This is a genomic window from Janibacter corallicola NBRC 107790 (genome assembly GCF_001570965.1).
In the GTDB taxonomy this organism is placed as follows: Bacteria; Actinomycetota; Actinomycetes; order Actinomycetales; family Dermatophilaceae; genus Janibacter; species Janibacter corallicola.
Genome location: NZ_BCSR01000003.1, coordinates 1 through 56,348, shown reverse-complemented (window position 1 = coordinate 56,348; position 56,348 = coordinate 1). Strand labels below are relative to the sequence as shown.

The window sequence follows — 56,348 nt, the reverse complement described above, 5'->3', positions numbered from 1 at the left end:
GGGCGTCGGACCCGGCGATCGCGTCGTCGGAGACGTGCACGCCCTTGTCGGCGCCCATCTGGAGGGACTTCTTCACCGCGTCCGCGGCGTCGGCCGGGCCGACGGTGAGGACGGTGACCTCACCCTCGTTCGCCTCGCCGAGCTGCAGCGCCTGCTCGACGGCGTACTCGTCCAGCTCGGAGAGCAGCCCGTCGACGGACTGGCGATCGGTCGTGTTGTCCTCGTTGAACCCACGCTCGGACTGTGCGTCCGGAACGTGCTTCACGCAGACGACGATGTTCATCGGTGAATCGTCCTCTTCCTGGGGTGCGGGTGCTGGGAACGGGTACCTCCGAGCCGGGCTCTCGCCCGAGAAGGGGGTTCCCGGTTCTCATCACGCTATCGAGCCGGGTGCCCCCATCCAAGACGGCGGCGGGTGCCGTTCGCCACATCGGCAGGCCGCCGTCACGCGGTGGCGCCCCCGGACGCGGCGTCCTCGAGGACGTGGAAGGAGGGCTCCTCGTAGGGGTGGGCGGCCCGCAGCGCGGCCACGACCGCCGGGCGCCGCGAGCGCTGCAGGGTGATCTCGACCCGGTCCTCGGTGACGTGCGTCAGCTCGCCCACCTCACCGATCGCGGGGTCCGCTCCGCCGACCGGGCGGAACTGCCCCCGCCCCGTCAGGACGAAGGCGCACTCCCGGTACTCCCCCACCTCACCGGCGCCGGCCTCGAAGAGGGCGGCCAGCACCGCCTCGGTGGACTCGCTCGGGACGTGCAGGACGAGGACGTCGAGGGCTTCGCTGCTCATGCCGCCATCATGCCCACTCCGGCGGCAGGTCCAGGTCATCGGGAGGCGGGGCCTGCTCCCTTCGCCTGACGACCCGCGCCGGGACACCCGCGATCAGGGAGAGCTCCGGGTGCTGCCCGCGCACGACCGCACCGGCGGCCACGACCGAGTGCGGGCCGATGTCGCTGCCCCGGGTGACCACGACCTTCGTCGCGACCCACACGTCGTCGCCGATGCGGACCGGGGACTTCACGATGCCCTGGTCCTTGATCGGCACGTCCAGGTCCTCGGTGCGGTGGTCGAAGTCGCACACGTACACGTCGTCGGCGAAGATGCACGACGCACCGATCTCGACGTCCAGCCACGTGTTGACGGTGTTGCGGACACCGATGACGGTCTTGGGTCCGATCCGCAGCGTCCCCTCGTGGGCGCGAAGGGCGCTTCCGCCACCGATGTGGGTGTAGGCACCGACGACGAGCCGGGCCGTGCCGGGAGCGACCTGGAACTGCACGTCCGGCCCGATGAAGCAGGGCCCCTCGAAGACGAGACCCGGCACCCGGGCCCGGGCGCGCAGCATCCGCAGGTAACCGAGCAGGTGGTGGTGGCTCCAGGCACGGTTGGCGATCACCCACCGGGCCCAGTGCCACCACGTGGGCAGCGCGCTCACCTCCGCGGCTTGGTGCCGGTGATGCCGACGTTGTAGAAGAAGCGCTGCGGGACGACGCGGGCGAGCGCCGAGTCGAGCTTCATCAGCCGGACCCAGGTGCCGTAGGCGAAACGCGCCCACCCGAAGCCGAGCCGCTCCGGGTTGACCGCGTACTCGAAGGTGCGCACCGGCCAGCCGACGAAGGCCGAGACCAGCTCCTCGGTCGCGGTCCCGACGTCCCCCGCTCCGGCGCGGCGGGCGGTCGCGGCCAGGTCGGCGGGGTCGAAGGTGTGCAGGTCGACGACGGCCTCCAGCGCGGCGGCGCGGGAGGACTCGTCCAGCTCCTCCTGCTCGCGGGCCCACCGCCGCCGCAGCGGCGGCAACCGGGTCACCCGGGTAGCCGTCTCCCAGGTGAGCCGCCCGAGGTGGCGGGCATACCAGTTGCCGATCGTCGTGGGCTCACCGGCGATGACGAAGCGCCCCCCGGGCGCGAGCACCCGCAGCACCTCGGCGAGCGCGGCCTCCACGTCGGGGATGTGGTGGAGCACGGCGTGCCCGACGACGAGATCGAAGCACTCGTCGGGGTAGGGCAGCGACTCCGCCGCGGCCACGCTCCCTTCGACGGTGAAGCCGAGGCGCTCGGCGTTGCGCTGCGCCGCCTGCACCATGCCCGGGGAGAGGTCGGAGACCGAGACTTCCTCGACGAGACCGGCGAGACGCAGGTTGAGCGAGAAGAAGCCGGTGCCGGCGCCGATCTCGAGCACCCGTCGGTAGGGAGCGGACTCCCCCGGCCGGAGGCCGGAACGCAGCACCCGCATGAAGCGGTCGCGCACGATCGAGGTGCAGCGCTCGTCGAAGGAGATCGACCACTTCTCGTCGTAGCTGCCCGCCTCCCAGTCGTGGTAGAGCACCTGGGCGAGGGTGTTGTCCTGCCAGGCGCGCTCGACCTCCTCGGCGGTCGCCGCCGAGGAGGTCGCGCTCGGGTCGCTCATCGGCTCAGGCTCCCTCGAAGGTCGCCTTGCCGGGACCGTTCTCGACGAAGCTGCGCATGCCGGTCTTCTGGTCCTTCGTCGCGAAGAGCCCGGAGAAGATCTGCGCCTCGATCTCCAGGCCCGTCTGCAGGTCCACCTCGAGACCGCGGTCCACGGCCTCCTTGGCGCCGCGGAGGGCGACCGCCGGACCGCCGACGAAGGGGGCGACCATCGCCTTGGCGGCGTCGAGCACCTGATCCGCGGGGACGACCTGGTCCGCCAGACCGATCGCGAGCGCCTCCTCGGCGCCGACGTGCCGGCCGGTGAAGAGCATGCTCTTGGCCTTCGCCGGGCCGACGAGGCGCGGGAGCCGCTGGGTGCCGCCGGCGCCGGGGATGATGCCGAGCTGGATCTCCGGCAGGCCCATCTTCGCGTTCTCCGCCACGACCCGGAAGTCGCAGCTGAGCGCGGTCTCGAGCCCACCGCCGAGGGCGTAGCCGGTGACCGCGGCGACGGTCGGCTTCGGGATCGCGGCGAGGCCGCGGCTGAAGGCGTGCAGCAGACGCACGTGCTCGAGCATGTCCGTGTAGGACATGTCGGACATCTCCTTCACGTCCGCGCCCGCGGCGAAGACCTTCTCCCCGCCCCACACGACGACCGCGGCGACGTCCGCGTCGTCGGAGACCCGGGTGGCGGCGTCGAGGAGGCGCCGCTGCATGTCGGCGTCCAGGGCGTTCATCTTCGGCCGGTCCAGCCGGATGACGGCGATGCCACCCTCGACCTCGACGCGCACGATGTCGGTCATGCTTGGCCCTCCGCGCCCTGCTCACCCTGCCCGGCGCCCTCGCCGCCCGGCTCCTGGCCGGTGGCCCGCTGGTGCCAGAGCTGGACGCCCTGGAGCACGAGCGGCAGCGCGAGGCCGAGCAGGCCGCGCACGTCGGCGCCGCGCGGCAGGATGTGCTCGCTCGTCACGAGGAGGGTGTCACCCGCGACGGCGGACTTGACGAGGTTGAAGGCGACGTTGAGGTCGTTGCACACCTGCAGCCGCTCGTTCGGGTCGCTCGGCACGGGGTCCTCGAGGGCCCACTGGCCGAAGACGCGCAGCACGTTGGACTCGTCGTCGGTGCAGCGGACGAACATCTGCTGCTCGGAGAAGGTGAAGGCGACGTCGCCGTCCTTGTCCACGCTGGGCTCGAGGCCCAGCTCCGTCAGGGCGGCCTGCACCCGGTCGCGCAGCGCCTCCTCCTGCTGCCCGGTCTCGCCGGAGCTACCGGAGTCACCGTTGTTGTTGGGGCCGAAGTTCGGGATCGCGGTGGGATCACTCATGAGCCCAAACGTACCTACTGCATACGCTGTCAGCCATGCCGACCTCGCGCGCCCAGCCGCTCCCGCGCGCGCCGCGACCCGGCGTGCACCCGGTCCCCGGCGGGGCGGACGTGGCCGTCTTCGCCTCCCACGCGACGAGGGTCCTCTTCTGCCACTTCGCCGCCGACGGCACCGAGACGCGGTGCGAGCTGCCCACCCGGCGCCACGGCTGGTGGTCCGGCCACGTCGCCGGGGTCGGCCCCGGGACCCGGTACGGCTTCCGGGTCGAGGGTCCCTGGGCACCCGAGCAGGGCCACCGGCACAACCCGGCGAAGCTCCTCCTCGACCCCTACGCCCGCGCCGTCGAGGGCGAGGTCACCTACGACCCGGCGGTCTTCGCCCACGTCGTGCACCCCTCCGGGGAGCACGAGCCGGGGCGACGCTCCTGCGGGGACTCGGCCCCCTTCGTCCCGCGGTCGGTGATCATCGACACCTCCTTCGACTGGGGGGAGGACCGCTCCCCCGACGTCGAGCTCGGCGACTCGGTGATCTACGAGACGCACGTGCGCGAGCTGACGCTGCTGCTGCCGGGGGTGCCCGAGCACCTCCGCGGCACGTATGCGGGCATGGCCCACCCGGCGACGATCGCCCACCTGCACCGCCTCGGGGTGACGACGCTGGAGCTGCTGCCCGTGCACGCCCACACCGACGAGCCGCACCTGCGCGACCTCGGCCTGACCAACCACTGGGGCTACAACACGACCGGCTTCTTCGCCCCGCACCTGCCCTATGCCTCCGACCAGGAGCCGGCCGAGGCGCTGCGCGAGTTCAAGGGCATGGTCAAGCTGCTGCACGCCGCCGGCATCGCGGTGCTGCTCGACGTGGTCTACAACCACACCGCGGAGCAGTCGGTCACGGACGCGACGCTGTCCTGGCGGGGGCTGGACGGTCAGGCGTACTACCGGCTGGACGAGCACGGCCGCGACGTCGACGTCACCGGCTGCGGCGGGACGCTCGACGTCACCCACCCCGTCGTCGCGTCGATGGTCCTGGACTCGTTGCGCTACTGGGTCGGCGAGTGCCACGTCGACGGCTTCCGCTTCGACCTGATGACCGCGCTGGCGCGGGACCGGCACGGCGTCTTCGACCCGGACCACCCGCTGCTCACCGCGCTGCGCAACGACCCGCTGCTCGCCGAGGTGACGCTCGTCGCGGAGCCGTGGGACGTCGGGCCGGACGGCTGGCGCACCGGTCAGTTCCCGGAGCCGATCAGCGAGTGGAACGACCGCTTCCGCGACGCCGCGCGCGACTTCTGGCTGGTCGACCTCGGGCGGGTGCGCCGCGGCGAGGAGGCGCAGCACGGGGTGGCCGAGCTGGCGACGCGGCTCGCCGGGTCGGAGGACCTCTTCTCGGGGCCGGTGCGCGGGCCGCAGGCGTCGATCAACTTCGTCACCGCCCACGACGGCTTCACGATGCGCGACCTGACCAGCCACGACCACAAGCACAACGAGGCCAACGGCGAAGGGGGCCGGGACGGCACCGAGGACAACCGCAGCTGGAACCACGGGGTCGAGGGAGACACCGACGACGCCGTGGTGCTCGGTCTGCGACGCCGCTCGATCCGCAACCTCATGGCGACCCAGCTGCTCGCGACCGGCGTCCCGATGCTCACCGGGGGCGACGAGCTCGGGCGGACCGGTCGGGGCAACAACAACCGCTACTGCCAGGACAACGAGATCTCCTGGGTGGACTGGGACCTCGAGGGGTGGCAACAGGACCTCGTCGACACGACGGCCTTCCTCGTCGGGTTGCGACGGCGGTACCCGACGCTGCGGCAGCGGCGCTTCTTCACCGGGAGCCCGGTCTCGGAGGACGGCTCGACCGACATCGCCTGGTACGACGCCGCCGGGGAGCTCATGGACGGGCAGTGGGACGACGGGCGGGTGCGCACGCTGCAGATGTATCTCAGCGGGGGCCATCTCGGGCACGAATCGCTGCTCGTCGTGCTGCACGGCGGCGGCGAGGACGCCACGCTCACCCTCCCCGCACCGCCGGGGGTGGGCGGCTACCACCTGCTCTGGGACAGCGCCTGGGAGCGTCCGGCCGACGAAGCCCTTCGAGGTTCCTCGGTCACACCGCAGGAACCGGCCGTTCGAGCCCCCTTCGTCCCCGTGGACGGGCGTGAGGTGCCGGTCTCCGCGTCGACGGTGCGGGTCTACCGCGCCGACGACGCGACCTGAGTCGAGGTTCCAGCGACCGAATAGACGGTCGCTGGAACCTCGAACCGCAGTCGAGCGAGATCACCTCGACCCGGCGCAGGGGGTCAGGCGGTGACGGGAGCGGGCTCGGCGCCCTCGAGCTCTGCCTCCTCGTCCTCCCACACGTCGCCGGTGGAGCGCCGGTCGTACGCGACCGTGTCGAGGATCCCCTCGCGGGCGGCCACGAGCGTCGGGACGAGTGCCTGCCCGGCGACGTTCGTGGCCGTGCGTCCCATGTCGAGGATCGGGTCGACCGCGAGCAGCAGGCCGACGCCCTCGAGCGGCAGGCCGAGCGTGGAGAGGGTGAGGGTGAGCATGACGACCGCGCCGGTCACGCCCGCGGTCGCGGCGGAGCCGATGACCGAGACGAAGGCGATGAGCAGGTAGTCGGTCGGCGAGAGGGACATGCCGAAGAACTGGGCGACGAAGATCGCCGAGATCGCCGGGTAGATCGCCGCGCAGCCGTCCATCTTGGTCGTCGCGCCGAGCGGCACGGCGAAGGAGGCGTACTCCCGCGGCACCCCGAGGTTGCGCTCGGTCACGCTCTGGGTGAGGGGCAGCGTGCCGATCGAGGAGCGGGAGACGAAGCCGAGCTGGATGGCCGGCCAGGCGCCCCCGTAGAAGCGACGCACGGACAGGCCGTGGACCCGCAGCAGGGCCGGGTAGATGATGCCGAGCACGATGGCCAGGCCGATGTAGATCGCCGCGACGAAGCGGCCGAGCGAGCCGAGCGCGTCCCAGCCGTAGGTGGCCACGGCGGTGCCGAGCAGGCCGACGGTGGCGATCGGGGCGAGGCGGATGATCCACCAGAGGACCTTCTGCACGACCGCGAGCGCGGAGCGGCTGAAGGTGAGGAAGGGCTCGGCCTGCTCGCCGACCTTGAGCGTGGCGATGCCGACGACGATCGCGATGACGAGGATCTGCAGGACGTTGAAGTCGAAGGCGACCGAACCGGCCTCGACGGACCCCTCGATGCCGAGCGGGTTGGTCGGGATGATGCCGGTGAGGAAGTCCAGCCACGAACCGGTGCTCTCCGGGGCGGCGGCCTGGTCACGGGTCACCTGCGCGCCGTTCGCCGGGTCGATGAGCAGGCCGAGGCCGACGCCGGTCCCGACGGCCAGCAGGGCGGTCACGGCGAACCACAGCAGCGTCTGCCCGGCGAGGCGGGCCGCGCCGGTGACCTGCCGCAGGTTGGCGATGGAAGCGACGATCGCGAGGAAGACCAGCGGCGGGACGATCGCGCGCAGCAGGCTGACGAAGGAGGAACCGACGACGTCGAGGGTCTGGGTGAGCCAGTTGGGGTCGGCCTCGGTGCCGCCCAGCTGACGGGCGACCATGCCGAGCACGACGCCGAGGACGAGACCGATGAGGACCTGCGTGCCGAACGAGACACGCTTCAGTGGTGCGAGCACGGGAGCGATTTCCTTTTGGGGTGACGAAGGGGGATGAGCGGGCTGCGATCTCACGCAGCCGCGATCATCGGGTCGCGCCGTGCCGCTGCAGGTCGACGTCGAGCCGTCTCGTCAGGCCCCAGAGGTTGTACTCCACGGGAGGCGACAACCGCTCCCCGACCACCCCTATTCCCGGCGAGGGCGGGTCAGGCGTTGGCGACCAGGCCCAGGCTCGAGGGGAAGGCGAGCAGCTCGTGCCGGGGCAGCACCCGCACCGTCCAGCCGAACTGGCCCGGCGTGGCGATCGGGACCCGGCCGGCGAACTTCGCCCGACCGTCCGGGTAGCGCTCGACGAGCTCCAGCGAGGTCGCAGCCCAGTCGAGGAGCTCGTCGCTGCCCGTGTCGACCCGACCGGCGACCACCTGCACGTCGACCTCGGCGGCGTCCAGACCGTCGAGGGCGACGTAGGCGTCGACCGAGAGCTCCTCGCCGACGATCGGCGAGTCGGAGATCCCGCTGCCCTCGACGTGCTCGACCCGCACCTCGGGCCACCCCTCGCGCACCCGCTTGGCGTAGCCGGCCAGCGACCGCGCACCGGCGAAGTCGTCCGCCGCCACCCGGGCACCCGCCCGGGCCGCGGGCACGTACAGCCGCTCGACGTAGTCGCGCACCATCCGCGTCGCGAGGACCTTCGGGCCGAGCGTCATCACGGTGTGCCGCAGCATCTCGAGCCACCGCTGCGGCAGCCCCTGCTCGTCGACGTCGTAGAAGCGCGGCGCCACCTTGTGCTCGATGATGTCGTAGAGCGCGGCCGCCTCGATGTCGTCGCGCCGGTCCTCGTCCTCGACGCCGTCCGCGGTTGGGATCGCCCAGCCGTTCTCCCCGTCGAACCACTCGTCCCACCAGCCGTCGAGGACGGAGAGGTTGAGAGCACCGTTGAGCGCGGCCTTCATGCCCGAGGTCCCGCAGGCCTCCAGCGGACGAAGGGGGTTGTTCAGCCAGACGTCGCAGCCCGGGTAGAGCGAGCGGGCCATCCCGATGTCGTAGTTGGGCAGGAAGACGATCCGGTGGCGCACGTCGTGGTCGTCGGCGAACTGCACCATCTGCTGGATCAGCGCCTTGCCGGTCTCGTCGGCCGGGTGGGACTTGCCGGCGATGACGAGCTGGACCGGCCGCTCCGGGTGCAGCAGCAGCGAGCGCAGCCGCTCGGGGTCGCGCAGCATGAGGGTGAGGCGCTTGTACGTCGGCACCCGCCGGGCGAAGCCGATCGTCAGCACGTCCGGGTCGAGCACCGACTCGGTCCAGCCGAGCTCGGCCTCGGTGGCGCCCCGCCCCGACCAGCTGGCCCGCAGCCGCTCCCGCGCCTCCTGCACCAGCTGGGCGCGCATCGCCCCCTTCGCCGACCAGATGGCCTCGCCGGGGATGTCGGGCACGCCTTCCCACTGGCGCCCCGGGGAGCGCAGCGCCCCGCCGAGGTGCTCGGCGGCGATCTCCCGGACCCGGCCATCGACCCACGTCGGTGCGTGGACGCCGTTGGTGATCGAGGTGATCGGCACCTCCGTGTCGTCGAAGCCCGGCCACAGACCGTCGAACATCCCCCGGGAGACGACGCCGTGCAGCTGCGAGACGCCGTTGGCGCGGGCCGCGAGCCGCAGCCCCATGACGGCCATGTTGAAGACCCCGTCCGCACCGCCCTCGTAGGTCTCGGCGCCGAGGGCGAGCAGCTCCTCCACCGGCACCCCGGGCAGCCCGTGCCCCTCGCCGAAGTAGCGTTCGATGAGCCCGGCGTCGAAGCGGTCGATGCCTGCCGGCACGGGCGTGTGCGTGGTGAAGACGGTGCCGGCACGGGTGGCCTCGAGCGCCTCGGCGAAGTCCATCCCGCGGGAGGTGAACTCGCTGATCCGCTCGACACCGAGGAAGCCGGCATGGCCCTCGTTGCTGTGGTAGACCTCCGGCTCCGGCGCGCCGGTGAGCCGGGACCACAGGCGCAGTGCGCGCACACCGCCGATGCCGAGGAGGAGCTCCTGCTGCAACCGCTGCTCGCCGCCCCCGCCGTAGAGGCTCTCGGTGACACCCCGCATGACGTCGTCGTTGCCGGGCACGTCGGAGTCGAGGAGCAGCAGCGGCACCCGCCCGACCTGGGCCCGCCAGACCTGGGCGCGCAGCACCTGGCCGTCGGGCAGGTCGAGGGTGATCAGGCACGGGGTGCCGTCGTCCTCGCGCAGCAGCTGCAGCGGCAGGCCCTGCGGGTCGAGGACGGGATAGGTCTCCTGCTGCCACCCCGAGGCATCCAGGCTCTGCTCGAAGTAGCCGGTCTTGTAGAAGAGCCCGACGCCGATCACCGGCACCCCGAGGTCGGAGGCCGCCTTGAGGTGGTCGCCGGCGAGGATGCCCAGGCCGCCGGAGTACTGCGGCAGCACCTCGGTGATGCCGTACTCCGGGCTGAAGTAGGCGATCGAGGCGGGCCCCTCGAGGCTCCCACGCGGCGCGTGGGAGCCGGTTCCTCGCGCCTCGGGGTCCGAGGGCTCCATCGCGCGCTGGTACCACAGGCGCGCGCCGAGGTAGCCGTCCAGCTCCTCCTTGGCCGCCGCCACGCCCGCGACGAGCTCCTCGTCCCGGGCCAGCTCCTCCAGCTCCCCGGCGGAGAAGGTCGAGAGCAGCCGTACCGGGTCGTGCCCGGCCTCCTCCCAGCGCTGCGGGTCGATCCGGGCGAAGAGCTCCCGGGTCGGGGCGTGCCAGCTCCACCGCAGGTTCATGGCGAGCTCGTCGAGGGCACTGAGGGGCTGGGGCAGCGCGGTGCGGACGCTGAAGCGTCGGATGGCCTTCACACCCTCATCTTGGGGGGTCGACGGGCCGGGCGCCAAGTGCCCACGACGGGTACCTTGCATGGTGTGCACGCCGATGCCTCCAATTCCGCCCCCGACGCCCGCCGAGCGGCCCGGGTACCGGTCTCCGCGCCGCCGCAGCATCCCCTCGGCCGGATCCCGGTCCTCGACGTGGCACCGTGCATCGACCACGGGGCGCGCCCGGCGAAGTCCGTGGTCGGCGAACCCTTCGAGGTGACCGCCACGGTCTTCCGGGAGGGCCACGACGCGGTGGGTGCCACCGTCGTGCTCACCGACCCCGACGGCACCGAGCACCGGGTGCCCATGACCTGCCACAACCCCGGGCTCGCCGAGTGGGGAGCGCAGGTGGTCGCCGACCGGGAGGGCTGGTGGCGCTACCGGGTCGAGGGCTGGTCGGACCCGTGGGCGACGTGGGTGCGCGACGCGACCGTGAAGGTCCGCGCCGACGTGGACACCCGGCTGATGCTCGAGGAGGGTGTCCTGCTGCTGCGCCGGGCGCTCGCCGACCCGACCCGAGGCATCGAGGGGCGCCTCGCCCTTCGCTCCGCCCTCGAGGTCCTCGAGGGCAGGGAGGAGCACCACCCCACCGCGGCGCTGCACCTGGTGACCACGGGTGCCGCCGCCGAGGAGCTGCTCGCCCACCCGGTGCGTGAGCTGGTGACCGGCAGCGCCGACCTGGCGCTGCTCGTGGAGCGGGAGCGGGCGCTGTACGGCTCCTGGTACGAGATCTTCCCGCGCAGCGAGGGGGCGCGCCGCGACGAGACGACCGGCCGGTGGACCACCGGCACGCTGCGCACCGCGGCGCGCCGGCTGCCCGCGATCGCCGACATGGGCTTCGACGTGGTCTACCTGACGCCGGTGCACCCGATCGGCACGAGCGCCCGGAAGGGGCCGAACAACACCCTCGAGGCCGGGCCGGACGACCCGGGCTCGCCCTACGCGATCGGCTCCCCCGACGGCGGGCACGACGCGATCCACCCGGACCTGGGGACCTTCGAGGACTTCGACGCCCTCGTGGCGGAGGCGGAGCGGCTCGGCCTGGAGGTCGCCCTCGACCTCGCGCTGCAGTGCTCGCCGGACCACCCGTGGGTCGGCGAGCACCCGGAGTGGTTCACCGAGCGGGCCGACGGCTCGATCGCCTTCGCGGAGAACCCGCCGAAGAAGTACCAGGACATCTACCCGCTGAACTTCGACCGGGATCCCGAGGGCATCTACCGCGAGGTGCGCCGGGTGGTGCAGGTGTGGATCGACCACGGGGTGAGGATCTTCCGGGTCGACAACCCCCACACCAAGCCGGTGGAGTTCTGGCAGTGGCTCATCGCGGACGTGGCCGAGGACCACCCGGACGTCATCTGGCTCGCCGAGGCCTTCACGACCCCGCCGATGATGCACACCCTGGCCAAGGTCGGCTTCCAGCAGAGCTACACCTACTTCGCGTGGCGCAACACCGCACCCGAGCTCGTCGAGTACGGCAAGCAGGTCGCCGGCGAGGCGGCCGCGTACATGCGCCCCAGCTTCTGGCCGACCACCCACGACATCCTCACCCCCTACCTGCAGTTCGGCGGGCCGGCGGCGTGGAAGGTGCGGGCGGCGCTGGCCGCCACGATGGTCCCGACGTGGGGCATCTACGCGGGCTACGAACTCATGGAGCACGTCGCGCGCCCGGGCTCCGAGGAGCAGATCGACAACGAGAAGTACGAGCTGAAGGACCGCCGCTGGGAGGAGGTCGGCGACGCCTCGCTCGCCGGCTGGCTCACGATGCTCAACCGGGTCCGCCGCGAGCACCGGGCGCTGCAGCTGCTGCGGAACCTGACCTTCCACCACGTCGACGACGAGAACCTGCTCGCCTACAGCAAGGCGGCCACCCGCGCTGACGGCACCGAGGACCTCGTCATCGTCGTCGCCAACGTCGACCCGCACAGCACGCGGGAGTCCACGCTGCGCCTCGACATGGGTGCGCTCGGGATGGACCACGACGAGCGCTTCGCCGTCACCGACCTGGTCACCGGCCAGCAGTGGGAGTGGGGCCGGGCGAACTTCGTGCGGCTCGGCGCCGATGCCGAGCCGGTGCACATCGTGACCGTGCAGCGGGGCCGGAGGTCCTGATGGCCGAGATCTTCGACGCCCGGCTCACCCCGACGAAGGGGGAGCTCGTCGAGGAGTGGGTCGTGGGCCAGCGGTGGTACACCGGGCGCGGGCGACCGCGGCTGCGCCGGCTGGGCTCGTGGCGCCTCGACGACCCGGCGGGCGAGGTCGGCATCGAGACCATCGTCTTCCTCGTCGAAGGCGATGCCCTCGGGTCCCACGGTCCGCGTGGGCGGCGCGACGGAGCCGCCTCGAAGGGGGCCCCCGAACCCGTCGTCATCCAGGTGCCCCTGACCTACCGCGGCGCCCCGCTGGAGGGCGCTGCGGACGGGCTGATCGGCGAGATGGAGCACTCCGTGCTCGGCCACCGGTGGGTCTACGACGCCCCGCACGACCCGGTCTACCTCGAGCGCCTGCTGGCGCTGCTGCGCGGGCGGGCCGAGGCACAGTCCGGCTCGGTGTCCGAGACCCCCGACCCCGGCGTCGTCGGCCACCCGCACCCCGACTGGGGTGAGGAGCCGCAGGTGGCCTCCTTCCGGGTGCTCGCCGGCGAGCAGTCGAACACCTCCGTCGTCATCACCCCGGACGAGGGGCGGTCGGTCATCATGAAGATCTTCCGCACCCTGCACGCCGGGGAGAACCCGGACATCACGCTGCCGGAGGCACTGGGCGGGTCCCCCTTCGTCCCCGCGGGGGTCGGTCACGTCACGGGCGGCTGGGAGCGCGCCGACGGCCAGGGCCGGGACACCGGCCAGCTGGCCGTGGCGCAGGAGTTCCTCGACGGGGCGGAGGACGCCTGGCGGGTGTGTCTCCGGCAGGCGGAGCGTGGGACCCGAGGGACCGGTAGCGAACCACCGGGCCCCTCCTTCCACACGCTGGGGCAGGCGGTGGCAGGGGTGCACACCGAGCTCGCGGCCGCGCTGCCCACCCACGCGCCGGGTCCGGAGGAGGTCGCCGAGCAGGTGCGCCGGATGCGCAGGCGAGCCGCGGCGGCCGTGGGTGAGGTGCCGGCCCTGGCCGCGCACGAGCCCGCGATCCGCGCCGTCCTCGACGCCGCCGAGGCGGCCACGTGGCCGCGGCTGCAGCGCATCCACGGTGACCTGCACCTCGGGCAGGTGCTCGAGGTGCCCGGGCGGGGCTGGGTGATCATCGACTTCGAGGGAGAGCCGTTGCGCCCGCTCACCGAGCGCAACGCACCGGACTGCACCGTGCGCGACGTCGCGGGGATGCTGCGGTCGCTGGACTACGTCGCCGGCACCGTCATCGACACGGTCGGGGCGGGCGGGCGGTCCGTGGCCGCGGCGGAGGCCTGGCGGGAGGAGGCCGTCCTCGCCTTCCTCGACGGCTACGCCGAGACCGCCCCCGACCCGCGCGACCTCCCGGAGCTGCTCACCGCCTTCGTGCTGGACAAGGCGCTCTACGAGGTCGTCTACGAGGCCCGCCACCGCCCGACCTGGCTGCACCTGCCGACCGCCGCCGTGGCCCGAATCCTGGAGGGACACCCGTGACGCCGATCCCGGACTCCGCACTCCCGAACGCGCTGTGGGCCATCGCCCACGGCCGCGCCGCCCAGCCGCACGACGTCCTCGGCCAGCACGTGGAGCCGGGCGGCCTGCGGGTGCGGGTCCGACGCCCCATGGCCACCCGGGTGCGGGTGCGCTTCGAGGACGGCGCGGTCATCGACCTGGGGCACGAGCAGGACGGGATCTTCGCCGGTCTGCGTCCGGGGGCGACGGCCACCATGGACTACCGCGTCCTCACGACCTGGGACGACGGCGTCGAGCACGTCACCGACGACCCCTACCGCTTCGCCCCCACCCTCGGCGCGCTCGACCTGCACCTGATCAACGAGGGGCGCCACGAGCGGCTCTGGGACGTGCTCGGCGCCCACCTGCGCAGCTACTCCGGGCCGATGGGCGAGGTCCGCGGGGCCTCCTTCGCGGTGTGGGCGCCGCGGGCGAAGGCGGTGCACGTCATCGGGGACTTCAACGACTGGGACCCCCTCAGTCACTCGATGCGCCGGCTCGGGGAGTCCGGGGTGTGGGAGCTGTTCGTCCCCGACGTGGCGCAGGGGGCGGTGTACAAGTTCGCCGTCCGTGGCGCCGACGACGTGGTGCGGGAGAAGGCCGACCCGCTCGCCCGGGCGGCCGAACGCGCCCCCGCCACCGGGTCGGTGGTCACCGGCAGCGAGCACCTCTGGCAGGACGGGGCGTGGCTGGAGCGGCGGGCGGCGCGCGACCCGCACTCGGGGCCGATGAGCGTCTACGAGGTGCACCTGGGCTCCTGGCGCGAGGGGCTGGGCTACCGCGAGCTCGCCGAGCAGCTCGTCGAGTACGTCCGGGAGCTCGGCTTCACCCACGTCGAGCTGCTGCCGGTGATGGACCACCCCTACCCACCGTCGTGGGGGTACCACGTCACGAGCTACTACGCGCCCAATGCCCGCTTCGGCTCCCCCGACGACTTCCGCCACCTGGTCGACACGCTGCACCGGGCGGGCATCGGCGTGATCCTGGACTGGGTCCCGGGGCACTTCGCCACCGACGAGTGGGCACTGGTGCGCTTCGACGGACTGCCGCTCTACGAGCACCCCGACCCGAGGCGCGGGTGGCAGCCGGACTGGGGCAGCTATGTCTTCGACTTCGGGCGACTCGAGGTGCGCAACTTCCTCGTCGCGAACGCGCTGTACTGGCTGCAGGAGTTCCACGTCGACGGCCTGCGCGTGGACGGCGTCGCGGCGATGCTCTACCTGGACTACTCGCGCGGGGACGGCGACTGGCTGCCCAATGTCCACGGCGGCCGGGAGAACCTCGAGGCGGTCGACCTGCTCCAGGAGGTCAACGCGACCGCGTACCGCACCTGCCCCGGGATCATCACGGTCGCCGAGGAGTCGACCGCCTGGCCCGGGGTGACCGCCCCGACGAGCGAAGGGGGCCTCGGCTTCGGTCTGAAGTGGAACATGGGCTGGATGAACGACGCCCTCGCCTACCTCGCCGAGGACCCGATCAACCGGCAGCACCACCACAACCTGCTGACCTTCGCGATGATGTACGCCTACGCGGAGCAGTACCTGCTGCCGATCAGCCATGACGAGGTCGTCCACGGCAAGGGATCGATGCCGTACAAGATCCCCGGCGACGACGGCGCCCGGCTGGCGACGCTGCGTGCCTTCTACGCCTACCAGTGGGCCTTCCCCGGCAAGCAGCTGCTCTTCATGGGGACCGAGTTCGCCCAGACGAGCGAGTGGGCGGACGGGCGCTCGCTCGACTGGTGGCTGCTCGAGCACGCCGCGCACCGGCGCGTCCGGGACCTGGTGGCCGAGCTGAACGCCTTCGCCGCTCGGCACCCGGCGCTGTGGCGCCTCGACTTCGCGCCGGCGGGCTTCGAGTGGCTCGACCCCGACGACAACCACGGCAACACCGTCTCCTTCGTGCGCTCCGACGGGGCCGGGGACGAGGTCGTGGTCGTGGTGAACTTCGGTGGGGTCGGGCGCTGCCCCCTTCGGGTGGGGCTGCCGCGGGACGGCCGGTGGCGGGTCGCGCTGGACACCAGCGGCTACGACGCCGAGGGCTCCCCGAGCCGGGCCGGGGTCGTCCTCACGGCCGAGGAGCGTCCCCACCACGGCCGCGGCTGGTCGGTCGAGGTGGACGTCGCGCCGCTGAGCGCGCTCTACCTCGTCCCCGCCTGACGGGGCGGCGTCCGCGCAGGGTCAGAAGAGGGCGCTCATCAGGGTCGTCCGGCCCTTGCGCACCCGCTCGTCGTGGTTGCCGACGACCGCGAAGAGGTCGAGCAGCCGGGTCTTGACGCGGTCCCGCTCCTCGCCCGCGGTCACCCGCACGAGATCGATGAGCCGGGTGAAGGCGTCCTCGACGTGCCCACCGAGCACGTCGAGGTCGGCCACGACGAGGGCGGCGTCGATGTCCTTCGGGTCGGCGGCGGCGGCCTCGCGCGCCGCATTGAGGTCCACGTCCTGGGTCCGCTTCATCAGGCCGACCTGGGCGAGGCCGATCTCGGCATCGGCGTCCTTCGGGTTCTCGGCCAGGGCCTTCTCGTAGGCAGCGGACGCGGCGTCCAGGTCCCCGCGCTCGATCGCGTCGAAGGCCTCCTGGTGCAGCGGCGGCAGCTCCTGCTCCGCGTCCTCGCCGGGCTCCGCGCCGCTGATCCGGCCGGTCACGCCGTGCTGGACCGCGAGCTGGAGCAGCTGGTCGGCGACCTGGCGCAGCTGCTCGCGCTCGACCAGCCCGCTGAAGAGCGGGACCGGCTGGCCGGCGACGAGCCCCAGGGCGAGCGGCACCTCCTGGGGCTGCAGCGCCTGCTGGACCCCGGGGCTGGAGACGAGGTCGATGCCCACGATCTGCAGCCGCCCGTCGAGCCCCGAGGCGATGTCGACCGCGTCGTCCAGGAGCGTCCGGCTGCTCGGGTGCTGGGAGGACCACACGACCGCGAGCGCGGGCACCGCACTCGTGCGGGCGACGATCTGGTTGAAGGTCTCATCGGTGGCCTCCACGAGGACCCCGTCAGCCCGTCCGCCCGCGGCGGGGGCGCCTCCCGGGGCCGGGGCACCGGCCGGTGCGGACGGTGTGGTGGGGGTGGCACCGGGCTCACGCGACGAATCGCCCAGTCCGGACAGGTCGACGGCTCCACGCAGGGCACGGGTCGGGTCACTCATGGGACCATTCTGTCCCACCGCTCACTGCTCCCCGAGAAGGCCCTCGACCCGTTGCACCTTCTCCGTGATCATCCCGGTCCGCCCGGCCCGGATGTCGGCCTTCATCACGAGGGAGACCCGGTCCCCGTACGGACCCATGGCATCGACGCAGGACTTGATCACGGCCATGACCTCGTCCCACTCCCCCTCGAGGGTGGTGAACATCGACCCGAGGTCGTGCGGGAGCCCGCTGTCGCGGACGACCCGCAGGGCCGCCGCGACCGCCTCGGCGTAGGAGCCGGTCTCGTCGGGGGACGAGGGGGCGATGGAGAACGCGATGAGCACGATGCCTCCCGGGGCTACTTCTCGATCAACATCTGGCCATCCACGTCCTTGACGACGTGGTTGACCTTCTCGGTCTTGGTCTTGCCACCCTTCATCTCATAGGTGACCTTGAGGGTGACCTTGCCGCTCTCGGGGTCGACGGCGAGATCGTCCGTCTTCACCTTCTTCACCCCGTTCCAGAAGTCGACGTAGTCCGACTCGTCGCCCTCGGCCTCCTGGGCCGACTCGGAGAGCTGGTTCCAGGTCGTCGACGGGTCCTTCGGAGCAGTCTTGTAGTAGTGCTGGACGAAGGTGCCGGCCCGCTCGACGAAGTTGATCGCCGCCTCGGGCGCCTCCGACTCGGGCGTGTCCTCGCTGGTCGAGGAGGTGGTGCTCGCTGCCGAGCCCTCGTCGTCACCGATCCCGACGATGCCGACGGCCAGCGCCGCGAGGAGCAGGGCGAGGATGATCGCGACCACCCAGGCGATGGTGCTGCCGCCGTCCGCGCGCGGCGGCTCGGTGACCATGTGCATCTCGGTCCCGGCCTCGTCCTCGACGCCGGCGCCCTCGACCTCGGGTGCCTGCGCGTCCCCCTCCGGGCCGGGCGCGTCGGTGGGGTCGGCCGGCCCCGGGGCCCCCGTGGCGGCAGCAGCCCCGCCCACTGCGCCACCAGCCGCGCCTGCGGCGGCCGCACCGGCAGCGGTGGGGCCGGGCGATCCGGCCCCCGCGGCAGCCGGCGGGTTGGCACGCATCCGTTCCCCGGCCGCGAGGTGCTCCAGGCGCCGGGAGATGTCGGCCATGGTTCCCCGGCGGTTGGGGTCGCGGGAGAGCATGTCGGCGAGGATCGGCTCGAGGGCGCCCGCACGCTGCGGGGTCCGGGGCGGGTTGGTCGCGATGTACTGCAGCGTCGCGAGCGGCGGCTCGAGCAGGGGGAAGGCCTCCCGCCCCTCGATCGCGTAGTAGAGCGTCGCGCCGAGCGACCACACGTCCGCGGCGCCGGTCTGCTTGCCGCCGACTGCCACCTCGGGCGCGGTGAAGTTCGGCGTGCCCATCGCCACCCCGACCTGGGTGAACTGCTGCTCGACGTTGCTGCGGGCGATCCCGAAGTCGCTGATCTTGGGACGGCCCTGGCCGATGAGGACGTTGGAGGGCTTGATGTCCCCGTGCACGACCCCGGCGCGGTGCGAGGCCGACAAGGCCGCGGCCAGCTGTGCCCCGAGGTCGGCCACCCCCACCTGGGCCATCGGCCCGCGCTCCCGGATCGCCGAGGCGAGCGTGGGCCCGTCGACGTACTCCATGACGAGCCAGGGGACCTCGTCGTACTCGACGACGTCGTAGACCGCGACGACGTTGGGGTGGTTCAGCGCAGCGGCCTGCCGGGCCTCCCGGATGGCGCGGCGGGTGTCCGCCTCGCTCTCGCCGGGAAAGGCCCCGATCTGCTTGATCGCCACGTGGCGGCCGAGCAGGCTGTCCTGCGCCAACCACACGGCGCCACCACTGCCGCGGCCGATCTGGCGCACGACCTCGTAGCGACCGGCAATCAGCTCGCGTGAAGTCTCGTCACTCATCTCAGGGAACAGCGTAAGCGCTGACCACCCCACGGGACGCGTCCGACCCACGGAGGTGCCGGTGGTGACCCGTCGCCGCTACCCGGTGCCGGCCCCGATCGAGGCGAGCAGCTCGTCGGCGGCGGCGTAGGGGTCGAGCGCGCCGTCGACGACGCGCGCGGCCAGCGCGGGGAGGCTGCCCGCGGCGTCCAGGTCACCGATGCGGGCGCGCAGCTGGGCCAGGGCGAGCCCGGAGACCTCGTCACCGGCCCGCTTCGTGCGCCGCCGGCGCAGGGTGCCGGTGCGCGCCAGCCACTCGAGGTGGCCGGTGACCGCATCGGCGGTCTCCTCCACCCCGGTGCCCTCGAGGGCGCTCGCGCGCACCACGGGGCGCCGCCAACCGCCGGGGGCGGTCCCCTCCCCCATCTGGATCATGTGCCGCAGGTCGCGCACCGTCGCATCGGCACCGGCGCGATCGGCCTTGTTGACGACGAAGACGTCGCCGATCTCGAGGATCCCGGCCTTCGCCGCCTGGATGCCGTCGCCCATCCCGGGGGCGAGCAGCACGAGCGTGGTGTCGGCGAGGCGCACGATGTCCACCTCGGACTGACCGACCCCGACGGTCTCGACGATGACGACGTCGAACCCGGCCGCGTCGAGGACCCTGATGGCCTGCGGCGCGGAGACCGACAGCCCGCCCAGGTGACCTCGGGTGGCGAGCGAGCGGACGTAGACCCCCGGGTCGCCGGCGGCCTCCTCCATCCGGATCCGGTCTCCCAGGAGGGCACCGCCGGAGAAGGGGGACGAGGGGTCGACGGCCAGCACGGCGACCCGCTTCTCGCGCCGGCGCAGGGCCGCCACGATCGAGTTGGTCGTCGTGGACTTGCCGACCCCGGGCGCCCCGGTGATCCCGATGACGTGGGCGCCGCCGGTGTGGGCCGCGAGCGCGGCCATGATCTCCCGCAGCGCGGGGTGCTGGTCGTCGACGAGGGAGACCGCCCGGCCGATGGCACGCGGCATCCCCGCCCTGGTCTGCTCGACCAGGACGGGGACGTCGACGTGGCGGATCAACCTCAGGCGCTCGGCACGCGCACGAGCAGGGCGTCGCCCTGACCGCCGCCGCCGCACAGCGAGGCGGCACCGAGGCCGCCACCGCGGCGCTTCAGCTCCAGCGCGAGGGAGAGGGCGATCCGGGCGCCGGACATGCCGAGGGGGTGCCCCATGGCGATCGCGCCACCGTTGGGGTTGACCTTCTCCGGGTCGAGGCCCAGCTGCTTGGTCGAGGAGAGCCCGACGGCGGCGAAGGCCTCGTTGATCTCGACGAGGTCGAGGTCACCGACGGCGACGCCCTCCTTCTTCACGGCCGCCTCGATCGCATTGGCCGGCTGGGCCTGCAGCGTGGAGTCCGGGCCGGCGACGACGCCGTGGGCCCCGATCTCGGCGAGCCAGGTCAGGCCCAGCTCCTGGGCCTTCTCCTTGCTCATCACGACCACCGCGGCGGCGCCGTCGGAGATCTGCGAGGCGGAGCCGGCGGTGATCGTGCCGTCCTTGGCGAAGGCGGGGCGCAGCCTGCCCAGGGACTCGGCCGTGGTGTCTCCGCGCACGCCCTCGTCGGTGTCGAAGACCACCGGGTCTCCCTTGCGCTGCGGGACCTGCACCGGGACGACCTCGTCGGCGAAGCGGCCCTCGGCCCAGGCCTTGGCGGCCTTCTGGTGGCTCGCCGCGGCGAAGGCGTCCTGCTCCTCGCGGGAGAACTCGGAGGTGTCGGCGTTCTTGGCCTCGGTGAGCGCGCCCATCGCCTGGTCGGTGATGACGTCGTGCAGGCCGTCGTAGGCCATCGAGTCCTTGAGCTTGGCATCGCCGTACTTGATGCCGTCGCGGCTCTTGGGCAGCAGGTGCGGGGCGTTGGTCATCGACTCCTGCCCACCGGCGACCACCACGTCGAACTCGCCGGCACGGACGAGCTGGTCGGCCAGGGCGATGGCGTCCAGCCCGGAGAGGCAGACCTTGTTCACGGTCAGTGCGGGCACGTCCTTGGGGATGCCGGCCTTGATCGCGGCCTGCCGGGCCGGGATCTGCCCCTCACCGGCGGTGAGGACCTGGCCCATGATCACGTAGTCGACCTGCTCACCCGTGACGCCTGACTTCTCCAGTGCGCCCTTGATGGCGAAGCCACCGAGGTCGGACCCCGAGAAACCCTTGAGGGAGCCGCTCATGCGACCCATCGGGGTGCGGGCCCCGGCGACGATGACGGACACGGGACGCTCGGACATGTGGGATGCCTCCAACGATTGTGGGTCGTGTGGCACCCCCGGGCGCCACAGCTCGTGCACTCAGCCTAGCGAGGGCGGGAGGCGCTGGGCAGGGGCTGCCACGGTGGGCCCGGACACACGGGCACGGTGGTCGGCCTCACAGGTCGGACCCCTCCCGTCCGAGCGGCCCCCTCCATAGGCTGCGGGCATGACTGCACTCTTCACCACCATCGACCACGTGGGCGTGGCCGTCCCCGACCTGGACGACGCGATCGCCTTCTACGGCGAGGCCTACGGCATGGAGCTGGCCCACGAGGAGGTCAACGAGGAGCAGGGCGTGCGGGAGGCGATGCTGCGGGTCGGCGACTCCGACACCTGCATCCAGCTGCTCGCGCCGCTGAGCCCGGAGTCGACCATCGCGAGGTTCCTCGACCGCAACGGGCAGGGCATCCAGCAGCTGGCCTACCGGGTCGAGGACATCGACGCCGTGTGCGCCACGCTCCGGGAGCGCGGCCTCCGGCTGCTCTACGACACCCCCAAGCGGGGCACGAGCGACTCCCGGGTCAACTTCATCCACCCCAAGGACGCCCGCGGCGTGCTCGTCGAGCTCGTGGAGCCGGCCGCCGTGTGAGGTCGGTCATGACCGCGACCTGTCGAGACCGCGCGCCGATTAGGTTGCACCGCAAGCGCCCCCGGTCGGGGCAGCATCCCCAACGACCTGCCGACGAGGCCAAGGAGTCAGCTGCATGACCATGGACCAGATCCGCGACGCGATCCTCTCCGGAGACCGCGCAGAGGAGACCTACGCCAACCTGCCGGTCCCCGAGACCTACCGCGGCGCCACGATCCACAAGGACGAGATCGAGATGTTCCAGGGGATGGCGAGCAGGGACAAGGACCCCCGCAAGTCCATCCACATCGACGACGTGCCGATCCCCGAGCTCGCCCCGGACGAGGCCCTCGTCGCGGTGATGGCGAGCGCCATCAACTTCAACACGGTGTGGACCTCGATCTTCGAGCCCGCCCCCACCTTCGGCTTCCTCGAGCGCTACGGCCGACTGAACAAGTACTCCAAGCGCCACGACCTGCCCTACCACGTCATGGGCTCCGACCTCTCCGGCGTGGTGCTGCGCACCGGCGGGCACGTCTCGAAGTGGAAGCCCGGGCAGGAGGTCGTCGCCCACTGCCTGTCCGTCGAGCTCGAGGACGCCGACGGCCACGACGACACGATGATGGACCCGCAGCAGCGCATCTGGGGCTTCGAGACCAACTTCGGCGGCCTCGCCGAGCTGGCCATCGTCAAGGCCAACCAGCTGATGCCCAAGCCGGACCACCTGACCTGGGAGGAGTCCGCCTCCCCCGGGCTCGTCAACTCCACCGCCTACCGCCAGCTGATCTCCAAGAACGGCGCCAGCCTCAAGCTCGGCGACCGCGTCCTCATCTGGGGCGCCTCCGGCGGGCTCGGCTCCTACGCCGTCCAGATGGCCCTCGCCGCGGGCGCCGAGCCGATCTGCGTCGTCTCCTCCCCCGAGAAGGCCGAGATCTGCCGCGCCATGGGCGCCGAGCTGATCATCGACCGCAGGGCCGAGGGGTACAGGTTCTGGAACGAGGACGGCACCGAGCAGGACCCCAAGGAGTGGAAGCGCCTCGGCAAGAAGATCCGTGAGCTCACCGGCGGCCACGACGTGGACATCGTCTTCGAGCACCCGGGCCGCGAGACCTTCGGCGCCTCGGTCTACGTCACCCGCAAGGGCGGCAAGATCGTCACCTGCGCCTCGACCTCGGGCTACATGCACGAGTACGACAACCGCTACCTCTGGATGAACCTCAAGCGCATCATCTCCAGCCACTTCGCGAACTACCGCGAGTCCTGGGAGGCGAATGCGCTGATCAACCGTGGCCTGATCCACCCGACGCTCAGCCGCACCTACTCCCTGGACGACGTCGGCCAGGCGACCCTGGACGTGCACCACAACAAGCACCAGGGCAAGGTCGGCGTGCTCGCCCTCGCCCCGCAGGAGGGCCTGGGCGTCACCAACCCGGACAAGCGCGCGAAGTTCGAGACGCAGATCAACCGCTTCAAGGACGCCTGAGCCGCGCTTCCCCACGACGAAGGGGGCCATCCCGGACATCCGGGATGGCCCCCTTCGTCACGCCAGCCCCCCCCCACATGATTCTCCCGGGTGACCAAGGGGGTCAGCGGCCGTAGCGGCCCTGGTCCCGGGCACGCCAGCAGGCGTTGTGCCAGTGGCGGCGGTCGTCGACGCCGCCCATCCCGTCGTCGGGCCAGACGACGACGTGGGGCGTCCCGGGGGCGATGTCGTGCGTGCACCCCGGGCAGGTGTAGCCACGGGTCGAGGTCGTGCCGTTCAGGCTGCGCACGACCCAGCGGCGGCCCATCCACGACTGGACGGTCTGCGAGGACATCGCCCCCATGCGCAGCGGACGGTGCTCGTCACGTCGGCGGCGGTTGGAGCGGGGCATGTCCTCATCCTCGCACCGGGCGTCCCGGCGGCTCAGTAGGTGCGGAAGCCTTCCTTGGTCTTGCGACCCAGCTTGCCGGCGGCGACGAGCTCGCGCAGCGTCCCGGCAGGCGTGAGGCTCTCGTGCCCGAACTCGCCGAGCAGCTCCTCCTGGATCGCGAGCGCGACGTCCGTGCCGACGACGTCCAGCAGCGCGAAGGGCCCCATCGGGTAGCTGTAGGCCTCGGTGATCGCGGTGTCGATCTCGTCCAGCTCCCGGCCGTCCTCGTGGGCCTTGACGGCGTCGTTGAGGTACGGGAAGAGCAGTGCGTTGACGATGAAGCCGGCGCGGTCGGAGCAGCGGACCGGCACCTTGCGGGTGCGCGCGCACAGGTCGACCACGGTGTCGAGGACGTCCTGACCGGTGTGCTCCTGGTCGATGACCTCGACGAGCTTCATCACCGGGGCGGGATTGAAGAAGTGCATCCCCACGACGTCCTGCGGGCGCGAGGTCTGCGCGGCGAGGTCGGCGATGGACAGCGAGGAGGTCGTCGTGGCGAGCACGGCACCGTCCTTGCAGATGCGGTCCAGGTCGGCGAACAGCTGGTTCTTGATGCCGATCTCCTCGGCGATGGCCTCGACGACGATGTCGGCGTCGGCGAGGGACTCGCGCTCGAGGGAGCCGTTGAGGCGGGCCAGCGCCGCGTCGGCGTCGGCCTGCTCCATGCGGCCCTTGTCGACCTTGCGGGTGAGGTTCTTGGCGATCTTCGCCGCGACGGCGTCGATCTTCTCCTGGCTGCGGGCGACGTAGGTCACGGGGAAGCCGCTGGTGGCGAAGACCTCGATCATGCCGGTCGCCATCGTGCCGGAGCCGACGACACCGACGGTCTCGATCTGCCGGACCTCACCACCGCCGGCACCGGCCGGGGTCAGGTCATCGGCGACGACCTCGTCACCGTCGTAGGTGTAGAAGCCCTTGCCCGCGGCCCGGCCGGTGCGCCCCTCGGCGATGAGGCGCTCGAGGACCGCGTTGGGCTCGTGGCGCGGGTCCCCGCCCTCGGCGTGGCGTGCCGCGAGGGCGTCCCGCACCGTCTCGAGCCCGAGCTCGTCGATGACGGTCAGCGGGCCCTTGGGCAGACCGCACCCGAAGCGCATGCCGTTGTCGACGTCCTCGCGGGAGGCGTACTTCTCCTCGAACATCGAGGCGGCGTGGTTCAGGTACGGGAAGACCAAAGCGTCGGCGAGAGAGCGCGATTCAGACATGTGGGAACTGTGGCAGTCGGGCCGCTCCCCCGGTAGGCCCCGCGGGGGTGAGAGTGACCACAGGTGATCCCCATGACACCGCCGGCCCGTCGGAGCCGTAGGGTCTGCTGCGTGCGTGTGGTGATTGCGACCTGCAGCGTTGACTACGAGGGGCGGCTGAACGCCCACCTCCCGCTGGCCACCCGGCTGCTCATCGTCAAGGCGGACGGGTCGGTCCTCGTGCACAGTGACGGCGGCTCCTACAAGCCGCTGAACTGGATGGCACCGCCCTGCGCGATGGCGGAGGTCGAGCCGGACGAGACCGAGGCCGCCGAGGGCGTCGTCGCCGTCTGGAACGTCCAGCACGCCAAGACCGAGGACCACCTGCGGGTCCGCCTGCACGAGGTCCACCACGACTCCAGCCACGAGCTCGGCGTCGACCCCGGCCTCGTCAAGGACGGTGTCGAGGCCCACCTGCAGAAGCTCCTCGCCGAGCACATCGAGACCCTCGGCGAGGGCTACTCCCTCGTGCGGCGCGAGTACATGACCGCGATCGGCCCGGTCGACATCCTCGCCCGGGACGAGACGGGGGCCAGCATCGCCGTGGAGATCAAGCGCCGCGGCGAGATCGACGGCGTCGAGCAGCTGACCCGCTACCTCGAGCTGATGAACCGCGACCCCGCGCTGCGCCCGGTCACCGGTGTCTTCGCCGCCCAGGTCATCAAGCCGCAGGCGCGCACCCTCGCCGAGGACCGCGGCATCCGCTGCGTCACCCTCGACTACGAGGAGCTCAAGGGCATCGACACGAGCCTGCACCGCCTCTTCTGACCCACTGGGGGGCTCACGGTCGCGAGGCGGCCTGCGCGCCCGGGCACCCCCGATGCCGACCCTCGGGCCCCCCGGGCCCACTAGTGTTGTGTCACAGGCAGCCGCGACGAGGAGCGAGTCATGGCAGGCACTCCGGGGCGCAGTGGCCCCGGCCCCTTCGAGGACCCGGGAGACGTCCCCGGTGACCTGCTGGCGTGGCTCGCCGAGGAGCTCGGGATCGGCTGGGGCCTCCTCGTCGGGCTCGTGCTGCCCCTCCTGGTCCTGCTGGTCATCGGCCTCGCGCTCACCGTGTGGTTCTGGCGCCGCTACGCCCGCTCCCCCTCGCGCAGCACCGGCGTCGACGTCCTCCCCGGCCAGGTCGCCACCGTCCGCTCCGCCGACGGCGAGAGCGGGCAGGTCTTCGTCGAGGGCAGCTGGTGGTCGGCGCGATCGGCCACTCCCCTGCGGGTGGGCCAGCGGGTGCGCATCACCTCGGTCGAGCGCCTCGAGCTGCTCGTCGAGCCGGTGGCATCACCACGAGAGAAGGAGGAGTCATGATCGACACGGCACTCATCGGGCTCGTCATCGCGGCCCTGGTCGTGATCTGGGTGATCACGCGGACGGTGCGGGTCATCCCGGAGTACCAGCGCGCGGTGATCTTCCGGCTCGGGCGCATCCAGGCACCCAAGGGGCCGGGGGTCATCCTCGTCGCCCCGGTCCTGGACAAGGTCCACCGGATCGACCTGCGCACCCACACCTACGACATCCCGCCGCAGGACCTCATCACCAAGGACAACGTCACGGTCCAGGTCAACGCGGTCACGTACTACAACGTCGTCGACCCGATCCGCGCCGTGCTGGCCATCGAGGACTACCGGGTCGGCACCCAGCAGGTGGCCCAGACGACGCTGCGCAGCATCATCGGGCAGACGAGCCTGGACGACCTGCTGACCAAGCGCGAGGAGATCAACAGCCGCCTGCAGCAGATCATCGACGAGGTGACCAACCCGTGGGGCATCAAGGTCACCATCGTCGAGGTCAAGGACGTCATGCTCCCGGAGAGCATGCGCCGCGCCATGGCCCGGCAGGCCGAGTCCGAGCGCGACCGCCGCGCCAAGGTCATCCACGCCATCGGTGAGCAGGAGGCGGCCGAGAACCTCGCCGAGGCCGCGAAGACCATCGAGGCCCACCCCGGCGCCATGCACCTGCGCACCCTCTCCTCGATGCTCGAGCTCGGCGCCGAGCAGAACTCGACCGTCGTCTTCCCCCTCCCCATGGAGCTGCTGCGGCTCTTCGACACCGCGAAGGGGGCGCCGGAACCTCAGAACGAGTCGCCGAGCTCCACCCTCCGCACCCCGGAGCCACCCTCCGAGCCCTCCTGACCCGGGGTCAGCACGACGACGGTCTCCCCGCGGTGCAGGTCGGCGACACCCATCAGGGCATCCCGGTCCGGCACCGCCGCGAAGGCCGCGTCGGTCTCCAGCGAGGTGTCGAGCACCTCCGCGAGCCGGGCGGCGCCCGGCACGTCGGGTGCCGCCACGACGGCCATGACCAGCTCGCCGCGCAACCGGTCGACGAGGGCGGTCACGCCCCCTTCGTCCGTCGGGGCGGAGGTGAGCAGCAGGGTCGCCGGGCAGTGCATGGTCACAGGACCACTGTAGGGCGGTCCCTTCGAGACGCTCGGCGAACGCACCCTCCCCAGGGAGCGCCGGTTGCGGCAGGTGCGCGCCAAGACCTCCGCCGTGCACCGCGCCCTCATTGCGGGGCGACACCACCCTTCGAGGCTCACGCCCCAGCGGGCATGCGCAGCTCAGGGAGCCAACCGGGCCTCAGGCCTCGACGCTCTCCGGCAGGGGCATCCCGCGGGCCTCGCGGATGACGTCGAGCAGGCGTCCCATGATCTCGTTGAGCCCGAAGTCCTTCGGGGTGAAGACGGCCGCCACGCCCATCTCCCGCAGCCGCTCGGCGTCGGCCTCCGGGATGATGCCGCCGACGATGACGGGGATGTCCTCGGCGCCCTGGGCGCGCAGCCCCTCGATGATGTCGGGGACGAGCTCCATGTGCGACCCGGAGAGGATCGAGACGCCCACGAGGTGCACGTCCTCGGCGACGGCGGCGGAGACGATCTGGTCCGGCGTGAGCCGGATGCCCTGGTAGACGACCTCGAAGCCCGCGTCACGGGCCCGCACGGCGATCTGCTCGGCGCCGTTGGAGTGCCCGTCCAGGCCCGGCTTGCCGACGAGGACGCGCAGCTTCTCGCCGAGCTCGTCCTCGGTCCGGCGCACCCGCTCGCGCACGGAGACGAGGTCCTCGGTGCCGCCGTCGGCCACGCCCACGGAGCCGCTGACGCCGGTGGGGGCCCGGAACTCGCCGAACACCTCGCGCAGCGCCTGGGCCCACTCGCCGACGGTGACGCCGGCGCGGGCGCACTCCAGCGAGGCCTCCATGAGGTTCTCCTCGGTGGCGGCGACCTCGCGCAGTCGGGCGAGCGCCGCCGCGGCGCGCGGACCGCGCTCGGGGTCCTCGTCGCGCTCGGACCGCCAGGCCCGCACGGCCTCGATGGCGGCCTCCTCGACGCCCTCGTCGACGGTCTGGATGGCGGTGTCCAGGTCGGCGGTCAGCGGGTTCGGCTCGGTGGTCTCGTACTTGTTGACGCCGACGACGACGTCCTCGCCGGCCTCGATGCGCTGCCGGCGAAGGGAGTGGCTGGCCACGAGCGCGGACTTCATGTAGCCCGACTCGACGGCCGGCACGGCACCGCCCATCTCCTGGATGCGGTCCATCTCGGCCTTGGCGCCCTCGACGAGCTCGGCGACCTTCGCCTCCACGACCGGGGAGCCGGTGAAGAGGTCGTCGTACTCGAGCAGGTCGGACTCGTAGGCGAGCACCTGCTGCAGGCGCAGCGCCCACTGCTGGTCCCACGGCCGCGGCAGACCGAGCGCCTCGTTCCACGCCGGCAGCTGCACCGCGCGGGCGCGGGCGTCCTTGCTCAGCGTCACGGCGAGCATCTCGAGGACGATGCGCTGGATGTTGTTCTCCGGCTGCGCCTCGGTCAGGCCGAGACTGTTGACCTGGACGCCGTAGCGGAAGCGGCGTTGCTTGGGCTCGGTCACCCCGTAGCGCTCCCGGGCGATCTCGTCCCAGAGCTGGACGAAGGCACGCATCTTGGCCATCTCCTCGACGAAACGCACCCCGGCGTTGACGAAGAAGGAGATCCGCCCGAAGACCCGGCCGAAGTCCTCCTCCGGCACCCGGCCGGAGTCGCGCACCGCGTCGAGCACCGCGGTCGCGGTCGACAGGGCGTAGGCGATCTCCTGGACGGGGGTCGCCCCCGCCTCCTGCAGGTGGTAGCTGCAGACGTTGGTCGGGTTCCACTTCGGGATGGTGTTCACCGTGTAGCTGACCATGTCGGTGATCAGGCGCATCGAGGGCCCGGGCGGGAAGACGTAGGTCCCGCGGCTCAGGTACTCCTTGATGATGTCGTTCTGGGTGGTGCCGGAGAGCTTCGCGACGATCTCGGCGGGGTCCTCCCCCGCGGCCTCGGCCTGCTCCTCCGCCGCGACCTGGTACATCGCGAGCAGGTACATCGCCGTGGCGTTGATCGTCATCGAGGTGTTCATCTCGCCGAGCGGGATCTGGTCGAACAGCCGGCGCATGTCCCCGATGTGGCTGATCGGCACCCCGACCTTGCCCACCTCACCGCGGCTGAGCACGTGGTCGGGGTCGTACCCGGTCTGCGTGGGCAGGTCGAAGGCGACCGAGAGCCCGGTCTGGCCCTTGGCGAGGTTGCGTCGGTAGAGCTCGTTGGACGCGGCGGCGCTGGAGTGTCCGGCGTAGGTGCGCATCACCCACGGGCGGTCACGCTCGCGGCGCTTCGCCTCCGCGGCGGGAGTCGGGGCATCGGTGCTGTCGGCCATGCTCGCAACGTACCGGGGGCGGCCGCTCCGGCACAGACCCTCGGGAGGTGAAGACCACCACACCGGCCACCCGCATGGCGGCGAAGGGGGTCAGCCCGTCGCCACCCGCAGTCGCGGCCGCTCCGGGCCCACGGTCCGGTCGAAGCCGGCGCCGCCGCGCCGGGACCCCTCCCGGGTGGCTCCGCCGCGGCCCTCCTCGTCGATGAGCCGGACCAGACCGGCCCGGCGCAGCAGCCGGGTGGTGCGCTCGTCCGGGCCGCTGAAGCGCAGCCGGCGACCGGCGCGCGCCGCCCGGGCGTGCGCGGCGACCAGCGTCGTGAAGCCGACGTGGTCGATGACGGTCGTCTCGGACAGGTCGACGAGGATCGACCCGCTCCCTTCGTCCAGCGCCGCGATCAGCCCCTGTCGCAGATCCGCACTGTTGCGTCGATCGAACGGGATCGAGACCCGAACCCGCGTCGTGCAGTCATCACCCACCGGTGTCAGTGACGAGACCGGATTCACGGTGGTCACCGCCTTCCCCTGCTCCTGCAATCCCTGTGCGATCAGTGTTGCCCGAGGGACCCGGATAAGTCTGTAGCGACGCTGTCACGATGTGGTCACGCTCACGTCTCGAGGCGGTCTGCGACGATGACGGACATGGTCAACCTCACGAAGATCTACACCCGCACCGGCGACGAGGGCAGCACCGCGCTCGGCGACTTCAGCCGCACCCGCAAGACCGATCCCCGGCTGCAGGCCTACGCCGACGCCAACGAGGCCAACGCGATCATCGGGATCGCCATCGCCACGGGTGGACTCTCCGAGGAGGTCGTCGCCACCCTGACGCGGGTGCAGAACGACCTCTTCGACGTCGGGGCGGACCTGTCCACCCCCCTGCAGGTCGAGCCGAAGTTCCCGCCGCTGCGCGTGCAGCAGGAGTGGGTCGACGAGCTCGAGGCCGCCTGCGACCGCTACCTGGAGATGGTCGAGCCGCTGCGCTCCTTCATCCTCCCGGGGGGCACCGCCGGCTCGGCGCACCTGCACCACGCGACGACGGTCGTGCGTCGGGCCGAGCGCTCGGCCTGGGCGGCGCGGGAGGCCCACGGCACCGAGGAGGCGAAGGGGGACGAGGTCGGCGGCGTGAACCCGCTGACGACGACCTACCTGAACCGGCTCTCGGACCTGCTCTTCATCCTCGCCCGGGTGGCCAACCTCGACGCGGGCGGCGACGTGCTGTGGCAGCCCGCGGGCGGGCGCCGCGAGGCACCCGAGCGCCGCCGGCGCACCAAGGAGAGCTGAGTCGAGGCGGGAGGCTCGGCCGGCGCGCCCGGACCTCCACCGAGGTGCGGGTCGCCCGGCGACCGTGAGTCCCGCGGGTCAGGTGACGTTGACGTTGTGCCCCGGCGGCGCCGACTCGAGCCAGGAGCGCACGGCGGGGTAGAACTTCGCCTCGAGGGCGAGGTCGGCCAGCGGCTGCTCGGCCAGCGTGAGCCGCACGCACACGGCGCCGGGGAGGCCGGGGATGCTCACGTCCTCCTCCCCCGGCGTGGAGATGTCCAGGCCGTCCCGACCCCACGAGATGGTCGGGTGGGTGGTCACTCCCCCGACACTGAACCAGTCGAGCTCGTGCGGGCTCAGACGAAGCAGCCCGAGCCGCCATCGAGGCGACCCGGGCAGACGTACCGCGCTGGGGCAGACGGGACCGTGCGCGGCCAGGGCGCGGCGGCGAAGCCACAGCAGGACGAGCCAGAGCGCGACCAGCAGGCACCCTGCGAGGAGGACCATCTCCACCGTCTGCAGGGTCGACATGAGGTGGCCTCAGGCCTGGGTCGTCTCGACGGTCTCCGCGACGATCGTCACGGTGTCGTGGTCGACGGAGAGGAAGCCACCGTCGATGTGGGCGGACCGGGACTCCCCACCCTCGGCGCCGGAGATGACGACGTCGCCGACGATGAGGACGCCGAGCAGCGGGGTGTGACCCGGCATGATGCCGATCTCGCCCTCCTGGGTCCGGGCCCTGACCATGCTGGCCTCACCGGACCAGACCTTCCGGTCCGCGGCGACGAGTTCTACGTTGAGGGAGCTCACTAACGGGTTCCTTCATCTCTGGATGCGGGCTGCTCATCCCATCGTAGCCCGCGCACTGTCCCGGCCCCGCCTCGGCTCAGGAGACGACGAGCGCGAAGTACGGCTGGCCCATCCCGATGCTGATCATCCGCACCGCGGAGTAGCCGATCCACACGGCCACCAGCACGGCGGCGACCCGGGGGTTGACCAGGTCCAGGATCCGCTCGGGTGGCTGTCGTCGCACGAGCGCGACCACGACGTAGACGAGGACTCCGGCGGCCGCGGCCATGCCGAGCGGGCCGAAGACGTTGTACTCGAAGGCGGTGAGCACGTCGCCGTGGGCCAGGTGCACCCACGCGCGCGTCATGCCGCAGCCGGGGCACGGCAGCCCGGTCATGATCCGCAGCAGGCAGGTCGGCTCGCCCGAGTCCACCGACTGCACGGGCCACAGCCGGGCGATGACCAGCCCGACGAAGCTGACCGCGGCCATCCCGAGGACCATCGTGCGTGTCGCCAGCTGGGAACGTCGCTGCCGGCGGGCCCACACCTCGTACGTCGTCATGCCGGTCAGTGTATGCGTCGGCCCTCGCCCCCGACGCCCCGGCACACGTGAGCAGCGCCCCCTTCGCCGATCGCGAAGGGGGCGCTGCTCACCGGGACGGGTGGATCAGATGTTCTCCTGGATCTCCGCCCACTGGCGCTCGACGTCGTCGAGGCCACCGCACATGAAGAAGGCCTGCTCACCGACGTGGTCGTACTCGCCGTCGGCGATCTTCGTGAAGGCCTCGATCGTCTCCGCGAGCGGGACGGTCGAGCCCTCGAGACCGGTGAACTGCTTGGCCACGTAGGTGTTCTGCGAGAGGAACCGCTCGATGCGACGGGCGCGGCCGACGAGGATCTTGTCCTCCTCGGAGAGCTCGTCGATACCGAGGATCGCGATGATGTCCTGCAGCTCCTTGTTGCGCTGGAGGATGGACTTGACCCGCACCGCGGTGTCGTAGTGGTCCTCTCTGATGTAGCGCCGGTCGAGGATGCGGCTGGTCGAGGTCAGCGGGTCCACGGCCGGGTAGATGCCGTTGGAGGCGATCTCACGGGAGAGCTCCGTGGTCGCGTCCAGGTGGGCGAAGGTGGTCGCCGGCGCCGGGTCGGTGTAGTCGTCGGCGGGCACGTAGATCGCCTGCATCGAGGTGATCGAGTGACCACGGGTGGAGGTGATGCGCTCCTGCAGCGTGCCCATCTCGTCGGCCAGCGTCGGCTGGTAGCCCACGGCGGAGGGCATGCGGCCGAGCAGCGTGGAGACCTCCTGGCCGGCCTGGGTGAAGCGGAAGATGTTGTCGATGAAGAGCAGCACGTCCTGCTCCTTGACGTCACGGAAGTACTCCGCCATCGTCAGCGCGGACAGGGCGACGCGCAGGCGGGTGCCCGGCGGCTCGTCCATCTGGCCGAAGACCAGTGCGGTCTGGCCGAGGACGCCGGCCTCCTCCATCTCGACCATGAGGTCGTTGCCCTCACGGGTGCGCTCGCCGACTCCGGCGAAGACGGAGACACCGCCGTGGTCGCGGGCGACTCGGGCGATCATCTCCTGGATGAGCACGGTCTTGCCGACACCGGCACCACCGAAGAGGCCGATCTTGCCACCCTGGACGTAGGGAGTGAGCAGGTCGATGACCTTGATGCCCGTCTCGAACATCTGGGTCTTGGACTCCAGCTGGTCGAAGGGCGGGGCCTGGCGGTGGATGCCCCACCGCTCGTTCACCTCGAGGCGCTCGCCCTCCTCGAGGTTCAGGCAGTCACCGGTGGCGTTGAAGACCTTGCCCAGGGTGATGTCGCCGACCGGCACGGTGATCGGGCCGCCGGTGTCCTGGACGCGGGCGCCGCGCACGAGACCATCGGTCGGCTGCAGCGAGATGGCGCGAACCATGTTGTCGCCGATGTGCTGGGCGACCTCGAGGTTGACCGTGTGCGGCTCCTCGTCGGCCGCGATGGCGACCTCGGTGGTCAGCAGGTTGTACTGGTCGGGCATGGTGTCGACGCTGAACTCGACGTCGACGACCGGGCCGGTGACGCGGGAGATGCGCCCGACCCCACCCGCAGTGGTGGTGTTCTCTTCGGTCACGGTGGCAGTCATGGGTTCTCTCTACCTTCTCACTTGGACTCGGCCAGGGCGCTGGCGCCGCCGGAGATCTCCGAGATCTCCTGGGTGATCTCGGCCTGACGGGCCTGGTTGGCCAGCCGGGTGTACTTCTTGATGAGCTCTTCGGCGTTGTCGGTCGCCGACTTCATGGCGCGCTGGCGCGCCGCGAGCTCGGAGGCAGCTGCCTGGAGGAGGCAGTTGAAGATGCGCGCGTTGACGTAGCGCGGCAGCAGCGTGTCGAGCAGCTCTTCCGCGCTGGGCTCGAACTCGTAGAGCGGGAAGACCTCGTCGGCGTCCGGCTCCTCGACACCCTCGACGACCTCGAGCGGCAGCAGCCGGATGACCTCGGGTACCTGGGAGACCATCGAGACGAACCGGGTGAAGACGACGTGGACCTCGTCCACTCCCCCGTCCTCGGTGTCCCTGATGAAGTCCTCCGTGAGCCGCTCGCCGATGCGCCGGGCGTCCTCGAAGGCCGGCTTCTCGGTGAACCCGGTCCACTCGGCGGCGTAGTCCCGCTTTCGGAAGGAGTAGTAGGACACCGCGCGCCGACCCACGAGGTACGGCACGACCTCCTTGCCCTCGTCCCGCAGCCGGGCCGCGACCGCCTCGGCCTCCTTGAGGGCGTTCGCGTTGTACCCACCGGCCAGCCCGCGGTCGGCGGCGATGACGACGAGCGCGGCGCGCCGGACGTCCTCCTTCTCCGTCGTCAGCGGGTGGGCCTCGTCGGAGTACGTGGCCACCGCGGACGCGGCCCGCGTGAGCGCGCGCGCGTACGGCGTGGACTCACGCACCGCCTGCTGGGCCCGCACGACGCGCGAGGCCGCCATGAGCTCCATGGCCCTGGTGATCTTCTTGGTCGCACTGACGGACCGGATGCGCTGCCGGTACTCCCGGATCTGCGCTCCCATGTGCTTCCGCCTCTCTGGTGGGTCGTGGCCGGCGTGGTGGCCGGTGGTGTACCTGGGGTGACTCTCCCGGTCGGGCGCCCGAGGTGGGCGCCCGACCGGCGGAGATCACTTCTTCTGCTTGACGATCTGCTCCTGGTCGGAGTCCTGGGCCTCCGAGCCGTCGCCCTCCCCGGACCCCAGCGGCACGTCGTCGTCCGCCGAGCCGACGAAGGTCGGCCGGAAGCCGTCGAAGGCCTCCGCCAGCGCCTGCTGGGTCGAGTCCTCCCAGTCCTGGCGCTCGCGCAGCGCGTCGAGCAGGTCCTGGTGGTTGCGGTGCATGTAGTCGATGAGCTCGGACTCGAAGCGGGAGATGTCCCCCACCGCGATGTCGTCCAGTCGGCCGGTGCTCCCGGCCCAGATGGAGACGACCTGGTCCTCGACCGGGTACGGGTCGGCCTGCTTCTGCTTGAGCAGCTCGACGAGGCGGGCGCCTCGGGCCAGCTGCTGCTTGGAGGCCGGGTCCAGGTCGGAGGCGAACATCGCGAAGGCCTCGAGGGAGCGGTACTGGGCCAGGTCGAGCTTGAGCCGGCCGGCGACCTTCTTCATCGGCTTGATCTGCGCGTCACCACCGACGCGCGAGACCGAGACACCCACGTCGATGGCGGGGCGGACGTCGGAGTTGAAGAGGTCGGCCTGCAGGTAGATCTGGCCGTCGGTGATCGAGATGACGTTGGTCGGGATGTACGCCGAGACGTCACCGGCCTTCGTCTCGATGATCGGCAGACCGGTCATCGAGCCCGCACCCATCTCGTCGGAGAGCTTCGCGCAGCGCTCCAGCATCCGGGAGTGCAGGTAGAAGACGTCACCCGGGTAGGCCTCACGGCCCGGCGGGCGGCGCAGCAGCAGCGACATCGCACGGTAGGCCTCGGCCTGCTTGCTCAGGTCGTCGAAGACGATGAGCACGTGCTTGCCCTGGTACATCCAGTGCTGGCCGATGGCGGAGCCGGCGAAGGGGGCGAGGTACTTGAACCCCGCGGAGTCCGAGGCCGGGGCCGCGACGATGGTGGTGTACTCCATCGCGCCGGCCTCCTCGAGGCTGCCCTTGACGGAGGCGATCGTCGAGCCCTTCTGACCGATCGCGACGTAGATGCAGCGGACCTGCTTGTCCGGGTCGCCCGTCTCCCAGGCCTGCTTCTGGTTGATGATCGTGTCGACCGCGACGGTGGTCTTGCCCGTCTGGCGGTCACCGATGATCAGCTGACGCTGGCCACGACCGATCGGGGTCATCGCGTCGACGGCCTTCAGACCGGTCTGCAGCGGCTCGTGGACCGACTTGCGCTCCACGACGCTCGGTGCCTGCAGCTCGAGGGCGCGACGGCCCTCGGACTCGATGTCACCGAGGCCGTCGATCGGCTGGCCGAGCGGGTTGACGACGCGACCGAGGAAGTTGTCGCCGATGGGCACGGAGAGGACCTCGCCGGTGCGCTTGACCTCCTGGCCCTCCTCGATGTTGGAGAACTCACCGAGGACGACGACACCGATCTCGTGGACGTCGAGGTTCAGCGCGATGCCGAGGGTGCCGTCCTCGAACTCCAGCAGCTCATTCGTCATCGCCGAGGGCAGGCCCTCGACGTGGGCGATGCCGTCACCGGTGTCGGTGACACGGCCGACCTCTTCGCGGGAGGCCGCGCCCGGCGTGTAGGACTGGACGTAGCCGTCCAGGGCGTCCCGGATCTCCTCCGGACGGATCGAAAGCTCCGTCATGATCTCTTCTCCTTGGTGCCGGCCGTCGAACGGGCCGATTCGGTGGTCTGCATGGTGGGTCGCTCGTCGGCCGTCAGCCGGCCAGGTGGCGTCGGGTCTCGTCGAGGCGGCGTGCGACGGTGCCGTCGACGACCTCGTCACCGATCTGGACGTGGATGCCGCCCACGACCGACTCGTCGACGACGACCTGCAGCAGCACGGCCGTGCCGTAGGTGCGCTGCAGGGCGGTGGCGAGCCGGGTGCGCTGCTCCTCGCCGAGGTCACCGGCGGTGGTGACGATGGCCGTGAGCTGCTGGCGACGCTCCGCGGCGATGTCGAGGTACTCCTCGACGGTGCGGTCGAAGCGGCGTCCGCGCGGGGCGAGCACCGCCTGCCGGGCCAGGGCGACCGTCTGCTCCTGCGCCTTGCCCTGCAGCAGCCGGGAGACGAGCTCGGCCTTGCCGTGGGGGTCGCCCGCACGGTTGCCCAGCGCGTCACGCAGCGCGGCGTCGCCGGCGACGACCCGCTCGAAGCGGAAGAGCTCGTCCTCGACCTGCTCGATCGCGCCTGCCTCCTCGGCCCCCTTCAGCAGGGCCTCGACGGCGAACCGCTCGATGGTGTCGGTGAGGTCGCGCTCGCGCGACCACCGCTGGGCCACCATCGTGGAGACGATGGAGACCGCGTCCTCGCCCACCTGGCCGCCGAGGAGCCGGGCGATCAGCTCGCCCTTGCCGGAGCCCTCCCGGGTCGGGTCGACGAGGGTGCGACGCAGGGTCGCCTGCTCGTCGAGCAGCCCGGTAATGGCGAAGAGGTCCTCAGACAGCGCAGCCGGACGGCCGTGGGTGAGGGCCGTCTCGAGAGCGGGGCGGCTCTCGAGGACGGCGTCACGGGAGGATCCCTGCATCAGGCCTCACCCGTCGGGGTCGGCGCCGCGCTGCCGACCTTCTCGGGCTGGACCTGACCGGACTCGAGGTCCGTCAGGAACCGGTCGATCAGACCCTTCCGGCTCTCGGAGTCCTGCAGCTCGTGGCCGACGATGCGCCCCGCGAGGTCGGTCGAGATACGTCCCACCTCGCCGCGAAGGGAGACCGCCGCCTGCTGGCGCTCGGCCTCGATCTGCTTGTGCGCGGACTCCGTGATGCGGTTGGCCTCCTCCTGGGCCTGGCCCCGCATCTCCGCGACGATGTTCGCGCCCTCGGCGCGTGCCTCCTCGCGGATGCGGCCGGCCTCGGCACGGGCGTCGGAGAGCTGGGCCTCGTACCTGGCCTTGGCTTCCTCTGCCTCTGCCTCGGCGCGCTGGGCCGACTCCATGCGCCCCTCGATGGCAGCGGCACGCTCCTGGTAGACACGCTCCAGCGCCGGGACGACCTTCGACTGGTACAGCCAGTAGAGGATGCCGAACGCGATGAGGCCGATGATCAGCTCCGCGGGGTGCGGGATGATCGGCACGGCCTGGCTCCAGAAGGAGTCAGACTCCTCGGCCGCGGTGACGGATGCTGTGTTCACGTCACTTCCTTACCTAGTGCAGGGACAGGGTTACTGGTGCCGACGATCGGCTCACTGGAAGACGAACGCGAAGACGAGGCCGAAGAGAGCCAGCGCCTCGGCGAGCGCGAATCCGGTGAACGCGATGGTCTGCAGCATGCCGCGGGCCTCGGGCTGACGGGCGACGCCGTTGATGTAGGCGGCGAAGATCAGGCCGATGCCGATGCCCGGGCCGATCGCCGAGAGGCCGTAGCCGAGGAATGCGATGTTGCCTTCCATGTCTCCCTTTTCCTTTCGTTGGCACACCGGGCGGGCGCCCGGGTGTCGTTGGTGGTGAAAGCTATGAAGTTGTCGGTGCTCGGCTCAGTGACCGTCGGAGACGGCGTCCCCGATGTACAGCGCGGCGAGCAGGGCGAAGATGAATGCCTGGAGCACCGCGATCAGCAGCTCGAAGGCGGTCATCACGATGAAGACGAGGAACGAGAGGATGCCTGCGGCCTGCAGGCCCACGTTGCTCCCGTGCAGCAGCAGGTACTCCCCACCGAGGGAGAAGAGCAGCAGCATCAGGTGCCCGGCGAACATGTTGCCGAAGATTCGCAGGGCGAGCGTGACGGGCTGGGTGATGAAGAAGCGCATCAGCTCCAGCACGAACATCATCGGCACGATCCACGCCGGCAGGCCCGGGGGCACCATGGACTTGACCCAGCCGAGGAAGCCGCCCTTCCGCTTGATCCCGACCGCCTGGTAGACGACGTAGACGATCGCCGTCAGCGCGATCGGGATACCGATGCGGCTCAGCGACGGGTACTGGATGATCGGGATGATCCCCATGAGGTTGTTCAGCAGGATCAGCGTGAACAGCGTGAAGATGAAGGGGATGAAGGGCCGGAAGTCGCGGGCCCCGATGATGTCGCGACCGATGGTGTCGCGAGCGAAGCCGTAGACGCCCTCGGCGAGCCACTGCGTCTTGCTGGGCACGACCGTCAGCCGCTTCGAGAGCGTCACGTAGAAGACGCCGAGCACGAGGACCGAGATCAGCATCATGACGCCGGGCCGGGTCAGGGCCCAGGCGCCGTCGCCGACGAGGGGCTGCCAGAAGTCCGAGGGTCCCGGAGCCTGGAACTCACTGGCAACGGTTGCAACACCAGTCTGAGCGTGCGCATGCAGCACGGTGGGGCTCACAGCCTCTCCTTGGTCTGATTGCTCGTGGTCGCGGTCGGACGCTCCTGCGCGGCCACATCGCGGCCATGCGCGTGCGCGTGGCTTTGGGCGCCGGGAGAAAGGGTACCGGACTCCGACGTCGTGTCGTACACGGGGTTGCGGGCGCGTCGCCAGGCCAGCATCGAGGCCCCCTGCCACACGAGCGCCACCACGAGGATGCTCACCCCGACGGCGACTCCGTCGAGGCCCTCGATGGAACGGCTGCCCATGAAGACGAGCAGGAGGACGATCATCTGGCCCATGTAGACGCTGAGGGCCGCGGCCATGAAGAGCATCGGGCTGGCCTCACGCACCATGCGCGCCATGAGGAGGAAGCCCGAGGCGAAGAAGGCCACCGCGACGAGCACCCCGAAGAGTGCCGAGAGCCCGCTGCCGGGGCCCGAGACGACCAGGAAGCCCAGGGCGGCCAGCAGGCCCGCGACGGTGCTGGGCACGAAGGCCCCGCGCACCATGACACGGAAGGCCGCTGCCGGCCTCGCCGCCGCGGATGGGGTGCTCGTCATGGACTTCATTCTGTCGTATCGAACGGGAAGCGCACCCGCTCCCGGGGCGCTTGTGAAAGTTTACACAAGCGCCCGTCGCGGCCCCAATCGTCGCGGCGACTCATCCACCGTGCCCGCGCCGCGATCGACCGGCGCCCTGCCGGGGGGTGTCCGGATCCTCAGCTCGGGGTGGCGGCCAAGCCCGCCGATCACTCTCGTCGAAGTCCCGCCACCCGACGTGGCGGTACTCCAGGATCCGGCGCCACTCCTTCTCGTCGACACCGTCCAGCTCCTCCCAGTACCCCAGGGGCATCTCTTTGAGGCGCTGCTCGTCGGCCTCGTCGACCGTGACCAGCCGACGCTTCTGCAGGATCTGGAGCACCTGGGCCCGAGCGTCCGTGTAGTCGGCTCGCTTTCGATAGCCCCGTGGGCCCCGACGGGGCGGTATCCGGTTTTTCGGTCTCCCCTCGGGCTTCGACCGCAGCCCGAGCACGAGCACGACCAGCGCACTGACTGCAGCGACGGTGACGAACAGCGACAGCCAGGAGATGCTGAACCCCTCACCGAGGAGAATGACGATCCACGCGGCGACAGAGGCGACCAGGGTGAGCGTACTCACCGCCGTGCTCATGGCTGATCGGCGACGCGTTTCCAGCCAGGTCAGGAAGGACGGCACCTCCACCAGTATCGCGACAACGAACGCCACTCGGGCGGCCATGTCCCAGTCCCACCCGAGGCCCTGAATGACGTTGCCGAGGATGACGAAGACCAGCCCGAACAAGGATGCTCCGAAGACCACGATCACGAAGGCGGCGATCCCGACCCACGCGAGCACCACACGCACCCACATTCCAACGGGCAGGCCGGGACCCTTCCTCGGCTCCCTGGTCAGAATGCCTGCCTCGACGTCACCCCAGACGATCGGCTCCGGGAACTCGGCCGTTCTGGCCCATTCCTCCACCGTCTCGTGCGAGCGCATGCGACACCTCTCTTGTGTGACCGAACGGACCTGCAACAGGCATCGCCCGCCTGTGGTGCGACCTGATCAGACCCCGGGGTAGTCCCCCTCGGTCCACGGGACGGTGGTGCCATCGCTGAGCACCGCGAACGATTCCACCGGCTCGGGGAAGGGGCCTTCGTCCCCCTGGAAGACCGCCTCCAGGTCACTGAGGAACTTCTGGGCGGCCTTCTTGTTCTTGCGGCCATCCATGAGTGAGGTCGGCGCCCCCGGGATGCCTGTCACAGTCAGGTTCAGGGTCGACTCGGAACCCGACGGCAGGACGGTCACGGCATACATGTGTCCCCAGGACGTGGCGGACTTACCACTCCTGAAGAACATCTGATGCATCTCGTTGCTCAGGCCACCGATGTCATACCCGGAGCGCTGCACCACGTGAATCAACGCGGACCACAACTCCTCGACGGGGAAATACGTCTCAGTCGAAACATGCTTCTCTGCACCCATGTGGTGGACGGCCCTTCCGGTCTGAGGTGACGAGCAGGGCTCACTGTACGCAGGACCGGGCGGCGGCATCGTCGGAAGAGCGAAGGACTCGACCGCTTCGGGCCCGGGCATCCCAGCTCGGTCAGGCCCCGGCCGCCGGCTCCTGGCCGTCGAAGTCCTTCGGACGGTGCCCCGGCCGGGAGAACCGGGGCAGCCAGACGGTCAGGGCAGCCGCGAGGACGAGCATGAGCACTCCCCCGACCGCGGCGACCAGCGGTGGGAGGAAGACGAAGCTCACCGAGCCCATCGCGACGACGAAGGCCCACAGCCACAGCAGGAGCACCGCCCGGCGGTGCCCGTGGCCGATGCGCAGCATCCGGTGGTGCAGGTGCTGGCTGTCCGGCTGCCAGGGCCGCTGGCCGCGGGCGGTCCGGCGGACGACCGCCCAGGCGACGTCGAGCAGCGGCAGCAGCATGATCGAGATGGGGATGAGCAGCGGCAGCACCGTCGCGGCCACCCGGTTGGTGCCGCCGACGTCCGCGGGGTTGACCGAGCCGGTCGTCAGGATCGCGCCGGCGGCCAGCAGCAGGCCGAGGACGAGCGAGCCGGAATCGCCCATGAAGAGCCGCGCCGGGTAGAAGTTGTGCGGCAGGAAGCCCACGCAGCACCCGGCGAGGCCGGCCGCGACGAAGGTGGCGGCGGCGAAGACGTTCGGCGAGGAGTAGGCCGAGGAGATCAGGTAGCTGTAGAGGAAGAAGGCGGTCGCGGCGATCGTCACCAGACCCGCGGCGAGGCCGTCGAGGCCGTCGATGAAGTTCACCGCGTTGATGCACAGCACGACGACGAACATCGTGAGCAGCACGAGCAGCGGGGCGGGGAGGACGGTGATGACGCCGACCGGCAGCGAGTAGAACTGCACGCCGGCGAAGGCGATGATCGCCGCCGCGACCATCTGGCCGCCGAGCTTGGTCAGCGCGTCGAGCTCGAGGATGTCGTCGAGGGCGCCCAGCAGGCACAGGAGGCCGGCGCCGATGAGGATGCCGACGAGCTCGAAGGAGTCGAAGACCTGCCGCAGGAAGGGCATCCGCCAGGCGGTGAGCGTGGCCGCGGCGTACCCGAGGTACATCGCCACCCCGCCGAGCCGGGGCACCGGGACGTCGTTGACGTCCCGGGCCCGGACCTGCGTGAAGGCACCGACCCGCACGGCCAGCGCCCGCATCGCCGGGACGCACAGGTAGGTGGTGGCCAGAGCCACGAGGAAGACGAAGAGGTACTCCCTCATCGCCTCTCCTCCGACCGGGGGGCGCGGATCAGCGCGGGTACGCCGGGTGGGTGGTCACCAGCTCGGTGACCCGGCCACGGACCTCGCGGGAGACCTCGTGATCGGGGTCGCCGTCCCCCTTCGTCACTGCGGTGTGGATCAGCTCCGCGATGGTGACCATCTCGTCGGCACCCATGCCCTGGGTCGTCACGCTCGGGGTGCCGACGCGGATGCCGGAGGCGATCGAGGGCTTCTGCGGGTCGTTGGGGATGGCGTTCTTGTTCAGGGTGATGCCGGCCGCGTCGCTGCGGGCCTCGGCCTCCTTGCCGGTGACGCCCACGCCCTGCAGGTCCAGCAGGGCCAGGTGGGTGTCGGTGCCGCCGGTCGTCGGGCGGATGCCCCGCTCGGCGAGCTCGGTGGCGAGCACCTTGGCGTTGGCGATGACGTTCTTCGCGTAGTCCTGGTAGGCGGGGGTGGCGGCCTCCTTGAAGTTGACCGCCTTCGCCGCGATGGTGTTCATCTGCGGGCCGCCCTGCAGCATCGGGAAGACCGCCTTGTCCAGGGCCTTGGCGTGCTCCTCCTTGCACACCAGCGCGCCGGAGCGCGGGCCCCGCAGCACCTTGTGCGTGGTGAAGGTGACCACGTCCGCCTGGGGAACCGGGCTCGGGATGGCCTGGCCGGCCACGAGACCGATGAAGTGCGCGGCGTCGACCCACATGATCGCGCCGACCTCGTCGCAGATCGCGCGGATGCGGTCGAAGTCCAGCAACCGCGGGATGGCCGAACCGCCGGAGCAGATGACCTTCGGGCGGTGCTCCTTGGCCAGGCGCTCCATCTCGTCGTAGTCCACGTCCTCGGTCTCCGGGTGCACCCCGTAGTGCACCGCGTCGAACCACTTGCCGGAGAAGGAGACCTTCGTGCCGTGGGTCAGGTGGCCGCCGTGCGGGAGGGACATCGCGAGCAGCTTCTCCCCCGGCTGGAGGAAGGCGCCGTAGACGGCCTGGTTGGCGCTCGCTCCCGAGTGCGGCTGGACGTTGGCGTGGTCTGCGCCGAAGAGGCTCTTGCAGCGCTCGATGGCCAGCTCCTCGGCCTTGTCGACCTCGGCGCAGCCGCCGTAGTAGCGCCGGCCCGGGTAGCCCTCGGCGTACTTGTTGCTCAGGGTGGAGCCGAGCGCGGTCAGCACCTCCGGGGAGCAGATGTTCTCGCTCGCGATGAGCTGCAACCCGCCGCGGATGCGCTCCAGCTCGCTCAGCAGGATGCCGCTGAGCTCCGGGTCGAAGGCCTCCAGCGCCCCGAAGTCGGAGCCGTAGAAGGTGTCGTCGGTCATCGCTGCTGTGCCTCCGTGTCGGTCGTGCTCTGCTCTGGCGTGTCCTGCTCTGGTGCAGGATCCTGCCACTCCGGCTCCTCCGGCGCGGCATCGGTGGGATCGGTCGGTGCGTCGATGACGTCGCCGGCGTCCTCCCCCGCGTCGGCGGGCCGGTCGAAGCCCTCGCCGAGCACGGCGACGAGCTGCTCGCGGCTGATCGCGCCCTGGCGCAGCACCTCGGGGCGCTCGCCGGTGCAGTCGATGATCGTCGAGGGCGACTGGGTGGTGCGTGGTCCGCCGTCGAGGTAGACCGTCACGGCCGGACCGAGCGAGGCGGCGGCCTCGGTGACGGTCGTCGCGGCGGGCTGGCCGGTGCGGTTGGCGCTGGTGACGGCCAGCGGTCCGGTCTCGCCCAGCACCTCCAGGGCCACCTCGTCGTCGGGCATGCGAAGGGCGACGGTCCCGGCGGTCTCGCCGAGGTCCCAGTGCAGGGTGGGCTGGGCGAGCAGGATGAGGGTCAGTGGCCCGGGCCAGAACTCCTCGACGAGGCGGCGGGCGAAGTCGGGCACCGCGCGGGCCAGGCCGTCGATGGTGCGGACCTCGGGGACGAGGACGGGCGGGGGCATGTCCCGACCCCTCCCCTTCGCCTCGAGGACGTCGGCGACCGCGGCCGCGTCGAAGGCATCGGCGCCGATCCCGTACACGGTGTCGGTGGGGATGACGACCACCTCACCGCGTCGGACGGCATCGACGGTGCGCTCGATGCTCGGGCCGCGGTCGTCTCCGGTGGCGTCGACGACGGGACTCATGGCCTCCACCATACGTGCGTCGCGGTCAGGTGATGCAGCGCGACGCGGTGACGGCCCGGGGGCGACCGGCGAGGTCGCGGTGGTCGGTGACGTCGGTCCAGGCGCCGGTCGCGGTGAGCGCGGCGGGCAGGCTCTCCCCCTGCTCGTCGGCGTGCTCCATGACGAGCAGGCCACCGGGGCGCAGCAGCCGGGCAGCGGTGGCGGCGACGGCCAACGGGATGCGCAGTCCGTCCGCGCTGCCCCCGAAGAGCGCGACCGCCGGGTCGTGCTCGGCCACCTCGGGGTCGACGGGGACCATCTCCTGCGGGACGTACGGCGGGTTGCTGACGACGACGTCGACCGACCCGAGCAGCTCGGCGAGCGCCGGTTCCTCCTCCGGCGGGGCCGTCGCGTCCGCGGCGAGCACCTCGACGGGCAGCCCGGTCGCCGCGACGTTGCGGGCCGTCCACGCCAGGGCCAGCCGATCGACCTCGACGGCGAGCACCCGGGCGCCGGGCACCTCGTCGGCGAGCGCGAGCGCGAGCGCGCCGGAGCCGGTGCACAGGTCGACCGCGATCGGCGATTCCCGTCCCGCGAGCGCCTCGATCGCGAGCCCCGCCACGCCCTCGGTCTCCGGACGGGGGACGAAGACCCCCGGCCCGACGTGCAGCGTCAGCCGGCGGAAGGCGGCGCGGCCGGTGAGGTGCTGCAGCGGCACCCGGGCCGCCCGCTCGGCCACGAGGTCGCGGAAGCGCGTGACCCCCTCCTCGGAGAGCTCCTCACCGAGGACGAGGCGGCGCTCGAGCTCACCCGGCCCGACGCCGAGCACGTGCGCGACCAGCGCCACGGCGTCCGCGCGGGGGGAGGCGACCCCTGCCTCGGTGAGGGTTGCCACGGCCTCCCTCACCAGCGAGCGAAGGGGGTTCACCCCTCGTCCCCGGCGAGGGCCGCCAGCTTGGCGGCCTCGTCGGCGGCCACCGCCGAGTCGATGACCGGGTCGAGCGCGCCGTCGAGGACGGCGTCGAGCTGGTGGGCCTTGTAGCCGGTGCGGTGGTCGCTGATCCGGTTCTCGGGGAAGTTGTAGGTCCGGATCCGCTCGGAACGGTCGACCGTGCGCACCTGGGAGGCGCGCACCTCGGCCTCCGCGGCCGCCTTCTCGTCCATCGCCATCTGGTGCAGCCGGGCGCGCAGCACGCGCATCGCCTGCTCCTTGTTCTGCAGCTGGGACTTCTCGTTCTGGCAGCTGACGACGAGGCCGGTCGGCTGGTGGGTGATCCGCACCGCGGAGTCGGTGGTGTTCACGCTCTGCCCGCCGGGCCCGGAGGAGCGGTAGACGTCGATCTTCAGGTCGTTGCTGTCGATCTCCACCTCGGCGACGTCACCGACGTCGGGCATGACCCACACGCCGGCGGCGGAGGTGTGGATGCGCCCCTGGCTCTCGGTGACCGGGACGCGCTGGACCCGGTGCACGCCCCCTTCGTACTTCAGGCGGGCCCACGGCGCCTCGCCCGGCTGCGGGGTGCCGGTGGCCGAGACCGCGACCCGCACGTCCTTGTAGCCGCCGAGGTCGGACTCGGTGGACTCGAGGACCTCGACCTTCCAGCCGTGCTTCTCCGCGAGGCGCAGGTACATCCGCAGCAGGTCGCCGGCGAAGAGGGCGGACTCCTCGCCCCCTTCGCCCGCCTTGATCTCCAGCAGCACGTCCCGGTCGTCATCGGGGTCGCGCGGGATGAGCAGTCGGCGCAGCCGGTCCTCCGCGGCGGCGACCGCCTCCTCGAGCGGCGGGACCTCTTCGGCGAAGGCGGGGTCCTCCTCGGCCAGCTCGCGGGCAGCCTCCAGGTCGCCGAGCGCCGCCTCGTGCTGCCGGTGGGCGGTCACGACCGGGGTGAGCCGGGCATAGCGGCGGTTGACGTCGCGCAGCCGGTCGTGGTCCCCGATGACCTCGGGATCGGCCAGGGCGGCCTCCAGCTCGGCGTGCTCGGCGAGCAGCGCCTCGACCGACTCGATCATCCTTCTCGCCTCTCGATCTCGCGGGACGCGTCGCAGGACCGGGCGCGCCGACAGACACAGATGCGCCGGTCAACCCGGGTGGGCTGACCGGCGCATCGGGTGGGCTACTTGGCGGCAGCCTTCTTGCCGTAACGCTTCTCGAAGCGGGCCACGCGGCCACCGGTGTCCATGATCTTCTGCTTCCCGGTGTAGAACGGGTGGCAGTTGCTGCAGACCTCGGCGCGGATCTCGCCGCTGGCAGCGGTGCTGCGGGTGGTGAAGGTGTTGCCGCAGGTGCACGTGACCGTGGTGGTCTCGTATGCGGGGTGGATGTCCTTCTGCACGTGGTGCTCCTTGGGTCTTCGTCTGGCCCGGGTCGGCGCTGCGCCCTCGTCGGGAACCCACAGCTGCGGTCTTCTGTCCCGCCGGCCGTGAACCGGGACCAACAGTCAAGTGTGCCAGACCTGTGGCACACCCCCCAAAACACTCACCCGGGGGAGATTGTTCCCCACCAGCGGGCGAAGGGGGCTACTCCCCCTCCTCCTCGGCCGGCGTGCGGTCGATCCGCAGCCGCATCTCGGGGAAGGCGGCCTCCTCGAAGCCGAAACGCTCGTAGATCGAGCGCCCGTCCTCGGTCGCACCCACCGAGACGACCTCGACGTCGGTCTCCTCGCGGAACCACGTGAGCACCGCCTCGATGATCGCGCCGGTGAAGCCCAGGCGCCGGTGGCGCGGGAAGGTTGCGACATTGCTGACGCGGCCGCCGGGCCCGGACCGGTGGGGCGAGGGCATGAGGTCCACGACCTGACCCATGACGCAGGAGACGACCGTCCCGTGTGCCTCGGCGACGACGACGTGGGCGTCGCCGGAGGCCAGGCGCAGCTGCAACCACCGGGCGGCGTCCTGCTGCCAGGCGGTGTCGGAGACGACCTCCGGCGGGGCGCCGGTCGCCTCGAAGAGCAGGGCGCGCAGCGCGACGATGGTCGCGATGTCCTCCTGCGTGGCGGGGCGGATGATCGAGCCCTCGACCGGGCCGGGCAGGTGCTCCGGCGTCTCCTTCGAACGGCGTGGGAGCCGGGGCGAACGCGGGGACATGACCCCATGATGCCGCCCCGCCCCCTGAGGTGCGAAGCCGCACGGCCCCAGCCCCGCTCCCTGAGGGCGAAGCCGCACGGCCCCCAGCCCCGCTCCCTGAGGTGCGAGCTTGCGCAGCAAGCGAGCCTCGAAGGGAGGAGCGGTCCACGACAACCCCTCCGAGGCTCCTCGCCAGCGCTCGTCGCACCTCAGGGACCGGAGGCGGGCCAAGGGCTGGCCCCCGTCGCCATCCCGCGAAGGAGTACCGACGTCAGGCGGTCTCGTCGTCCTCGAGCTTGATCGAGGAGGTCTGCTGCACCTGGCGGAGGAACTCGTAGTTCGTCTTCGTCTTGCGCAGCCGGTCCAGGAGGAGCTCGACACCCTGCTGGGTGTCGAGGGCGGCGAGGACCCGGCGCAGCTTCCACATGATCTTCAGCTCGTCCGGCGCCAGGAGGATCTCCTCGCGGCGGGTACCGGAGGCGTTGACGTCGACGGCGGGGAAGATCCGGCGGTTGGCCAGGCCGCGGTCGAGCTTGAGCTCCATGTTGCCGGTGCCCTTGAACTCCTCGAAGATCACCTCGTCCATCCGCGAGCCGGTCTCGACCAGGGCGGTGGCGAGGATCGTCAGGGAGCCGCCGTTCTCGATGTTGCGCGCGGCGCCGAAGAACTTCTTCGGCGGGTACAGCGCGGCCGAGTCGACACCACCGGAGAGGATGCGCCCGCTCGCCGGGGCGGCGAGGTTGTAGGCGCGGCCCAGCTTGGTGATCGAGTCGAGCAGCACGACGACGTCGTGGCCCATCTCGACGAGGCGCTTGGCGCGCTCGATGGCCAGCTCGGCGACGGTGGTGTGGTCGTCGGCCGGGCGGTCGAAGGTCGAGGAGATGACCTCGCCCTTGACCGCGCGCTGCATGTCGGTGACCTCCTCGGGACGCTCGTCGACGAGGACGACCATGAGGTGGCACTCGGGGTTGTTCGTCGTGATCGCGTTGGCGACCGACTGCATGACCATCGTCTTGCCGGCCTTGGCCGGCGCGACGATGAGGCCGCGCTGACCCTTGCCGATCGGCGAGACGAGGTCGATGATCCGGGTGGTGAGGGCGCCGGACTCGGTCTCCAGCCGCAGTCGCTCCTGCGGGTAGAGCGGGGTCAGCTGGCCGAAGTTCGCCCGGCGGCGGGCGTCCTCGGGGGTCAGGCCGTTGACCGTCTCGAGCTTCGCCAGCGGGTTGTAGCGCCCCTTGTGCTTGCCCTTGATGGTCTGCTGCTGCGGCTCCTCGCCCTCGCGGGCACCCTTGACCTGGCCGGTGACGGCGTCGCCCTTGCGCAGGCCGTAGCGCTTGACCACGCCGAGCGGGACGTAGACGTCGTTGGACCCGGCGAGGTAGCCGGAGGTGCGCAGGAAGGCGTAGTTGTCCAGGACGTCGAGGATGCCCGCGACCGGGACGAGGACGTCGCCCTCGTTGATCTGCGGCTCGTGGTCCTCGACCTGGTTGCCGCCGCCCCCACGGCCACGGCGGTTGCGGCCCCGGTTGCGGTTCCGGCGACGGCCACCGCGGTCGTCGTCGTTGTTGTTCCGGTGCTCGTTCCGGTTGTCGTTGTTGCGGCCCCGGTTGTCACCGCGGTTGCCGTTGTTGTCCCGGTCGCGGTTGTCGCCACGGTTGTCGCGGTTGTTGCCGCCGTGGTCGCGATCGCCCCGGTTGTCACCGCGGTTGCCGTGGTCGTCCCGGTCGCGGTGATCGCCACGGTTGTTGCCGTTGTCGTCCCGGTCGCCGCGGTTGCCGCCGCGAGCCCGGCCGTCGTTGCCCGAGGAGCGCTCGTTCGAGTGCTGCGTGTCGGCCGACGTGGTCTCCGGCGCAGACGTCGTCTCCGGGGCGGGCGTGGTCTCCGGCACGGCCGACGCGGCCGGCTGCTCGGGGGCGGCGGCCCCCTTCGCCTCCTTGGCCTGTGGCACCGGGGCGGAGGAGCCGGACTGCTTGGCCCGGATGGCCTCGATGAGGTCGCTCTTGCGCATCTTCGCCGTGACGTTGATGTCCATGCTCGTGGCGAGCTGCTGGAGCTGGGCGAGGCGCATGGCGCTGAGCGCGCCGGAGCGGCGCGGCTTCTCCGAGGTGGTCTCGCCGGTGGTGGTTTCGGTCACGAAGGACCCTTTCCCTCGTCGTGCGGCCCCCGTGGACGGCAGGCCTGTTGACTCCCGTCAAGAGCGGGATTTCTTCTCAGAACCCCAGATGCCGCGTGCGGAGCCGGAGTCGGCGAAGGCCGCTCACGTCCGGGGGGAAAAACTCCTGCCCGTGGAATCCGGTGCGATCACCGGTCAGTGGGCCCGTGGAGCACTCACAATGTATCAGAGACGGCGTGCACGCCCCGCTCGGGCACACCGGGGGCCAGCACCCGCCACGGGGTGGCACCCGAGCCCGCGACCGCCTCGATCCGCCCGGGCTCCTCGCCCGCGGTGAGCACGAGGACCGAGGGACCGGCGCCGGAGATCGTCGCCGCGAGGCCCTCGGCGCGCAGCGCGTCGACGAGGGCCATCGACTCCGGGTAGCTCGGGCGGCGCGCCTCCTGGTGGAGCAGGTCGCGGGTCCCCTCGAGCAGCAGACCGGGATCGACGGTGAGCGCATGTACGAGCAGCCCGGCGCGCGCGGCGTGGGCGGCGGCGGTGGGCAGCGCGACGACGTCGGGCAGCACCGAGCGCGCGGTGTGCGTGCTGAGCGTCGCCTCCGGGACGAGCACGTACGGAGTGACCTCCGGGTGCAGCCGAAGGGGGACGGTCCGGGTCTGCGGCCACGGCCGGTCCCCGTCGGTCGTGGAGAGCGTCGCTCCCCCGAAGACGCTCGCCGAGGCATTGTCCGGGTGGCCCTCCAGCGCGCAGGCGAGGGCGTTGACCCGCCCCAGGTCCAGCAGCGGCCCCTCCCCCGCGGCGCCGTCGCGCGCGTCCCCGGCGGCCGCGAGCACGTGCGCGAGCGCGACGCCCATGACGATCGCCGTCGCCGAGGAGCCGAGGCCCCGGCCGTGGGGCACCTCGTTCACCGCGGACAGGTGCAGCCCCTGCGGCGGGGTCACGCCGAGGTGCTGCCAGGTGGTGACCATCGTCCGGTGGACGAGGTGGTTCTCGTCGAGAGGCACCTCACCGGCGCCGGAGCCGGTGACCTCGATGACCAGCCCCGGGCGCTCGGTGACCGTGGCGGTCATCTGGTCCCAGACCCCGAGGGCCATCCCGACGCAGTCGAAGCCGGGACCGAGGTTCGCGCTCGAGGCGGGGACCCGCAGGGTGGCGGAGGTGCCGACGGCGAGGCCCAAGGGTCAGTCCTGCAGACCCAGCTCGGCGGCGACCGCGTAGGCCTCGGCAGGGACCCGGACCGGCTCGACGTCCGAGCCGTCGGCGTTCTTCAGCGCCCACTGCGGGTCCTTCAGACCGTGGCCGGTCACGGTGCACACGATCGTCGCGCCCTTCGGGACGCGGCCGGCGGCGTGGGCCTGCAGCAGCCCGGCGACCGAGGAGGCCGAGGCCGGCTCGACGAAGATCCCCTCCCGCGAGGAGAGCAGCCGGTGGGCGTCGAGGATCTCCTCGTCGGTGACGGCCCCGATCGACCCGCCGGAGTCGTCCCGCGCCTCCTCGGCCTGCCGCCACGAGGCGGGGTTGCCGATCCGGATCGCGGTCGCGACGGTCTCCGGCTCGTCGACGGGGTGCCCGAGCACGATCGGCGCGGAGCCGGCCGCCTGGAAGCCCCACATCTGCGGGGTCCGCGTGGCGACGGCGGCCAGCGGGCCGCCGACGCCCTCGGTCTCGGCCGCGTACTCGCGGTACCCGCGCCAGTAGGCCGTGATGTTGCCGGCGTTGCCGACCGGCAGGCAGTGGATGCCGGGGGCGTCACCGAGGGCGTCGACGATCTCGAAGGAGGCCGTCTTCTGCCCCTCGATGCGCGCCGGGTTCACCGAGTTGACCAGCTCGACCGGGTAGGCCTCGGCGAGCTTGCGGGCCACGCCGAGGCAGTGGTCGAAGTTGCCCTCGACCTGCAGCAGCGTCGCGCCGTGGGCGATGGCCTGGGAGAGCTTGCCCATCGCGATCTTGCCCTCGGGCACGAGCACCGCGCAGGTCATGCCCGCCTTCGTGGCGTAGGCCGCCGCGGAGGCGGAGGTGTTGCCGGTGGAGGCGCAGATGACGGCCTTGGCCCCCTTCGCCGCCGCCACGGACATCGCGGTGGTCATGCCGCGGTCCTTGAAGGACCCCGTGGGGTTCAGCCCCTCGTACTTGATGTGCACCTCCGCCCCGACGAGCTCGCTGAGGTGCTCGGCGGGGATGAGCGGGGTGCCGCCCTCCCGGAGGGTGACGACGGGCGCTCCCTCGAGCATCGGCAGGCGCTCGGCGTACTCGGTGATGACGCCGCGCCACTGGGGTGCGCCCATGTCAGCTTCCTTCCACTCGCATGACGGAGGTGACCTCGTTGACCTGGTCCAGGCCCGCGAGGGCGGTGACCGTGGCGGTAAGGGCGGCGTCGCGTGCCGCATGGGTGACGATGATCAGCTCGGCGCGCGGTCCGCCCCCGTCGCCGCCCACCTCCTGGCGGACGGTCTCGATGGAGACGCCCTGGTCCGAGAAGACCTGCGCGACGGCGGCCAGCACGCCCGGCCGGTCCGCGACGTCGAGGCTGACGTGGTAGCGGGTGATCGCCTCACCCATCGGCAGCACCGGCAGGTCGGCGTAGGCGATCTCGCCGGGGCCGTGGCCCCCACCCACCCGGGTGCGGGCCACCGCGACGATGTCACCGAGGACCGCGCTCGCGGTCGGGTCGCCACCGGCCCCCTGCCCGTAGAACATCAGCTGGCCGGCGGCCTCCGCCTCGACGAAGACCGCGTTGTAGGCCCCGCGCACCGACGCGAGCGGGTGCGTGAGCGGGATCATCGCCGGGTGCACGCGTGCCGAGACGCCAACTCCGGCAGGGGTTTCCACGCGCTCACAGATCGCGAGCAGCTTGACGGTGGCGTCCATCTCCCTGGCCGCCTGGACGTCGCGGGAGCTGATCGAGGTGATGCCCTCGCGGTGGACCTGGCTGCTCGCGACCCGGGTGTGGAAGGCCAGCGAGGAGAGGATCGCGGCCTTCGCTGCGGCGTCGAAGCCCTCGACGTCTGCCGTCGGGTCGGCCTCGGCGTACCCGAGCGACTGGGCCTGCTCGACGGTCTCCGGCAGGCCGGCACCGCTGGTGTCCATCGCGTCGAGGACGAAGTTCGTCGTCCCGTTGACGATGCCGATGACCCGCTGGATGGAGTCACCGGCGAGCGAGTCGCGGATCGGGCGCAGGATCGGGATCGCGCCGGCCACCGCTGCCTCGTAGTACAGGTCGACGCCGTGCTCGGCGGCGGCCGCGTAGAGCGTCGGGCCGTCCTCGGCGAGCAGCGCCTTGTTGGCCGTGACGACCGAGGCGCCCCGCTCCATCGCGGCGAGGATGAGCTCCCGGGCCCGGTCGATGCCGCCGATCAGCTCGACGACGATGTCCGCGCGGTCCAGCAGCGCCTCGGCGTCGGTGGTGAACAGCTCCGGGTCGATGCCGGTCTCGGAGCGGTCCTTCCCTGCGCGGCGCACCGCGACGCCGACGAGCTGCAGCGGGCGACCGATGCGCGCGGCGAGGTCGTCCGCCTGGGTGGCCAGCATGCGGGCGACGGCGCCACCGACGACGCCGCCACCGAGCAGCGCGACACGAAGGGGGGTCTGGCCGGAGTCGGTCATCGGGCCTCCTGGTTCTCGGCGGGGTCGTCCACGTCGAGGGCGAGGATGTCCTCGATGCTCTCGCGGCGGACGATGGGGCGGGCCACCCCGTCGCGCACGGCGATGACCGGCGGCCGGGGGGTGTGGTTGTACTGGCTGGCCAGGCTGCGGCAGTAGGCGCCGGTGGCCGGGACGGCGACGAGGTCGCCGACGGTGACGTCCTCGGGCAGGTACTCGTCCATGACGACGATGTCGCCGCTCTCGCAGTGCCGGCCGACGATGCGCACCAGGCGCGGGTCGGCGGTGGAGTCACGGCTGGCGAGCGCGCAGGAGTAGTCCGCGCCGTAGAGGGCGGTGCGCACGTTGTCGCTCATCCCGCCGTCGACGCTGACGTAGGTGCGGATCTCCTCCTCGGGCCCGATCGTCACGTCCTTGATGGTGCCGATCTCGTAGAGGGTGAAGGTGCTCGGTCCCGCGATGGCCCGCCCCGGCTCGATGGAGATCCGCGGCAGCGGGGCCTCCGGGTGCCCGTCGGTGAATTCCTTCAGCTCGCGCTCGACGAGCTCGGCCATCTGGAAGCCGAGCTCCTCGGCCGTGAGCGGGGTGTTCTCGGAGGTGTAGGCGATGCCGTAGCCGCCGCCGAGGTCCATCTCCGGCATGGCGATGCCGTGCTCGTCGGCGACCTCGGTGTGCAGCGCGATGAGCCGCCGGGCGGCGATCTCGAAGCCGGAGGTGTCGAAGATCTGGCTGCCGATGTGGCTGTGCAGGCCGAGCAGGTGGAGGCGGTCCCCCTTCGCCACGATGGCGTCGACCGCCTCGCGCGCCTGCCCGCCCGCGAGGGAGAAGCCGAACTTCTGGTCCTCGTGCGCGGTGGCGATGAACTCGTGGGTGTGCGCCTCGACCCCCACGGTCACGCGGACCATGACCGGCGCGACGACGCCGAGCTCGGTGGCGATCTGGGCGACCCGGTCGATCTCGGCGAAGGAGTCGACGACGATCCGTCCGATCCCCCAGGAGAGGGCCCGGTGGATCTCCTCGCGGGACTTGTTGTTGCCGTGCAGCGCAACGCGCTCCGGCGGGAAGTCCACCCGCTGCGCGACCGCCAGCTCACCGCCGGAGCAGGTGTCGAGGAAGAGCCCCTCCTCCTTGATCCAGCGGGCGACGGCCGTGCACAGGAAGGCCTTGCCGGCGTAGTAGACGTCGGCGCCGGCCAGCGCGGCGAAGGGGGCGGTGAAGTCGTCGCGGAAGGCGCGGGCGCGGGCGCGGAAGTCGCCCTCGTCCATGACGTAGGCCGCCGTGCCGAACTCGCGCGCGATCTCGGTGACCGGCAGCCCGGCCACGGTGATCTCGCCGCTGCGGGAGCGGCGGACGTTGCCCGCCCACAGCTCGGGCATGAGCTCGGTGACGTCCTCCGGGTAGGGCAACCACTGCGGGGCGGTGCCGTACCCGTCGGCGTGCAGGATCCCGGCCTCGTGGGCCCTCATGTTCGTCGCCATCAGTGCCTCACATCCGCTCCGGCGCGGAGACGCCGAGCAGGTCCAGGCCGTTGGCCAGCACCTGCCGGGTGGCATCGTTGAGCCAGAGTCGAGTGCGGTGGGTGTCGGTGATCTCCTCGTCGGCGCGCGGGCGCACGCGGCAGGTGTCGTACCACTTGTGGAAGTGGGTGGCCAGGCCCTCGAGGTAGCGCGCGACGCGGTGCGGTTCGCGCAGCTCGGCGCCCTGGGCGACGACGCGGGGGAAGTCCCCGAGGGCCGCGAGCAGGGTCGCCTCGGTCTGGTCGGTGAGCAGCGAGGGGTCGAAGCCGCCCTCCCGGGTCATGCCGTCCTCGGCCGCGAGCCGGGCGACGTTGGAGGTGCGCGCGTGGGCGTACTGGACGTAGAAGACCGGGTTGTCGTTGGTCTGCCTGCGCAGCGCCTCCCCGTCCAGGCTCAGCGGGGAGTCGGCCGGGTAACGGCCCAGGGAGTAGCGCACGGCGTCCGAACCGATCCACGAGATCAGGTCGCGCAGCTCGATGATGTTGCCGGCGCGCTTGGACAGCTTGGCGCCGTCGAGGTTGACCAGCTGACCGATCTTGATCTCGATGTTGCGCTGCGGGTCGTCCCCCGCGCAGGCCGCGATCGCCTTGAGCCGGGCGACGTAGCCGTGGTGGTCGGCGCCGAGGAGGTAGAGCTTCTCGGGGAAGCCGCGGTCCTTCTTGCTCAGGTAGTAGGCGGCGTCGGAGGCGAAGTAGGTCGGGATGCCGTCGGTGCGCACGAGGACGCGGTCCTTGTCGTCACCGAACTCGGTGGTGCGCAGCCACACCGCACCGTCCCGGTCCTCGACGTGGCCCTGCTCGCGCAGCCGGGTGATCGCGGCCTCGACCGCTCCCCCGTCGTGCAACGACTTCTCGGAGAACCACACGTCGAAGTGCACGCCGAAGTCGGCCAGGGTGCCCTTGATGTCCTCCAGCTGCGCGGCGTAGGCGAGGGCGCGTGCCTCTGCGAGCGCCTCCTCCTCGGGCAGGTCGAGCAGGTCGGGGCGGGCGCTCAGCGCGCTCTGGGCGAGGTCGTCGACGTAGGCGCCGGGGTAGCCGCCCTCGGGGGTGGGCTCCCCCTTCGCCCGGGCCAGGACGGAGGCGGCGAAGTTCTCCATCTGCGCGCCGGCGTCGTTGATGTAGTACTCGGCGGTCACGTCGGCGCCCGAGGCGGCGAGCAGCCGTCGCATGGAGTCCCCGAGCGCGGCCCAGCGGGTGTGGCCGATGTGCAGCGGACCGGTCGGGTTCGCCGAGACGAACTCGACGTTGACCGTGTGCCCGGCGAGGCTGTCGCCCCGGCCGTAGTCGGCGCCGGCCTCGACGATGGTCCGGGCCAGCTCGCCGGCGGAGGCGGCCTCGAGGGTGACGTTGAGGAAGCCCGGGCCGGCGACGTCGACCGAGGCGATGCCCTCGCTCGCCTCGAGCCGGCGGGCGAGGACGTCGGCGAGGTCGCGCGGCTTCCTGCCGGCCGGCCCCGCCAGCTGCATCGCGATGTTGCTCGTCCAGTCGCCGTGCCCCTTCCCCTTCGGTCGCTCTACGCGGATCTCGGTGGGCACCTCGAGACTCAGGTCGCCGGCCTCGACGGCGGCGGTCAGGGCGTCACGGATCGCGTGGGAGAGCTCATCGGGGGTCACGATCGGCCAGTCTAGGTCGACGAGGCCCCCGCCTCGGACCGCGCCCGATTCTCGGGACGGCGCCCGCCGGTGCTAACCTCGTCCGGCATTCACATCCAGCCTCCGTAGCTCAGGGGATAGAGCACTGGTTTCCGGTACCAGGGGCCGCAGGTTCGAATCCTGCCGGGGGCGCCG

General features: G+C 71.5%; 54 protein-coding genes and 1 tRNA gene (1 of these 55 running past the window's edge). 11 read left to right on the top strand and 44 right to left on the bottom strand.

Going from position 1 to position 56,348, the window contains the following annotated elements:
• The 6 genes from JCO01S_RS02290 to JCO01S_RS02265 all read right to left on the bottom strand — a co-directional run.
• Positions 1–283, bottom strand: partial view of an electron transfer flavoprotein subunit beta/FixA family protein gene (locus JCO01S_RS02290; RefSeq protein WP_068250066.1) — the start only. It extends 497 nt beyond the left edge of the window; only the first 283 of its 780 coding nucleotides appear in the window; the start codon lies at positions 281–283; the stop codon falls past the left edge of the window.
• Positions 284–444: 161 nt separating this feature from the next.
• Positions 445–786, bottom strand: a complete 342-nt coding sequence (locus JCO01S_RS02285; RefSeq protein WP_068250063.1) for a YqfO family protein — start codon at positions 784–786, stop codon at positions 445–447.
• Between the two features lie 7 nt (positions 787–793).
• Complete coding sequence (locus tag JCO01S_RS02280) at positions 794–1,432, bottom strand: acyltransferase (protein WP_068250060.1); 639 nt, start codon at positions 1,430–1,432, stop codon at positions 794–796.
• Entirely contained in the window at positions 1,429–2,403 is a 975-nt protein-coding gene (locus tag JCO01S_RS02275) for a class I SAM-dependent methyltransferase (protein ID WP_068250057.1), read from the bottom strand. Before JCO01S_RS02275 ends, JCO01S_RS02280 begins: the two co-directional genes overlap by 4 nt.
• 4 nt (positions 2,404–2,407) lie before the next feature.
• Entirely contained in the window at positions 2,408–3,187 is a 780-nt protein-coding gene (locus tag JCO01S_RS02270; protein ID WP_068250054.1) for an enoyl-CoA hydratase/isomerase family protein, read from the bottom strand.
• Positions 3,184–3,708: a T3SS (YopN, CesT) and YbjN peptide-binding chaperone 1 gene (locus JCO01S_RS02265; protein WP_068250051.1), complete on the bottom strand. Its 525-nt coding sequence runs from the start codon at positions 3,706–3,708 to the stop codon at positions 3,184–3,186. Before JCO01S_RS02265 ends, JCO01S_RS02270 begins: the two co-directional genes overlap by 4 nt.
• Before the next feature lie 35 nt (positions 3,709–3,743).
• On the opposite strand from JCO01S_RS02265, the gene glgX reads away from it, so the two are divergent.
• Positions 3,744–5,927 carry a glycogen debranching protein GlgX gene (gene glgX, locus JCO01S_RS02260; protein ID WP_084342558.1) on the top strand — a complete coding sequence of 728 codons (2,184 nt, stop codon included), beginning with the start codon at positions 3,744–3,746 and terminating at the stop codon, positions 5,925–5,927.
• Positions 5,928–6,010: 83 nt separating this feature from the next.
• Here glgX and JCO01S_RS02255 read toward each other — a convergent pair whose 3' ends face one another.
• Complete coding sequence (locus tag JCO01S_RS02255; RefSeq protein ID WP_068250048.1) at positions 6,011–7,357, bottom strand: dicarboxylate/amino acid:cation symporter; 1,347 nt, start codon at positions 7,355–7,357, stop codon at positions 6,011–6,013.
• 185 nt (positions 7,358–7,542) lie between these two features.
• A complete protein-coding gene (gene glgP, locus JCO01S_RS02250) occupies positions 7,543–10,164 on the bottom strand; it encodes an alpha-glucan family phosphorylase (RefSeq protein WP_068250045.1) in 2,622 nt (873 codons plus the stop codon).
• 63 nt (positions 10,165–10,227) lie between these two features.
• Between glgP and JCO01S_RS02245 the strand changes: the two genes are divergently transcribed.
• Genes JCO01S_RS02245 through glgB form a run of 3 tightly spaced genes read left to right on the top strand, consistent with a single transcriptional unit; the run spans position 10,228 to position 15,952 of the window.
• The gene (locus JCO01S_RS02245) at positions 10,228–12,288 is read left to right on the top strand and encodes an alpha-1,4-glucan--maltose-1-phosphate maltosyltransferase (RefSeq protein WP_068250041.1); all 2,061 of its coding nucleotides are present in this window, start codon (positions 10,228–10,230) and stop codon (positions 12,286–12,288) included.
• Complete coding sequence (locus tag JCO01S_RS02240; protein ID WP_068250039.1) at positions 12,288–13,775, top strand: maltokinase N-terminal cap-like domain-containing protein; 1,488 nt, start codon at positions 12,288–12,290, stop codon at positions 13,773–13,775. Before JCO01S_RS02245 ends, JCO01S_RS02240 begins: the two co-directional genes overlap by 1 nt.
• Positions 13,772–15,952, top strand: a complete 2,181-nt coding sequence (gene glgB / locus JCO01S_RS02235; protein ID WP_068250036.1) for a 1,4-alpha-glucan branching protein GlgB — start codon at positions 13,772–13,774, stop codon at positions 15,950–15,952. The genes JCO01S_RS02240 and glgB overlap by 4 nt, the downstream gene beginning before the upstream one ends.
• 21 nt (positions 15,953–15,973) lie before the next feature.
• Here glgB and JCO01S_RS02230 read toward each other — a convergent pair whose 3' ends face one another.
• The 5 genes from JCO01S_RS02230 to JCO01S_RS02210 all read right to left on the bottom strand — a co-directional run bounded on the left by JCO01S_RS02230 (position 15,974) and on the right by JCO01S_RS02210 (position 21,056).
• A complete protein-coding gene (locus tag JCO01S_RS02230) occupies positions 15,974–16,933 on the bottom strand; it encodes a tetratricopeptide repeat protein (RefSeq protein WP_068250033.1) in 960 nt (319 codons plus the stop codon).
• A gap of 21 nt (positions 16,934–16,954) precedes the next feature.
• Complete coding sequence (locus JCO01S_RS02225; protein WP_068250030.1) at positions 16,955–17,257, bottom strand: thiamine-binding protein; 303 nt, start codon at positions 17,255–17,257, stop codon at positions 16,955–16,957.
• Positions 17,258–17,271: 14 nt separating this feature from the next.
• On the bottom strand, positions 17,272–18,804 hold the full coding sequence (locus JCO01S_RS02220) for a serine/threonine-protein kinase (RefSeq protein ID WP_068250027.1): 1,533 nt from the start codon (positions 18,802–18,804) through the stop codon (positions 17,272–17,274).
• Positions 18,805–18,882: 78 nt separating this feature from the next.
• Positions 18,883–19,854: a methylmalonyl Co-A mutase-associated GTPase MeaB gene (gene meaB / locus JCO01S_RS02215; RefSeq protein ID WP_245634305.1), complete on the bottom strand. Its 972-nt coding sequence runs from the start codon at positions 19,852–19,854 to the stop codon at positions 18,883–18,885.
• 2 nt (positions 19,855–19,856) lie between these two features.
• Positions 19,857–21,056, bottom strand: coding sequence for an acetyl-CoA C-acetyltransferase (locus JCO01S_RS02210; RefSeq protein WP_068250025.1), 1,200 nt, complete (start codon positions 21,054–21,056; stop codon positions 19,857–19,859).
• A gap of 187 nt (positions 21,057–21,243) precedes the next feature.
• On the opposite strand from JCO01S_RS02210, the gene mce reads away from it, so the two are divergent.
• Entirely contained in the window at positions 21,244–21,666 is a 423-nt protein-coding gene (mce, locus tag JCO01S_RS02205; protein WP_068250023.1) for a methylmalonyl-CoA epimerase, read from the top strand.
• Between the two features lie 121 nt (positions 21,667–21,787).
• Complete coding sequence (ccrA, locus tag JCO01S_RS02200; protein ID WP_068250317.1) at positions 21,788–23,128, top strand: crotonyl-CoA carboxylase/reductase; 1,341 nt, start codon at positions 21,788–21,790, stop codon at positions 23,126–23,128.
• 103 nt (positions 23,129–23,231) lie between these two features.
• On the opposite strand, the gene JCO01S_RS02195 is transcribed toward ccrA, so the two are convergent.
• A complete protein-coding gene (locus tag JCO01S_RS02195) occupies positions 23,232–23,519 on the bottom strand; it encodes an Rv1322 family protein (protein ID WP_068250022.1) in 288 nt (95 codons plus the stop codon).
• Positions 23,520–23,551: 32 nt separating this feature from the next.
• Entirely contained in the window at positions 23,552–24,760 is a 1,209-nt protein-coding gene (locus tag JCO01S_RS02190) for a 3-hydroxyacyl-CoA dehydrogenase family protein (protein WP_068250019.1), read from the bottom strand.
• A gap of 111 nt (positions 24,761–24,871) precedes the next feature.
• Here JCO01S_RS02190 and nucS point away from each other — a divergent pair, with 111 nt between their 5' ends.
• From nucS to JCO01S_RS02175, 3 genes are all read left to right on the top strand, one after another.
• Positions 24,872–25,567, top strand: coding sequence for an endonuclease NucS (gene nucS / locus JCO01S_RS02185; RefSeq protein ID WP_068250017.1), 696 nt, complete (start codon positions 24,872–24,874; stop codon positions 25,565–25,567).
• A gap of 120 nt (positions 25,568–25,687) precedes the next feature.
• Complete coding sequence (locus JCO01S_RS02180; protein ID WP_068250015.1) at positions 25,688–26,104, top strand: NfeD family protein; 417 nt, start codon at positions 25,688–25,690, stop codon at positions 26,102–26,104.
• Positions 26,101–26,928 (top strand): slipin family protein, encoded by an 828-nt coding sequence (locus JCO01S_RS02175; protein ID WP_068250013.1) that lies wholly within the window; start codon positions 26,101–26,103, stop codon positions 26,926–26,928. Before JCO01S_RS02180 ends, JCO01S_RS02175 begins: the two co-directional genes overlap by 4 nt.
• Here the strand turns inward: JCO01S_RS02175 and JCO01S_RS02170 are convergent.
• The 3 genes from JCO01S_RS02170 to JCO01S_RS02160 all read right to left on the bottom strand — a co-directional run bounded on the left by JCO01S_RS02170 (position 26,868) and on the right by JCO01S_RS02160 (position 29,976).
• Complete coding sequence (locus JCO01S_RS02170; protein WP_068250011.1) at positions 26,868–27,194, bottom strand: hypothetical protein; 327 nt, start codon at positions 27,192–27,194, stop codon at positions 26,868–26,870. The genes JCO01S_RS02175 and JCO01S_RS02170 overlap by 61 nt on opposite strands.
• 181 nt (positions 27,195–27,375) lie before the next feature.
• The gene (locus JCO01S_RS02165; RefSeq protein WP_084342556.1) at positions 27,376–29,463 is read right to left on the bottom strand and encodes a protein meaA; all 2,088 of its coding nucleotides are present in this window, start codon (positions 29,461–29,463) and stop codon (positions 27,376–27,378) included.
• A 90-nt stretch (positions 29,464–29,553) separates the two neighbouring features.
• The gene (locus JCO01S_RS02160) at positions 29,554–29,976 is read right to left on the bottom strand and encodes an STAS domain-containing protein (protein WP_068250009.1); all 423 of its coding nucleotides are present in this window, start codon (positions 29,974–29,976) and stop codon (positions 29,554–29,556) included.
• Positions 29,977–30,102: 126 nt separating this feature from the next.
• Between JCO01S_RS02160 and JCO01S_RS02155 the strand changes: the two genes are divergently transcribed.
• On the top strand, positions 30,103–30,744 hold the full coding sequence (locus JCO01S_RS02155) for a cob(I)yrinic acid a,c-diamide adenosyltransferase (protein ID WP_068250311.1): 642 nt from the start codon (positions 30,103–30,105) through the stop codon (positions 30,742–30,744).
• A 78-nt stretch (positions 30,745–30,822) separates the two neighbouring features.
• Here the strand turns inward: JCO01S_RS02155 and JCO01S_RS02150 are convergent, their stop codons facing one another.
• The 26 genes from JCO01S_RS02150 to argS form a co-directional block, all read right to left on the bottom strand.
• Positions 30,823–31,254 (bottom strand): DUF2550 family protein, encoded by a 432-nt coding sequence (locus tag JCO01S_RS02150; protein WP_068250008.1) that lies wholly within the window; start codon positions 31,252–31,254, stop codon positions 30,823–30,825.
• 9 nt (positions 31,255–31,263) lie between these two features.
• Entirely contained in the window at positions 31,264–31,533 is a 270-nt protein-coding gene (locus JCO01S_RS02145; RefSeq protein ID WP_068250007.1) for a F0F1 ATP synthase subunit epsilon, read from the bottom strand.
• 76 nt (positions 31,534–31,609) lie between these two features.
• Complete coding sequence (locus tag JCO01S_RS02140) at positions 31,610–32,074, bottom strand: DUF2752 domain-containing protein (protein ID WP_068250005.1); 465 nt, start codon at positions 32,072–32,074, stop codon at positions 31,610–31,612.
• Positions 32,075–32,179: 105 nt separating this feature from the next.
• Complete coding sequence (gene atpD, locus JCO01S_RS02135) at positions 32,180–33,640, bottom strand: F0F1 ATP synthase subunit beta (protein ID WP_068250003.1); 1,461 nt, start codon at positions 33,638–33,640, stop codon at positions 32,180–32,182.
• Between the two features lie 17 nt (positions 33,641–33,657).
• On the bottom strand, positions 33,658–34,557 hold the full coding sequence (locus JCO01S_RS02130; RefSeq protein ID WP_068250001.1) for a F0F1 ATP synthase subunit gamma: 900 nt from the start codon (positions 34,555–34,557) through the stop codon (positions 33,658–33,660).
• 105 nt (positions 34,558–34,662) lie between these two features.
• Positions 34,663–36,300, bottom strand: a complete 1,638-nt coding sequence (gene atpA / locus JCO01S_RS02125; protein ID WP_068249999.1) for a F0F1 ATP synthase subunit alpha — start codon at positions 36,298–36,300, stop codon at positions 34,663–34,665.
• A gap of 73 nt (positions 36,301–36,373) precedes the next feature.
• On the bottom strand, positions 36,374–37,183 hold the full coding sequence (locus JCO01S_RS02120; protein WP_068249997.1) for a F0F1 ATP synthase subunit delta: 810 nt from the start codon (positions 37,181–37,183) through the stop codon (positions 36,374–36,376).
• Positions 37,183–37,785, bottom strand: coding sequence for a F0F1 ATP synthase subunit B (locus tag JCO01S_RS02115; RefSeq protein ID WP_068249995.1), 603 nt, complete (start codon positions 37,783–37,785; stop codon positions 37,183–37,185). The genes JCO01S_RS02120 and JCO01S_RS02115 overlap by 1 nt, the downstream gene beginning before the upstream one ends.
• 51 nt (positions 37,786–37,836) lie before the next feature.
• Positions 37,837–38,043: an ATP synthase F0 subunit C gene (atpE, locus tag JCO01S_RS02110; RefSeq protein WP_068249987.1), complete on the bottom strand. Its 207-nt coding sequence runs from the start codon at positions 38,041–38,043 to the stop codon at positions 37,837–37,839.
• Between the two features lie 84 nt (positions 38,044–38,127).
• On the bottom strand, positions 38,128–38,946 hold the full coding sequence (atpB, locus tag JCO01S_RS02105) for a F0F1 ATP synthase subunit A (protein WP_068249985.1): 819 nt from the start codon (positions 38,944–38,946) through the stop codon (positions 38,128–38,130).
• Positions 38,943–39,488 carry a hypothetical protein gene (locus JCO01S_RS02100; protein ID WP_068249983.1) on the bottom strand — a complete coding sequence of 182 codons (546 nt, stop codon included), beginning with the start codon at positions 39,486–39,488 and terminating at the stop codon, positions 38,943–38,945. Before JCO01S_RS02100 ends, atpB begins: the two co-directional genes overlap by 4 nt.
• A 100-nt stretch (positions 39,489–39,588) precedes the next feature.
• Entirely contained in the window at positions 39,589–40,446 is an 858-nt protein-coding gene (locus JCO01S_RS02095) for an MFS transporter (protein WP_068249982.1), read from the bottom strand.
• A 66-nt stretch (positions 40,447–40,512) separates the two neighbouring features.
• Entirely contained in the window at positions 40,513–40,860 is a 348-nt protein-coding gene (locus JCO01S_RS02090) for a hypothetical protein (RefSeq protein ID WP_157074439.1), read from the bottom strand.
• Between the two features lie 193 nt (positions 40,861–41,053).
• The gene (locus JCO01S_RS02085) at positions 41,054–42,193 is read right to left on the bottom strand and encodes a glycosyltransferase family 4 protein (protein ID WP_068249978.1); all 1,140 of its coding nucleotides are present in this window, start codon (positions 42,191–42,193) and stop codon (positions 41,054–41,056) included.
• 28 nt (positions 42,194–42,221) lie between these two features.
• The gene (gene glyA / locus JCO01S_RS02080; RefSeq protein ID WP_068249977.1) at positions 42,222–43,499 is read right to left on the bottom strand and encodes a serine hydroxymethyltransferase; all 1,278 of its coding nucleotides are present in this window, start codon (positions 43,497–43,499) and stop codon (positions 42,222–42,224) included.
• Positions 43,496–44,287 carry an L-threonylcarbamoyladenylate synthase gene (locus JCO01S_RS02075; RefSeq protein ID WP_068250308.1) on the bottom strand — a complete coding sequence of 264 codons (792 nt, stop codon included), beginning with the start codon at positions 44,285–44,287 and terminating at the stop codon, positions 43,496–43,498. The genes glyA and JCO01S_RS02075 overlap by 4 nt, the downstream gene beginning before the upstream one ends.
• A 25-nt stretch (positions 44,288–44,312) precedes the next feature.
• Positions 44,313–45,161, bottom strand: coding sequence for a peptide chain release factor N(5)-glutamine methyltransferase (gene prmC, locus JCO01S_RS02070; RefSeq protein ID WP_439645686.1), 849 nt, complete (start codon positions 45,159–45,161; stop codon positions 44,313–44,315).
• A 29-nt stretch (positions 45,162–45,190) separates the two neighbouring features.
• On the bottom strand, positions 45,191–46,276 hold the full coding sequence (gene prfA, locus JCO01S_RS02065) for a peptide chain release factor 1 (RefSeq protein WP_068249973.1): 1,086 nt from the start codon (positions 46,274–46,276) through the stop codon (positions 45,191–45,193).
• 104 nt (positions 46,277–46,380) lie between these two features.
• On the bottom strand, positions 46,381–46,599 hold the full coding sequence (gene rpmE / locus JCO01S_RS02060) for a 50S ribosomal protein L31 (RefSeq protein WP_068249971.1): 219 nt from the start codon (positions 46,597–46,599) through the stop codon (positions 46,381–46,383).
• A 184-nt stretch (positions 46,600–46,783) separates the two neighbouring features.
• Positions 46,784–47,350 carry a GNAT family N-acetyltransferase gene (locus tag JCO01S_RS02055; protein ID WP_068249969.1) on the bottom strand — a complete coding sequence of 189 codons (567 nt, stop codon included), beginning with the start codon at positions 47,348–47,350 and terminating at the stop codon, positions 46,784–46,786.
• A gap of 250 nt (positions 47,351–47,600) precedes the next feature.
• A complete protein-coding gene (rho, locus tag JCO01S_RS02050; protein WP_068249968.1) occupies positions 47,601–49,463 on the bottom strand; it encodes a transcription termination factor Rho in 1,863 nt (620 codons plus the stop codon).
• 194 nt (positions 49,464–49,657) lie between these two features.
• Positions 49,658–50,623, bottom strand: a complete 966-nt coding sequence (locus JCO01S_RS02045; RefSeq protein WP_068249966.1) for a homoserine kinase — start codon at positions 50,621–50,623, stop codon at positions 49,658–49,660.
• Positions 50,624–50,626: 3 nt separating this feature from the next.
• Positions 50,627–51,730, bottom strand: coding sequence for a threonine synthase (gene thrC, locus JCO01S_RS02040; RefSeq protein ID WP_068249964.1), 1,104 nt, complete (start codon positions 51,728–51,730; stop codon positions 50,627–50,629).
• A gap of 1 nt (position 51,731) precedes the next feature.
• Positions 51,732–53,048: a homoserine dehydrogenase gene (locus tag JCO01S_RS02035; protein ID WP_068249962.1), complete on the bottom strand. Its 1,317-nt coding sequence runs from the start codon at positions 53,046–53,048 to the stop codon at positions 51,732–51,734.
• Positions 53,045–54,511 (bottom strand): diaminopimelate decarboxylase, encoded by a 1,467-nt coding sequence (gene lysA / locus JCO01S_RS02030; protein WP_068250305.1) that lies wholly within the window; start codon positions 54,509–54,511, stop codon positions 53,045–53,047. Before lysA ends, JCO01S_RS02035 begins: the two co-directional genes overlap by 4 nt.
• Positions 54,512–54,530: 19 nt before the next feature.
• Positions 54,531–56,174, bottom strand: coding sequence for an arginine--tRNA ligase (argS, locus tag JCO01S_RS02025; protein WP_068249960.1), 1,644 nt, complete (start codon positions 56,172–56,174; stop codon positions 54,531–54,533).
• 98 nt (positions 56,175–56,272) lie between these two features.
• On the opposite strand from argS, the gene JCO01S_RS02020 reads away from it, so the two are divergent.
• Positions 56,273–56,345: transfer RNA gene (locus JCO01S_RS02020), tRNA-Arg, on the top strand.
• Positions 56,346–56,348: the final 3 nt, after the last annotated feature.

Coding starts and splice junctions, on each gene's coding strand:
- JCO01S_RS02285 (WP_068250063.1), bottom strand. CDS start 786: ATGAGCAGCGAAGCCCTCGACGTCCTCGTCCTGCACGTCCCGAGCGAG.
- JCO01S_RS02275 (WP_068250057.1), bottom strand. CDS start 2,403: ATGAGCGACCCGAGCGCGACCTCCTCGGCGGCGACCGCCGAGGAGGTC.
- JCO01S_RS02270 (WP_068250054.1), bottom strand. CDS start 3,187: ATGACCGACATCGTGCGCGTCGAGGTCGAGGGTGGCATCGCCGTCATC.
- JCO01S_RS02265 (WP_068250051.1), bottom strand. CDS start 3,708: ATGAGTGATCCCACCGCGATCCCGAACTTCGGCCCCAACAACAACGGT.
- glgX (WP_084342558.1), top strand. CDS start 3,744: ATGCCGACCTCGCGCGCCCAGCCGCTCCCGCGCGCGCCGCGACCCGGC.
- JCO01S_RS02240 (WP_068250039.1), top strand. CDS start 12,288: ATGGCCGAGATCTTCGACGCCCGGCTCACCCCGACGAAGGGGGAGCTC.
- JCO01S_RS02230 (WP_068250033.1), bottom strand. CDS start 16,933: ATGAGTGACCCGACCCGTGCCCTGCGTGGAGCCGTCGACCTGTCCGGA.
- JCO01S_RS02220 (WP_068250027.1), bottom strand. CDS start 18,804: ATGAGTGACGAGACTTCACGCGAGCTGATTGCCGGTCGCTACGAGGTC.
- JCO01S_RS02210 (WP_068250025.1), bottom strand. CDS start 21,056: ATGTCCGAGCGTCCCGTGTCCGTCATCGTCGCCGGGGCCCGCACCCCG.
- mce (WP_068250023.1), top strand. CDS start 21,244: ATGACTGCACTCTTCACCACCATCGACCACGTGGGCGTGGCCGTCCCC.
- ccrA (WP_068250317.1), top strand. CDS start 21,788: ATGGACCAGATCCGCGACGCGATCCTCTCCGGAGACCGCGCAGAGGAG.
- JCO01S_RS02195 (WP_068250022.1), bottom strand. CDS start 23,519: ATGCCCCGCTCCAACCGCCGCCGACGTGACGAGCACCGTCCGCTGCGC.
- JCO01S_RS02190 (WP_068250019.1), bottom strand. CDS start 24,760: ATGTCTGAATCGCGCTCTCTCGCCGACGCTTTGGTCTTCCCGTACCTG.
- JCO01S_RS02180 (WP_068250015.1), top strand. CDS start 25,688: ATGGCAGGCACTCCGGGGCGCAGTGGCCCCGGCCCCTTCGAGGACCCG.
- JCO01S_RS02175 (WP_068250013.1), top strand. CDS start 26,101: ATGATCGACACGGCACTCATCGGGCTCGTCATCGCGGCCCTGGTCGTG.
- JCO01S_RS02165 (WP_084342556.1), bottom strand. CDS start 29,463: ATGGCCGACAGCACCGATGCCCCGACTCCCGCCGCGGAGGCGAAGCGC.
- JCO01S_RS02155 (WP_068250311.1), top strand. CDS start 30,103: ATGGTCAACCTCACGAAGATCTACACCCGCACCGGCGACGAGGGCAGC.
- JCO01S_RS02150 (WP_068250008.1), bottom strand. CDS start 31,254: ATGTCGACCCTGCAGACGGTGGAGATGGTCCTCCTCGCAGGGTGCCTG.
- JCO01S_RS02140 (WP_068250005.1), bottom strand. CDS start 32,074: ATGACGACGTACGAGGTGTGGGCCCGCCGGCAGCGACGTTCCCAGCTG.
- atpD (WP_068250003.1), bottom strand. CDS start 33,640: ATGACTGCCACCGTGACCGAAGAGAACACCACCACTGCGGGTGGGGTC.
- JCO01S_RS02130 (WP_068250001.1), bottom strand. CDS start 34,557: ATGGGAGCGCAGATCCGGGAGTACCGGCAGCGCATCCGGTCCGTCAGT.
- atpA (WP_068249999.1), bottom strand. CDS start 36,300: ATGACGGAGCTTTCGATCCGTCCGGAGGAGATCCGGGACGCCCTGGAC.
- JCO01S_RS02120 (WP_068249997.1), bottom strand. CDS start 37,183: ATGCAGGGATCCTCCCGTGACGCCGTCCTCGAGAGCCGCCCCGCTCTC.
- atpE (WP_068249987.1), bottom strand. CDS start 38,043: ATGGAAGGCAACATCGCATTCCTCGGCTACGGCCTCTCGGCGATCGGC.
- JCO01S_RS02100 (WP_068249983.1), bottom strand. CDS start 39,488: ATGACGAGCACCCCATCCGCGGCGGCGAGGCCGGCAGCGGCCTTCCGT.
- JCO01S_RS02095 (WP_068249982.1), bottom strand. CDS start 40,446: ATGCGCTCGCACGAGACGGTGGAGGAATGGGCCAGAACGGCCGAGTTC.
- JCO01S_RS02085 (WP_068249978.1), bottom strand. CDS start 42,193: ATGAGGGAGTACCTCTTCGTCTTCCTCGTGGCTCTGGCCACCACCTAC.
- glyA (WP_068249977.1), bottom strand. CDS start 43,499: ATGACCGACGACACCTTCTACGGCTCCGACTTCGGGGCGCTGGAGGCC.
- JCO01S_RS02075 (WP_068250308.1), bottom strand. CDS start 44,287: ATGAGTCCCGTCGTCGACGCCACCGGAGACGACCGCGGCCCGAGCATC.
- prfA (WP_068249973.1), bottom strand. CDS start 46,276: ATGATCGAGTCGGTCGAGGCGCTGCTCGCCGAGCACGCCGAGCTGGAG.
- JCO01S_RS02055 (WP_068249969.1), bottom strand. CDS start 47,350: ATGTCCCCGCGTTCGCCCCGGCTCCCACGCCGTTCGAAGGAGACGCCG.
- thrC (WP_068249964.1), bottom strand. CDS start 51,730: ATGGGCGCACCCCAGTGGCGCGGCGTCATCACCGAGTACGCCGAGCGC.
- JCO01S_RS02035 (WP_068249962.1), bottom strand. CDS start 53,048: ATGACCGACTCCGGCCAGACCCCCCTTCGTGTCGCGCTGCTCGGTGGC.
- lysA (WP_068250305.1), bottom strand. CDS start 54,511: ATGAGGGCCCACGAGGCCGGGATCCTGCACGCCGACGGGTACGGCACC.